A 57,671-nucleotide genomic window follows, 5' to 3' on the forward strand; every position below is an offset into this window, starting at 1 on the left:
CCAAAGGTATCCTGTTGTTCGGCTCGCAACCTTTCGGCCTGCGCGCGGATGAACAAGTCGGCTGGATGATGCATGGCGGCGGGCAAGAGCTTTATGACGAGATGTATGGCCGCTTCGGCATCAAACCCTTCCTGTGCGGCAACTCTGGCCCGCAATGGGGCGGTTGGTTCCGTAACGAAGTGAACTCGGCAGAAGATCTGAAGGGCATGAAGTTCCGCACCACCGGGCTTGCGTCCGAAATGGCGGCAAAGATGGGCATGGCCGCCGAAGCGATGAGCGGCCCGGACATGTTCCAGGCCCTGCAAACCGGGGCTCTGGACGCGGGCGAGTTCATCGGCCCGTGGACCGACAGCGCGCTTGGTTATTACCAGGTGGCCAAGAATTACTATTGGCCCGGCGTGGGCGAGCCGTCCTCGGCCGAGGAATGCGGCGTCAACGCGGATGTCTATAACGAGCTGCCCGACGATCTCAAACTGGTGGTGAAAACGGCCTGTGACAGCCTGTATAATCAGGTCTGGGGCGAGTATTTCACCAAGCACGCCTTGGCGCTTCAGGCCATGGTTGCCGAACATGGTGTGCAGGTGAAAATGTTCCCCGAGGATGTCATCGTGGCCATGGGCAAAGCCGCTGGCGAGGTGATCGACGATCTGCGCAATGACGACGACGAATTGGTGAAACGGATCACCGAAAGCTTCGTGGCTTATCGCGACTCGGTTGGCAAATACATGGTTTATGCTGACAACGGGCAGATGAACGCGCGTAACCTCGTGATGGGTTACTAACAACTTGCAGACAGGGGCGCTGTGAAAACAGCGGCCCTGTCGCACCTTGTAACCGGAGCAGATGATGAAGCAACTGGCAGACGCCTTGGACAAGGTGAACCGGGGCGTGGCCTATGTGGTGCGCTGGCTGGCATTGGCGATGATGCTGGTGCAGTTCGGGATCGTCGTCGGGCGCTACGCTTTCGGTGTGAACTCAATCGCGGTGCAGGAAAGCGTTCTGTATATGCACGCCGCCCTGTTCATGCTGGCGGCGGGTTATACGCTTCTGGTCGACAAGCATGTGCGCGTCGATGTGTTCTATGCCAAGGCATCCGCTGAAACGCAGCGCCGGATCGACATTTTCGGTCATCTGTTCCTGCTGATGCCGTCGATGATCGCACTGATTTACTGGTCGTGGCCATCGGTGCGTAATTCCTGGGCAATCCTTGAAGGCCCGATCTCCGTGGGCGGGATCGAGGCGGTGTTCTTGCTGAAATCCCTGATTCCGGCCTTCTGCATCCTCGTGATGCTGCAATCCCTTGCCTTGTTGATCCGCCTTCTGGCTGTGAAAGAGACCTGATGATCGAATATCTCGACCTTATCATGTTCGCCGCCCTGATGGGTGCGATCCTTCTGGGGTTTCCCGTGTCGTTCAGCATTGCGGGCGTCGCCGTGATCTTTGCCTATCTGGGCTGGATGCTGGGGCAGATGGATATCACGCTGCTGGGCGCGTTGGGACAGCGGGTGTTTGGTGTTCTGACCAACCCGGTGCTGATCGCCATTCCGCTGTTCGTGCTGATGGGCGCGCTTTTGGAAAAAAGCCGCATCGCCGAGGGGCTTCTGGACACGATGGGCCGTCTGTTCGGACAGCTGCGCGGGGGTCTGGGTATATCGGTCGTGCTGGTTGGCACGTTGCTGGCGGCCTCGACCGGGATTGTCGGGGCGACCGTGGTGGCGATGGGGATGATTGCCCTGCCCACCATGCTGCGCGCAGGCTATGACGCGCGGGTGGCCTCGGGCATTGTTTGCACGGCGGGGACGTTGGGGCAGATTATTCCGCCTTCGACGCTTTTGATCATTCTGGCGGACGTGATGTCGACCTCGTTCCAACAGGCGCAGTATGAACAGGGCAAGTTCTCGGTCGAGGCGCTGTCCGTTGGACAATTCTTCGCCGCCGCCGTGATCCCAGGTCTGGTTCTGGTTTGCCTTTACCTGATCTATATCGTCGTGCGCGGGTGGGTGCGCCCACAAGACATGCCGCCCGCCCCGCTGGACATGGCCAAGCCGGACTGGCGCGAGGTTGTGGGGGCGGTGATCCCGCCCGTCCTGCTGATCGTGGCCGTGCTGGGCGCCATTCTGGGCGGAGTCGCCACCCCGACCGAGGCTGCATCGGTCGGCGCCGTCGGCGCGCTTCTCATGACCGGCTACCGCACCGGCACCGCCCCACGTGTGATCCTGTTGGGCACGGTTGCGCTGATTGCGTTGGGAGTATTGGCCGGGGCCTTCCCCGTCCGCTTCCAACGCAGCGACCTGACCTCTGGCGCTTATGCGCTTGGCCTTTTCTATGCCGGGTTGGCGGTGGTCGGTGGGCTGTCGGTGCTGCTGGCCCTGCGCGCCGCCTTGAAGAAACGTGTGGTGCAAGAGGCGGTCGGTTCGACCATGACGATGACGGCGATGATCTTTGCCACCATCATCGCGGCGGGCTTTTTCAGTCTTGTCTTCATCGGGTTGGGCGGGGAAGAGCGCGTGGCGGGCATTCTGGCCGAGATGCCGGGCGGCGCAAACGGCGCGCTGGTCTTCTGCATGGTGGTCATCTTCGTGCTGGGCTTCTTTCTGGATTTCGTCGAAATCTCGGTCATTGTTCTGCCCCTGATCACGCCGTCGCTGATCCTGCTGGGCCATGACCCGATCTGGCTGGGCGTGTTGATCGCGGTGAACCTACAAACCTCGTTCCTGACACCGCCTTTTGGTTTTTCGCTGTTCTATCTGCGCGGCGCTGCCCCGAAAGAGGTTTCGACCGAGCATATTTACGCGGGCGTATTGCCGTTCATCGGCCTTCAGATAGTGGGGATGGCATTGATCTGGCTGCTGCCAATGCTGGCAACGTGGTTGCCATCGGTCCTATTCTGATACTCATCGCTGCACGATGGCGCCGAATGCTGTGATCGCGTGCGGCACCGGATATGTCAGGCGATTTCTTGTCGTGCCCCTGCCACGTAAACGTCTTCCACCGCCCGGTCATCGCCCATCATCATCAATATGAACAGCTCTTCCGACAGGGTGGTGGCGCGGGCCATCCGCAGGGCCATAGCGTCGGTGGCCGCGGCATTCAGAACCACGATGTCGGCATCTGAGCCAGGGGCAAGGGTGCCGATCCTGTCCTGAAGCCCCAGTGCAAGGGCGTTGCCACGGGTGATCCAGTGGAAAGCGCGGAGCGGATGCAGGGATTGACCTTGCAACTGCAGAATCTTGTAGCCTTCGTTCAGGGTTTGCAGCATCGAATAACTGGTGCCCGCACCCACATCGGTGGCGATCGCATTGGTGATCCCGCGCCCGCGCAAGCCTGCATCGTCAAACAGCCCACTGCCCAAAAACAGGTTCGAGGTCGGGCAGAACACTGGGTGTGCCCCGGTTTCGACCAGCGCGTCGATCTCGCGCGGTTTCAGGTGGATCGAATGACCCAGCAGCATCTTCGGGCCAAGCAGGCCGTAGGACTGATACACATCCAGATAGTCGCGCGCCTTTGGGTAAAGCTCGGCGGTATAGGCAATCTCGTCATGGTTTTCGGACAGGTGGGTCTGGACGTAACACTCGGGATGTTCCTGCACCAATGCTTGCGCCATTTCCATCTGCGCGGGAGTCGAGGTGATGGCAAAACGCGGGGTGATCGCATACTGCCCGCGCCCCTTGCTGTGCCATGTGTCGATCAATGCCTTGGTGTCGTCATATGAGGATTGCGGCGTGTCGCGCAGCCCATCGGGGGCGTTGCGGTCCATCATCACCTTACCCCCGATCATGCACATGTTGCGGCGGGCCGCTTCGGTAAAGAACGCATGGGCCGAAGTCTTGTGGACCGAGCAATAGGCCACCGCCGTGGTGGTGCCATGGGCAGTGATCTGATCAAAGAACTTGCCCGCCATCGCCGCGCTGTGGTCGGGATCGGCAAACTCGGTTTCGGCAGGGAAAGTATAGGTGTTCAGCCAATCCAGAAGCTGTGCGCCCCATGACGCAATCACTTGCACCTGCGGGAAATGGATGTGGGTGTCGATGAACCCGGCCATGAGCAGGTGGGGGCGGTGGTCGATGACCTGCGCATCCGTGGCCTGTGCGCTGACCGTGGCATGGTCGCCCGACGTGATGATCCTGCCATCCTCGATCAGGATCGCGCCATCCTCGTGATACTCATAGGCGTGCGTATCGTCAGGGCCAATCGGCTCGGCGGTGAAGCTGAGCGTGCGGCCACGCAGAAGGGTTTGCGGCGAAGTCATAGCGTATTCCGTTCAAGAAAAGGCACAGGACGCACGACGCGCCCTGTGCTGAGTTTGGGCGAAAGGGAGGGCTATTCGCCCGGCGTAATTTGCGGCTCGTCCGTCGGCAGGTTCTTGTTCACGATCTCGTCTTCCTTGTGGAATTGCGGATAGATGAACAGGAAAGCCGCCGCGATCAGGTAACCCATGCTGACGCCGCTGAAGCTGGGCCAGTGCAGGCTGGCGGAGTGGATGATACCAACCAGCGACATGCCACAGGCGGCAAGCGCAAAGCCACCGGCGTTGCGGAACCGTCCGTCAATCACACTGGCCACGATGGCGCCCCAGATCAGGCCGGTCAGAATGGCCCCCTGGCTGAGGGCCAGATGGCCTTCGAAATGCGCGCCTTGCTGCAACAGCGCGGCGGTGAGCGCCTCGTCCCCCAGTTGCGGCAGGCCTTCGACCCCGGTTGCGCCAAGCGCGCCCATCAAAGACCCCCACTTGGTGACAAGGAAGGACGAGACATGCGGCATCATCGCGATGGTCACAGCCGCCATATGCTCGGTTTTCACGGAATGCGCCGTGTTTGTAATCAGGCTCAGCGCCACGAAGACCAGAACCGGTGCTGCGGCGGCCACGGGGATCAGGTTGTTCAGGAAGGCCAGAAGCCCAAAGAACGCCGCGAAGGGAATGACCAGACCGACCGCGATGATATAGCCTGAATGCGCGCCCATCCGCTTGTAAGCCGGGTGGCCGATATAGGCGGTGGTGGGGAAGGGCGAGCCAAAGACCGCGCCGATCATCGTGCCGACGCCATCCGTCACCTGACAGGTCGCGACCGGGTAGTGGTCGCCAGCGGCCTCGGCGCTTTCGACGTTGTTCATGGTTTCGATGAAGTTGTAGATTTGCACCGGCACCAGAACCAGAAACAGCTCGGGATTGGCAAACAGGTGCTGAATACCGGCAATCAGGTCGCCGATATAAGGAACGGGGGGATAGAAGCCCACGCCGTCGAAACTGACCGAAGCCTTGCCCATGGCCAGAGCCACGACGGTGCCGACGATCAGCGCCAGAAGACCGGCGGGAATGTTGAAGGGCAGGCGGAAGCGCCCGACCAGACCCCACAGGATGATGATCATCGAGGCAAAGCCGATGAACGGGTCTTCGAACACGGTGGCCAGCGGCACGGTGCCGATGAACACCAGCGCGATGCCGCAAAGCGTGCCCAGCATGCCCGCACGGGGCGTCACGCGTTTCAGCCACGGGCCGACAATGGCGCCAAGGCCCGCGACGATCCCGCCCATGAAGCCCGCGCCGATGCCTACCTGCCACGCAAGGGTTGCGTCGTTGGTGGACCAATAGATCGGCCCGATCACCCCGAACAGATAGACAAACATCACGGGAGTCGAGATGCCATAGGGCAGGGCGGTCACGTCACGCCCGTGCCGGGCGGCGGCGCGTTTGGCTAGCCATGTATAGACCGCCACACCGGCCATAATCGCCACGGCGGCGCCGGGCAGGATGCGGCCGAACACGATCTCGGCGGGCATGTTGAATACGAACTGGCAGACCCCTGCCAGCACGATCAGGTTGATCAGGTTGTCGGTAAACAGCGCCCAGAACGCGCTGAAGTCATTGCGCGCAAAAAGCTTGTAGTTATACGTTGTCCCGTCCATGACGGTCTCCTCCTCTGTGACCTGTGGTCAGTCACGCGCCTGAAGGGCGGTGCTATCCTTTCGGTCTGATTGATTGCCCGTGATGGGCGCTCCCATGTCCCATTGCTGGGGGTTCGCGGCAGTTTCAGAGGTCAAATCAGCGATCACTTCCGCCGCCACGAAAGCCGCGATGACGCTGGGCCGCTTGTCGCGGCTGCCGCTTGCCCCGATGGGGCAAATCAAGTGTTCGGTGCTGTGATCGTCGCCATGCTGGCGGACCCAGTTGCGAAACTTGGCGCGCTTGGTGGCCGACCCGATCATGCCGACATAGGCCGTATCGCCCTTTTCCAACGCGGCAAGTGTCAGCAAGAAATCAAGCGCATGGTCATGGGTCAGCACGACAAAGGCGCTGCCGGCAGGCGCGTTGGCGATGTCAACCTCGGGGATCACGCTGAGCCTTGTTTCGACATCGGCGCGGCACTGGGTCAGTTCCTCCTCGCGGCTGTCGATCAGGATGCAGCGGACCGGCATGTGCTGGAACACATCGGCCAGCGCGCGGCCCACGTGACCTGCCCCCATGACATAGACATGGGGCAGATGCGCGGCCTGATCCTGCGCGCGCATCAGAGCGTCATGCTTGTCGGCCCGGCGCATCCGCGCCAGCGACAGCTCGACCCGCCCCCCGCAACACTGGCCGATTTCGGGGCCAAGCGGCACGTCCAGATCAAGGTTCAGAACGCCACCCGTCAGCATGTCACGGGCGCGGTCTATGGCGATGAACTCCAACTGCCCGCCGCCGATGGTGCCCCACAGACGGTCCCGCGTCACGAACATCTCGGTCCCTTCGTTGCGCGGGGACGAGCCGCGCACCCGGGTCAGGGTCACGCGAATGACCGGCCCGTTCCGGGACAGAAAGTCGGACAGGGTGCGCACGGGCTGGGCCATGGGTCAGCCCGCCGCCTTCAGGCGTTCGACGGCCATCAGCACACGTTCGGGCGTGGCGGGGGCGTCCAGACGCGGGCAGATGCGATAATCGGCGACCGAGGCAACAGCCATCGACAAGGCCTCGAACACCGAAATGCCCAGCATGAAAGGCGGCTCACCCACCGCTTTTGACCGCTTGATTGTCAATTCGCGGTTTTCCGACCAGTCGGCCAGCTTCACGTTGAACACGCGCGGCCGGTCAGAGGCCAGCGGGATCTTGTAGGTCGACGGCGCATGGGTGCGCAAACGGCCTGCATCGTCCCACCACAGCTCTTCCGTGGTCAGCCAGCCCATGCCCTGAATGAACGCGCCTTCGACCTGTCCCTTGTCCAGAACGGGGTTCAGCGACCGGCCCACATCATGCAGGATGTCGGTGCGGTCCACCCGGTATTCGCCGGTCAGCGTGTCGATCGTGACCTCGGAGCAGGCCGCGCCATAGGCGTAGTAATAGAAGGGCCGCCCCTTGCCCGACGCGCGGTCCCAGTGGATTTTCGGCGTTTTGTAGAAACCCGCGGCGGAAAGCTGAACCCGCGCCATATAGGCCTGTTTGATGAAGGCATCGAAGGAAAGAACCTCGTCCCCGATACGCACCTGATTGGGTTCGAATTGCACGGCGTCGGGGGCGACGTTCCATTTCTCGGCGGCGAAATTGACCAAACGCGCCTTGATCTGTTCAACCGCGTTCAGCGCGGCCATACCGTTCAGGTCGGTGCCCGACGACGCGGCGGTGGCGGATGTGTTCGGCACTTTCTCGGTCGTGGTCTTGGTGATCTTGATGCGGTCGAAGTCAACCTGGAACGCTTCGGCCACCACCTGGGCGACCTTGGTGTTCAGGCCCTGACCCATTTCGGTGCCGCCGTGGTTCAGGTGGATCGAGCCGTCGTTATAGACATGCACCAGCGCACCCGCCTGATTATACCATGTCGCAGTGAACGAGATGCCGAACTTGACCGGCGTCAGCGCGATGCCCCTTTTCAGAACGCGCGAGGTGGCGTTGAAGTCGAGGATCGCCGCGCGCCGCGCGCGGTAGTCCGCGCTGTCCTCCAACTCACCCACCAGACGGTCAAGAATGCTATCCTCGACCTCTTGGTGATAAGGGGTCAGGTCGCGACCCTTGCCGCCATAGAAATTGGCCTTGCGCACATCCAGCGGGTCTTGCCCGGTGGCGAAGGCGATTTCTTCGATGATGCGTTCGGCGGCGATTACCCCTTGCGGGCCGCCAAAGCCGCGAAACGCGGTGTTCGAGACCGTGTTGGTCTTCATCGGGTGACTGACCAGCCGCACATTCGGATAGAAATAGGCGTTGTCCGCGTGAAACAGCGCACGGTCCGTGACCGGGCCGGACAGGTCCGATGTATAGCCACAGCGCGCGGCAAAGGTGCCGTCCACAGCCTCGATCCGGCCCGCGTCATCGAAGGCCACGTCATAGTCGATCACGAAGTCATGCCGCTTGCCGGTGGCGGTCATGTCCTGATCGCGGTCGGGGCGGATTTTCACCGCACGGCCCCATTTCTTGGCGGCCATTGCGGCGACCACACAGAACAGGTTCATCTGGCTTTCCTTGCCGCCAAACCCGCCGCCCATCCGGCGCACGTTCACCGTGACCGCGTTCGAGGGCACGCCAAGCACATGGGCGACCATATGCTGTGCCTCGCTCGGGTGCTGGGTTGAACAGTGGACGACCACGTCGTCATCCTCGCCGGGGATGGCGAAGGCGATATGGCCTTCCAGATACATGTGGTCCTGCCCGCCCACTTCCATCCGGCCCTTGATGCGGTTGGTGGCCGTCTCAAAGGCCGGCTCCACCGCGCCGCGTTCCAGCTTCAGGGGCGCGGTGACATGGGGATAACCTGCATCCTGCGCGGCAATCGGGTCCAGCGCGTGGGGCAAAACCTCGCAGTCAACCTTGGCCAGTTCGGCGGCCCGGCGCGCGACGTCACGGGTTTCGGCGATGACGGCAAACAGGGGCTGGCCGTGAAACTGGATCTTGTCGGTGGGAAACACCGGCTCGTCATTCTGCCCGGTGGGGCTGATGTCGTTGTGGCCCGGAATGTCGGCGGCGGTCAGCACACCCACCACACCGGGGGCAGCGCGCACGGCGTCAAGGTCAAGGCTGCGGATAGCGGCATGGGCCACGTCCGACACGCCCAGATAAGCGTGCAGGGTGCCCACGGGTTCGACGATATCGTCGGTATAGTCAGCCGCGCCTGTGACATGTTTGGTGGCACTGTCATGGATGCGGTCTGTATGGGCGGCACCACGGATGGATACATTGTCTTTCATATCGTCAGCTCCTTACGCGGTGGCCAGTTGAACGGGGGCGGGGGTGGCGTCGTCATGGTACAGAAAGAACCGGCGCAGAAGGTTCTGGGCCGACAGCATCCGATACTCGGATGACGCGCGCCAATCACTCAGGGGTTGGAAATCCTGCGGCAGGGCATTTGCGGCGGCGTCAAACGCCGCTTCGCCCCACGCCTGACCCAACAGCGCGGCTTCGGCAGCGGCGGCGCGTTTGGGCGTGGCCGCCATTCCACCGAAGGCAATGCGTGCACCGGTGATCACGTTGTCGGTCAGCGTGACGCTGATCCCGACCGCGACCGACGAGATATCCTCGTCCCGCCGCTTGGAAATCTTATAGGCCGCATCGCGTTGTCCGGGCGCGGGGCAGGGGACGCGGATGCTTTCGACAAACTCACCCGGTTTGCGGTCCTGCTTGCCATAGTCGATGAAGAAATCCTGCAAGGCCATGGTGCGGCGGTCGGAGCCATGGCGCAGCGTGACCTCGGCCCCCAGCGCGATCAGCACGGGTGGGGTGTCGCCAATGGGCGAGCCGTTGGCGATGTTGCCGCCCACGGTGCCCATGTTGCGCACCTGCCAGCCAGCGATCCGGTCCCAATAGGGGGTCAGATGCGGGAAAATCTCGGCGATGGCGTCCTGACATTCGGTATAGGTGGCGGTTGCCCCGATGATCAGCGCATCCCCGTCCCTGTGCACGGTTTTCATTTCGCGAAGATGGCCGATGAACACGGCGGGGCCGATAGGGCGCAGGAACTTCGTGACCCACAGCCCGACATCGGTGGCACCGGCGACAATGGTTGCTTTTGGGTGGTCCAGCAGAACCCCGGCCAGATCATCCACATCAGCGGGCAAAATGGCCTGATTATCGGCAGGGCCGGTGACGACGCGCTGGCCATCCTGCAAATCACGCAGTTGGGCGATGACCGCCTCGCGCTCGGTGTTCAGATGGTCGGCGGACGGGGTGCCATAGCGGCTGACCGCAACCGCTGCGCGGATGATCGGCTCGTACCCTGTGCAACGGCAAAGGTTGCCTTGCAGCGCGGTTTCAACCTGAGCTTCCGTCGGCTCCGGCGTTTCCATCCACAGCGCGTACAGAGACATAACGAAGCCGGGTGTGCAGAAGCCGCACTGGCTACCATGGTGATCCACCATCGCCTGTTGCACGGGGTGCAGGCGCCCATCGGGGCCGGACACATGTTCGATCGTCACCACGTGACACCCATCCAGCGAGGCCAGAAAACGGATACAGGCATTCACCGGTTCATAGGTCAGACCGTCATCGGTCAGCCGCCCCACCAACACGGTGCAGGCCCCGCAATCGCCTTCCGCACAACCTTCCTTGGTGCCGGTCAGACGCCGGTTCAGACGCAAGTAATCCAGCAATGTCTGATCCGCGCCGACTTCGGCGACGCTGACGCGTTGCCCATTCAGAAGAAAGTGTATGTGGCTACGATGTGTCATGGTGGCTCCTGAAAACGGGTCATGTTGGACCATTCCCAAAAACCATAGCGCGGGTTAATGCGTCCAATAAGGGGCGCAATCGGCAAAGACTTTCAACATATCATTGAAAATCGGCATTGCGCATGGCACGCTGGGCGCCAACCACACCGACTGTTGAAAGGCCACCATGTCCTATATCGAAAGCCTCCGCGTCTTCGTGCGCGTTGTCGATTTGGGAAGCATCACGTCCGGCGGGCGCGATCTGCGCCTGACCCCGGCGGTGGCCAGTAAGCGCATCAAGGAATTGGAAAAACACCTTGGTGTGCGGCTGTTCAATCGCACCACGCGGTCGCTGTCACCGACCGAGGTGGGCAAGCTGTTTTACCACGAAGCCAAGGCGGTTCTGGAAACGGTGGACATCGCGGAGTCGAAGGTCGCCAACTTCTCGCACGCCCCGCGCGGCACCATTCGTGTGACCGCGCCCTTGGGCGCCGGACGCCGGATTATTGCGCCTTTGGTGCCCCGTTTTATCGACGCGTTTCCCGACACACGGGTGCAAATGCGCCTGTCCGACCGCAAGGTGGACATCATGGCCGACGGTCTGGACGTCGCCTTTTTCATCGGAACGCCCAGCGATTCGAACCTGAAGCTGCGCAAGATCCACGATTGTGGCCGGGTGTTATGCGCGTCCCCGACATATCTGGCCCGAAACGGAACACCGCAGACACCAGACGACCTGCTGAACGACCGGTTCAACTGTCTGCTGCTTAGATATCCCCGCTCGCCCGAGTATTTCTGGGTGCTGCAGACCCAAACCGGCCCGCGCAAGTTTGAGGTTGCGGGCAAATACGATGTCGATGACGGGGACGTTCTGACCGCCTGGGCGCTGGATGGGCGCGGCATCGTGAACAAACCCCGTTTCGACGTGGCCGAGCATTTGCGCGACGGCAGCCTGATCGAGGTGCTGCCTGACACGCCACCGGTGCCGACGATTTTCGGCTGCCTGTATCCTCACAAGAAGTTGCAGGATCCCAAGATCCGCCTGTTTGTCGACTTTGTGATCGAGCACAGCAAGCCGCTGTTGGGTGAAGGGCGTTAGACGTTCAACCCCGTGCCCGTTTTTACGGCATCCATGGACACGAAAGTGCGAAACTTGCGAATATTGCTGTCCTGAAAGAAGACCCGGCGGGTGAAACCTTCATACGCCGCCATGCTTTCGACGACGACAACCAACATGAAATCTGCCTCGCCGGTGACATAGAAACACTGCTGCACCTCGGGGGCATCGCGAAACCGGCGCTTCATCAGGTCAATCTCAGCCGGGGTTTCGCTGACCAGTTCGACCTGCACGAATATCGTCAGGGGCAGCCCGACCTTGTCCGGGTCGATAACCGCCACGTTGGCGGTGATGACTCCGTCAGCCTCCATTCGGCGAATGCGACGTTGCACGGATGGCGCGGACAAGTTCACCGCCTCACCAATCTTCCGTTGGGATGTAGAGGTATCGCGCTGGAGGATACGCAGTATGGCAAGGTCGAAAGCGTCAAGTTGGGTCATGTGAAACAAAATTGCACAACACCCCCGAAAAATCAGCGCAAATTTCGGATACCTTGCAATATTGTTTCTGCAAACACGGAGTTCTTCATGTATCTGCACAACAGCCTTCCGACCTATGGCACCCCTCTGGATCCGCGCGATGCCGAAACCCTTGGACGTGCCGGGGCCGATGACGTTGCCCGTATCCTGACTTTAAGGGACAACAGCGACCCCACGCCCCTTGTGGCGCTTCCCGGTCTTGCAAAGGCGCTGAACCTTGGCGCGGTGCATCTGAAGGACGAAGGGTATCGGCTGGGCTTGGGCAGTTTCAAAGCCCTTGGCGGAGCCTACGCATTGATGCGACTGGTGCATAGCGAGGCCGCGCACCAACTGGGCCGCACGATCCCCGTCGATGACCTGCTGTCCGACGAGGTGCGCATGATCGCACGCGGCATGACCTTTGCCTGCGCCACCGATGGCAATCACGGGCGGTCCGTCGCACAGGGGGCGCAGTTGATGGGGGCTAAGGCCGTGATATTCGTCCACGCGGGCGTCAGCCAGTCCCGCATTGACGCCATCGCAGGTTTCGGGGCCGAAATCATGCGCGTGGCGGGGAATTACGATGACTCGGTCGCGGAGGCGTCAGCCGTTGCGGCCCAAAGGGGCTGGACCGTGCTATCGGATACGTCATGGCCGGGATACGAGAAGATCCCCGGTTTGGTGATGCAGGGATATACTGCCATCGTCCGCGAAGCGCTGGCAGACCTGCCGCAACCGCCAACCCATGTGTTCCTTCAGGCCGGCGTCGGCGGCTTTGCCGCGGCCATCGCCGGACATCTGGCCGTGCTGTTAGACAAGGATCGCCCCCATGTCACCGTTGTCGAACCAACCCGGGCGGCATGTGTGCTGGCCAGTGTCCAGCAACAGCACCCGGTGAAGGTCGAAGAGACCGAGCCAACCGTCATGGCGATGCTGGAATGCTATGAACCATCGAAAGTTGCCTTCCGGGTTCTGGAACGTGTCGCGGATGGGTTCATGACCGTCGACGAAGACGATGCACCATCGGTCATGCGCCGTCTTGCACACCCTGTTGCCGGCGATCCCGCGATCGTCGCGGGCGAAAGCGGTGGGGTCGGGCTGGCCGGTGCCATCGCCGTTTTGAAAGACCCGGACCTCGCCGCGAAAATTGGCCTTGGTTCCGATGCACGGCTTCTGGTGATCAACACCGAAGGCGCAACCGACCCTGCGCTGTATACCGAGATCATCGGCCGCACGCCCGACGCCGTACGGAATGGGCACAAATGATGGACACGACCGCCCTTGAAGCCGAAATGACCGCATGGCGCCACGATCTGCACCGACACCCGGAGTTCGGCTTTGAAGAAGTCCGCACAGCCGCGTTCGTGGCAGAAAAACTTCGCAGCTTCGGACTAGATGTGACCGAGGGCGTCGGTGGCACCGGGGTGGTCGGAACCGTGCAGCGTGGCACCTCAAACCGCGCCATTGCATTGCGCGCGGATATGGACGCCCTGCGCATCACCGAGACCAGCGAAACCGGCTGGGCTTCAACCAACAAAGGAGTCATGCACGCCTGTGGGCATGACGGGCACACCGCGATGCTTCTGGGCGCTGCACAGGTGTTGGCGCAAGAAGGCGGGTTTGACGGCACCATCCGCTTTCTGTTTCAGCCTGCCGAAGAATGGGGCAAAGGCGCGCTGGCGATGATCACGGATGGGTTGTTGTCGCGCTTCCCGTTTGACGAGGTTTTTGGACTGCACAACCTTCCGGGGCTGCCTGTCGGACACTTGGAATCCCGCCCCGGTCCGATCATGTCGGCCGAGGATAATTTCGAGATCACACTGCACGGTCAGGGGGGACATGCTGCACGGCCCCAGACCACCCGCGAAACCATGGTCCCCGCATGTGCGCTGGTCTTGGATCTGCAAACCATCGTGGCGCGCCGACTGGATCCGACCGATGTTGCGGTTCTGTCCGTCACCGAAATCCTAACCGATGGCACACGCAATGCCTTGCCGGGTCACGCCCGGATCCTGGGGGACGCAAGAAGTTTTCGGCCCGAGGTTTCGACCCGGATCGAAGCCGAAATGCGCCGGATTGCCAGCGGGATCGCGGCGGCATATGGCGTTGAAGCGAAAGTCTCCTATACGCGGGAATTTGTGCCGCTGATCAATGATGCCGACCTGACCGCCGAGGTGCTGACCGCCGCTGAAACGGTTTCGACCCAAGTGACGGAAGCATCCCAACCGATGACCGCGTCAGAGGATTTCGCGCGGTTCCTTGACCACGTGCCAGGTTGCTTTGCGTTTATCGGAAATGGAGAGACATCCGCACCGCTCCACAGCCCGACCTACGACTTCAACGACACAGCCTTGGGACATGGCTGCCGCGTTTTCATAGCAATTGCCCGTCAACGCCTGTCGAACGCCTGATGCAAAACAGATTGCAGTCATTGGCAGCAACAGAGCCAATCAAATGGGTCCATTGGACTTAACATAATTCAAATTATGCGAAATATACTTAGACGCAGGGCACATTCTAAACTGGGTTGCGACAAATCCCCTATCTTGCTGAAAAGCAAGGAGAACGAAAAGAACTCAGTTCGACGCAATATTGAAAGGCAAGTCCTTGGCCGCATTGCGATACCATTTGACGATCTTCTTGCGCTCTTCTTCTTCCATGAACGACACGTTTGCGGGCGGCATGGCGACCGTCACGCCAGCCTGAATATATATCTGCCGCGCAGCGCGGGCGATATCGCCGGTGGTTTCCAGATGGATGTTCTTGGGTGCCCGGCGGATGCCGTCGTAATAGACCTCGCGCGCATGACACATGGAACAGCGGCCCAGGACAATGTCCTGGACCTCTTCAAACCCTTCGGCATTGGCAAAGACCTGCTCGGTCGCGGTCAGCGGGCGGGCTTCAGCCTCTTCCAGCGTATCGTTTTCCAACGGCGCGGTAGACAGCCACATGATCAGGATGAACAGTACCGCCGTCACCAGCCACGTCCATTTCGGATCGCTCGTCCCTGCGTGATTCGAGTTGAAGTAATGCCGGATCGACACGCCCATCAGGAACACCAGCGCCGCAATGATCCAGTTGTAGTCCGAAGCAAACGCCAGCGGATAGTGATTGGACAGCATCAGGAAGATCACCGGCAGGGTCAGATAGTTATTGTGGGTCGACCGCAGCTTGGCGATCTTACCGTATTTGGCATCCGGCGTGCGGCCTTCCTGAAGGTCTTTCACCACGATGCGCTGGTTCGGCATAATGATGAAGAACACATTCGCGGTCATGATGGTCGCGGTGAAAGCCCCCAGATGCAGCATCGTCGCCCGGCCCGTGAAGATCTGGTTATAGCCATAGCCCATCGCCACCAGCAGAATGAACAGCAACACCATCAAAACGGTCGGATTTTCCGCCAAAGGCGATTTGCACAGCCGGTCATAGACCAGCCACCCAATCGACAGCGACACGGCCGAAATCACGATCCCCTGCCACAGCGCCAGATCAGCTTTCTGCGCGTCGATCAGGTACAGCTCGCCACCCACCCAATAAACGATCATCAAAAGGGCCGCGCCCGATAGCCACGTCGTATAGCTTTCCCATTTGAACCAGATCAGATGCTCGGGCATGTTTTCAGGGGCCACAAGAAACTTGCGGATGTGATAGAACCCGCCCCCATGCACCTGCCATTCTTCACCATGTGCACCCTTGGGAAGATCGGGGGCCTTGCGCAGCCCCAGGTCAAGCGCGACAAAGTAAAAGGACGATCCAATCCAGGCCATCGCGGTGATGACGTGCAACCAACGGACCGCAAAGGCCAGCCAGTCCCACATGATAGCAAGATCTTGCATAAGGTATTCCTCCGAGCTTTTGCAAAAGGTAGCTCACTGGCTGATTATCGTATATTAGGAAAAAATACCTAGCTGCTTCAAAAAAAAGAAGAACAATCGAAAAATGGCGTATCTGGACAATATCAGAACCTTCGTGCGGGTCTATGAATTGGGCAGCATGTCTGCCGCCGCCCGCGATCTGCGGATCTCTGCGGCAGTGGCGTCATCGCGGATTTCGCAACTGGAAGGGCACCTGGGCATCCGTCTGTTTCAACGAACCACGCGGCTGCTGAACCCCACCGAACAGGGAAACACCTTCTATAAAGGGGCCAGCAAAATTCTTGAGGCGGTCGAGGCCGCCGAGGCCGACATCAGCGACATCACCCGGTCGCCACGTGGCACGCTGCATGTCGCGGCACCCATCGGCATTGCACAACGCTTCATTGCCCCGGCGGTCCCGAAGTTCAAAGAAGCCTATCCGCTGATCAACATCCGCCTTCGGTCATCAGACCGCAAGCTCGATCTGGCCGCCGAAGGTCTGGACGCCGCATTTTTTCTGGGCGTCCCGGAAGACAGCAACCTGCGCATTCGCAAGATCACCGATTGCCCGCGCGTGCTATGCGCCTCGCCCGACTATATCAAGAAGCACGGTATGCCAGGTTCCAGCGACGAGCTGCGCACCGATATGCATGATTGTCTGAACCTGCGCTATCCCGGCGCACCCGAGTTTCAATGGCCGCTTCAGACCCCGGACGGCGTCAAACGTGTGACCGTGTCAGGGCCATTTGAATCAGATCACGGCGAGATTCTGACCAACTGGGCACTGGATGGACAGGGGATCGTTCTGAAAACCGTGTTCGAGATTTCGGATCATCTGGCCAAGGGGCGTCTGGTGCCGGTCCTGGTGGACGAGCCGCCCCTGCCCATTCAACTCGCCTGTTTGTATATGCACCGTCGCAGGCAAGACCCGAAGGCCCGCCTGTTCATTGACTTCATGGTGGATCACATTCTGGCGACGATGCCAAAATAGACGGGCGCCTTAGCTGCCCCGATAGGTCGAATAGCCAAAGGGCGACAGCAGAAGCGGCACGTGGTAATGCGCCTCTTCCGACATGCCGAAGCGCAACGGCACCTCATCCAGAAAGCGCGGCTCTTCAGGTGGCGTGCCTATGGCATCAAGATACGCACCCGTATGGAACACCAGTTCATATGTGCCTTTGACAAACTCGCTGGCCGGCAGGATCTGTTCATCCGTGCGCCCATCATCATTGGTCTTGAGGCTGCGCAAATGGGTGCGCTTGTCCCCTTCGATGCGATACAGGTCGATCTCAAGCCCTTCCGCCGGGCAACCCCGGGCCGTGTCCAGAACATGCGTGGTCAGATATCCGGTCATGTGGCGTCTCCTTATGCGTTATCCTATTAATGTCCCGCGCCTTGTCATCAATACATAGAGAAGTGGCAAAAAGCTCTTTCAAAAAAAATGTGAAAGTGGCTGAGATTATTCTGAGGTATAAGAAAGAAAATGAGGAGACCCGAGTTGAACCGCTACACTCGTGATATGCGCGGCTATGGCCAGACACCACCCGATCCGAAATGGCCGGGCAACGCCAAAGTCGCAGTGCAATTTGTGCTGAACTACGAAGAGGGCGCCGAAAACTGCGTGCTGCACGGCGATGATGCGTCCGAGGCGTTCCTGTCCGACATTCCCGGTGCTGCGCCGTGGCCCGGCAAGCGTCATTGGAACATGGAAAGCATGTATGAATACGGCGCGCGTGCCGGGTTCTGGCGGCTGCACCGGCTGTTCACCGGCGCTGGCATTCCGCTGACCATCTATGGCGTCGCCCGGGCGCTGTCGCGCAGCCCGGAGCAGGTTCAGGCCATGAAAGATGCGGGGTGGGAGATTGCCAGCCACGGTCTGAAATGGATCGAACACAAGGACATGCCAGAAGACGCAGAACGAGCCGCCATTGCCGAAGCCGTGCGCCTGCACACCGAGGTTGTGGGCGAACGTCCGCGCGGCTGGTACACGGGCCGCTGTTCGGAAAACACCGTGCGACTGACCGCCGAAGAAGGTGGCTTTGCCTATGTCTCCGACACCTATGACGACGACCTGCCCTATTGGATGGAGGTCGGCAATCGCGATCAACTGATCATCCCCTATACGCTGGAAGCCAATGACATGCGCTTCGCCACTGCGCCGGGCTGGGTCACGGGACAGGATTTCGGCGACTATCTGACCGACGCGTTCGACACGCTTTATGCCGAAGGCGCAGCCGGACGCCCCGCCATGATGACCGTGGGTCTGCATTGCCGTCTTGTGGGCCGCCCCGGCAAGATCGCCGGTCTGCAACGGTTTATCGAGCATATTCAGGCCCATGACGGCGTCTGGACCCCGCGCCGCATCGACATTGCCGATCACTGGGCCAAAACCCACCCGCCCAAGCGGTTTGAGCGTCCAAGTCAAATGGACAAGGCGCGGTTCGTGTCGCTCTATGGCTCGATCTTCGAACATTCCCCATGGATCGCCGAACGCGCCTTCGATCTGGAGCTTGGCCCCGCCCATGACAGCGCCGCCGGGGTGCACAACGCCCTGTGCCGCGCCTTCCGCATCGCGACCGAGGACGAGCGCCTTGGCGTTCTGACCGCCCACCCCGATCTGGCGGGCAAACTGGCTGCCGCGGGCAAACTAACCGCCGAAAGCACATCGGAACAGGCGGGTGCCGGGCTGGACTACCTGACCGATGAGGAACGTGAGACCTTCACCAAACTGAACACCGCTTATGTGGAAAAACACGGCTTTCCCTTCATCATCGCGGTGCGCGATCACGACAAGGCGTCAATCCTCGCCAATTTTCATACCCGTATCGACAATGACCGCGACACCGAATTTGCCGAAGCCTGTCGACAGGTCGAACGCATCGCGCAATTCCGGCTGAAGGACTTGTTGCCGTGAGCCGCCCGCTGATCCCTCACCCCCTGACCGCGACCGCCTTCGCCCCATTTGGTGAGGTGATCGAGGTGTCAGGCGACCCCGACAAGATCATCAACCAAGGCATGTGCGGGCGTCACCACGATCTGGCGCAGCTCGACTTCGCAGACGGTCGCGCAGGGATCAGCCTGTTCGACGCAAAGGCACGGACCTTTCCTCACACGGTCGACATGGTTGAACGCCACCCCGACGGCAGTCAGGCCTTTGTGCCTGTCTCCGGCACGCCAATGCTGGTCGTTGTGGCCGAAGATCAGAACGGCACGCCGGTGAACCTTCGGGCCTTCGTGTCCAAGCCGGGACAATCCATCAACCTGCACCGGGGCATCTGGCACGGCGTGCTCGCCCCCATCGAAAAGCCGGGACAGTTCATCGTCATCGACCGCATTGGCGATGGGCCAAACCTGCAAGAACACTGGTTCGACGATCCCTATATCGTCCAATCAGTCTAACAGGGCACCCCGCCGCAGAAGCGGGGGCCTAGCGCGAACAGTCAAATTGGGAGGAAACCACATGGCTGACAATTCCATCGGGACAGCGGAGCAGCTTCGCGACCCAAATTATACACCCCCATTGCACAAGGCGATCCCGCTGGGCATCCAACACGTGCTGGCGATGTTCGTTTCGAACGTCACACCAGCGATCATCGTCGCCGGTGCGGCAGGTTTCGGCTTCGGGTCGAACTCGCCCGATTTTCCCGAGCTTCTATATCTGATCCAAATGTCGATGCTGTTTGCCGGTGTGGCAACGCTTCTGCAAACCATCACGCTTGGCCCGGTCGGGGCGGCACTGCCTATCGTTCAGGGCACCTCGTTCGCGTTCCTGCCGATCATGATCCCACTCGTCGCGGGCAAGGGTGTTGACGGGCTGGCCGCCCTGTTCACCGGTGTGATCATCGGTGGTATCTTCCACGCCTTCCTCGGCACGTTCATCGGCAAGCTGCGTTTTGCCCTGCCCCCGCTCGTCACCGGGCTGGTCGTCACCATGATCGGCCTGGCGCTGGTGCAGGTGGGCATCCAGTATGCCGCCGGTGGTGTGCCCGCGATCGGCACACCGGAATACGGCTCGCTTCTGAACTGGTCCGCTGCGCTGGTGGTGATCATCGTCACGCTTGGCCTGAAATTCTTCACCAAGGGGATGCTGTCCATCTCGGCGGTGCTGATCGGCCTGATCGTCGGCTATATCTATGCGATCATGGTCGGCATGTTGTCGCTGGACGCCATCGCCGGATCATGGAGCAATGCAAGCGCCTTCGCCCTGCCGATGCCCTTCAAATACGGGTTCGAAATGTCCGCCGCCGCGATCATCGGCTTCTGCCTGATGGCCTTTATCTCGGCCATTGAAACCGTGGGCGACGTGTCCGGGATCACCAAGGGTGGCGCGGGCCGCGAAGCCACCGACACCGAGATCCAGGGCGCAACCTATGCCGACGGTTTCGGCACGGCAATCGCAGGCATGTTCGGCGCCTTCCCCAACACCTCGTTCAGCCAGAATGTCGGCCTGATCGCCATGACGGGGGTGATGAGCCGCCACGTCGTGACCTGCGGTGCGATCTTCCTGATCATCTGCGGGCTGGTGCCGAAGGTCGGCGGCGTCATCCGCACCGTCCCGATCGAAGTGCTGGGCGGCGGTGTGATCGTGATGTTCGGCATGGTCGTGGCCGCCGGTATCTCGATGCTGTCGGATGTGGACTGGAACCGCCGCAACATGGTGATCTTCGCAATCGCCCTGTCCATCGGTCTTGGCCTGCAACTGGAGCCGGGCGCCCTGCAGCACATGCCGGATACGGCGCGTATTCTGCTGACCTCGGGCCTGCTGCCCGCAGCGCTGATCGCCATCGTGCTTAATCTGGTCTTGCCCGACGAACTGGCCGACGAATCCACCGAGGAAGTCTCGGGCGGGATGGCCGGACATGGGCACGGTTCGCTTCCGCATGATGATCACGCTTAAAGAACATACAGACGCCCCCAACCGGGGGCGTCTGCCTTGACAAATGAACACATCCCACCACGCCTGCCCCCTATCGCGCGCATCCCGGCTTGCCGCGCTGTCCAGCCTTCGCACAAGTTAATAACATAAAACCTGTGGGCAAATGCCGCGCAATGGACCAGTATTGCCTGATGAACCGAACAAAACGGAGACCTCGCCATGGTTGATTTTCCCAATGACATTGATCCAGTTGAAAGTCGCGAATGGCAGGAAGCGATAGAAGACGTCATCGCGCGGGATGGTCCGGACCGCGCGCATTTCCTTTTGGACAAGTCGGTCCAGCAAGCCCGCGCATCGGGGGCGAACCTGCCGTTTTCGGCGACCACGCCCTATCAGAACACGATCCCGGCAGATGACGAGCTGGAAATCCCCGGCAACATGGAGATGGAATGGCGCATCCGCACCATCAACCGTTGGAACGCCATGGCGACGGTGGTGCGCCGCAACAAGGTGTCGTCGGAATATGGCGGACATATTGCGTCCTTTGCCTCGTCTGCGGTGATGTATGACATCGGGCTGAACCACTTCTGGCGCTCGAAATCCGCGATCCATGGCGGTGATCTGGTTTTCTTTCAGGGCCACGTGATCCCCGGCATCTACGCACGGTCGTTCATGGAAGGCCGCATTTCAGAAGAGCAGTTGGAAAATTTCCGTTCAGAAGTCTCTGGCGAAGGCCTGTCCTCTTATCCGCATCCATGGCTGATGCCGGATTACTGGCAGTTCCCGACCGTGTCGATGGGGCTTGGCCCGCTGATGGCGATCTATCAGGCGCGTTTCATGAAATATATGCACAATCGCGGCCTGATCGACATGGCCGACCGCAAGGTCTGGGTCTTCCTTGGCGACGGCGAGATGGACGAACCCGAAAGCCGGGGGGCCATCGACCTGGCGGCGCGTGAAGGGTTGGACAACCTGATCTTCGTGGTGAACTGCAACCTGCAACGGCTGGACGGCCCGGTGCGCGGCAACTCCAAGATCGTGCAGGAGCTGGAAGGTGATTTCCGTGGCGCGGGCTGGAACGTCATCAAGCTGCTCTGGGGCAAGGGCTGGGACGAACTGCTTGAGAAAGACACAACGGGCCGTCTGCGCCAGTTGATGGACGAAACCGTTGACGGCGATTACCAGACGTTCAAATCCAAGGACGGTGCCTATATCCGCAAGCATTTCTTCGGCAAATACCCCGAAACCGCCGCGCTTGTCGAAGACTGGTCGGATGATCAGATCTGGGCCTTGCGCCGGGGCGGGCATGACCCGCAGAAGGTCTATACCGCCTTCAAACGCGCGTCCGAGACCAAGGGCGAACCCACCTGCCTTCTGGTCAAGACAGTCAAGGGCTATGGCATGGGTAAGGCCGGTGAAGGCCAGAACATCACCCACCAGCAAAAGAAAATGGCCGAGGATCAGCTGCGTGCCTTCCGTGACCGGTTCGACATCCCGGTCAGTGACGAAGATCTGCCAAACGCGCCTTTCGTCAAACTGAACAACGCGCAGAAATCCTATCTTCTGGACCAGCGCAAGAAACTGGGTGGCGCGTTCCCCAAGCGCGACTGGCGCGATACGCCGAAGCTGGACATCCCCGGTCTGGACAAATTCGAGGCTCAACTCAAGGGGACGGGCGAGCGCGAAATCTCGACCACCATGGCATTTGTGCGCATTCTGACCACGCTTCTGCGTGACAAGAACATCGGCAAGAACATTGTGCCCATCGTGCCGGATGAAAGCCGCACTTTCGGGATGGAGGGTCTGTTCCGCTCGGTGGGGATTTATAATCCGATGGGGCAGAACTATACGCCCGAAGATGCCGACCAGATGATGTACTACAAGGAAAGCACCAACGGTCAGGTGCTTCAGGAAGGCATCAACGAAGCCGGGGCCATGGCCGACTGGATCGCGGCGGCCACGTCCTATTCCAACCACGGCGTGCCGATGATCCCGTTCTTCATCTATTATTCGATGTTTGGGTTCCAGCGGATCGGTGATCTGGCATGGGCCGCAGGCGACAGCCGTGCGCGCGGCTTCATGCTGGGCGGCACCGCCGGACGCACCACGCTGAACGGCGAAGGCTTGCAGCATGAAGACGGTCACAGCCACATTCTTGCAGGCACCATCCCCAACTGCATCAGCTATGACCCAACCTTCCAGTACGAGGTTGCGGTAATCGTGCAGAACGGGATGCAACGCATGTATGGCGATCAGGAGGATGTCTATTTCTACCTGACCCTGATGAACGAAAACTATTCCCACCCCGACATGCCCATGGGCGTCGAAGACGAAATCATCAAAGGCCTGTATCGACTTCAAGAGGTCAAGAAGCCGGGCAAGAAACACGTCACCCTGATGGGATCGGGCACCATTCTGGTGCAGGCGATGAAAGCCGCCGAAATGCTGAAAGAAGATTTTGGCGTCACGGCGGAGATCTGGTCAGCCACCTCGTTCAACGAACTGGCCCGCGACTGTCAGGACGCGGCGCGGTGGAACCGGCTGAACCCGCTGGAAGACCCGCGCGAAGCCTTCGTAACGCAGCAGCTGTCCAAGGCCAAAGGCCCGGTCATTGCCGCGACCGATTACATGAAAAACTATGCCGAACAGATCCGGTCCTGTGTGCCGGGGCGCTACACGGTTTTGGGCACCGATGGCTATGGCCGCTCGGACAGCCGGGTGAACCTGAGGCGCTTCTTCGAAGTGGACGCAAACCACATCGCCGCTGCCGCCATGGTCGATCTTTATCGCGACGGCAACATTACCAAGAAGGTGCTGCAGGACGCGCTTTCCAAATACGACATCGACGGCAACAAGCCCAACCCACGCTTGGTGTGAACGGACAGACAGGAGAATATGACATGACGATTGAAGTGAAAGTTCCCGATATCGGCGATTTTTCTGACGTGCCCGTTGTGACCGTTCTGGTCAGTGTGGGGGATGTGATCGCCGAAGAAGACCCGATCATCGAACTGGAAAGCGACAAGGCAACGCTTGAGGTACCAGCCCCCGCCGCCGGTAAGGTGGTCGAAATCAAGCTGTCCGAAGGCGACACCGTGTCCGAAGGGTCGTTGATCCTGCTGCTGGAAGGTGACGGCGCGGGGGCCGACGCCCCGGCGCCGGCGCCTGCCGCCGACGCGGCCCCAGCCCCAACGGCTGCACCCGCTCCCGCCCCGACAGCTGCCCCGGCCGCGGTGACGGATGCCGGGTTCGGCAAGGCCCATGCCAGCCCCTCGGTCCGGGCCTTCGCCCGCCAGCTGGACATCGATCTGGCCCAGGTCAACGGATCGGGCCGCAAGGGCCGTATCCTGCGCGAGGACGTGACCGCCTTCCTGAAATCGAAATCCGCACCTGCGGGCGGCGCTGCGGCGGTCAGCGGTGGCATGGGCATCCCACCGATCCCTGCCGTCGATTTCTCGAAATTCGGTCCCACCGAAGATGTCGAGATGCCGCGCATCAAGAAGATCTCAGGCCCTGCGCTGCACCGGTCTTGGCTGAACATCCCGCATGTCACCCATAATGAAGAGGCTGACATTACCGAACTGGACGGCTACCGCCGTGAACTGGACACGGCAGCCAAGGCGGATGGTTATCGCGTGACGCTTTTGTCCTTCATGATCAAGGCCAGCGTGTCTGCCCTGAAAACCCATTGGGAGGTCAATTCCTCGATCCACCCGGATGGCGACAAGTTGATCCGCAAGGACTTCTATAACATCGGCTTTGCCGCCGACACGCCGAACGGGCTGATGGTGCCGGTGATCAAGGACGCCGATCGCAAGGGGATCATCGAGATTTCCAAGGAACTGGGCGAGCTGTCCGCCAAGGCGCGTGATGGTAAGCTGAAGGGCGATGACATGTCGGGCGCGACCTTCACCATCTCGTCGCTGGGCGGGATCGGCGGCACGTCATTCACCCCCATCGTCAACGCGCCCGAGGTCGCCATTCTGGGCCTGACCCGATCAAAGATGGCCCCGGCCTGGAACGGGGAAGAGTTCGTGCCGCGCAACATGCAACCCCTCAGCCTGTCCTATGACCACCGCGCCATTGACGGCGCGCTGGCCGCCCGCTTCTGCGCCACGTTGAAACACCTGCTCGGCGATGTGCGCCGGCTGATGCTGTAAGGGAGACGATCTGATGGATGTGAAAGTTCCCGATATCGGCGATTTCTCGGACGTTCCGGTCATCGGCATCCTCGTCTCGGTTGGCGATACGGTTGCCGCCGAAGACCCATTGATCGAGCTGGAAAGCGACAAGGCCACGATGGAAGTCCCCTCGCCCGCCGCAGGTGTGGTAAAAGAAATCAAGGTTGCCGAAGGTGACACCGTGTCTGAGGGCAGCGTGATCATGGTGCTGGAAGGGGCCGACGCAGGTGATGCGCCCGCCGCAGCGCCGAAAGAAGAGACCGCACCTGCCCCGTCCGCCGTCGCAGCCACCGGTACCGCAACCGGTCCCGGTGATATTCATGGCGAGGTTGTCGTGCTTGGCTCCGGCCCCGGTGGTTACACCGCCGCTTTCCGAGCCGCCGATCTGGGCAAGAAGGTCGTGCTGATCGAGAAAGACAGCAATCTTGGCGGGGTTTGCCTGAACGTGGGCTGTATCCCCTCCAAGGCGCTTCTGCACGCCGCCAAGGTGATTTCCGAAGCAGATGAAATGGGCGATCACGGCATCAAGTTCACCAAGCCCAAGGTCGACCTGAAAAAGCTGCGCGGCTGGAAGGAAAGCGTCGTGAACCAGTTGACCGGCGGTCTGTCCGGTCTGGCCAAGGGCCGCAAGGTGCAGGTGGTGAACGGCTATGGCCGTTTCTCCGGCCCCAACATGATCGAGGTGCAGACCGATGACGGCCTGACCAAGGTCAGCTTTGATCAGTGCATCATCGCGGCAGGCTCCGAACCCGTCACCCTGCCCTTCATCCCCCATGATGACCCGCGCGTGATCGACTCGACCGGCGCGTTGGAGCTGGAGGACGTGCCCAATCGCCTTCTGGTGCTGGGCGGCGGCATCATCGGGCTGGAAATGGCCACCGTCTATGACGCGCTGGGTTCGAAAGTCACGATTGTCGAGTTCATGGACCAGATCATTCCGGGCGCCGACAAGGACATCGTGAAACCTTTGCACAAGCGGATCGAGGGTCGGTATGAAGCGATCCTGACCAAGACGAAAGTCACCGCGGTCGAGGCGCAGAAGAAAGGCCTGAAAGTCACGATGGAAGGCCCGGACGGCGAGACGACCGACACGTTCGACAAGGTGCTGGTCGCGGTCGGACGCAAGCCCAACGGCCACATGGTGGATGCCGAAAAGGCTGGCGTTGCCGTGGACGACCGCGGCTTCATCAATGTCGACAATCAGCAACGCACGGGTGTGCCGCATATCTTCGCCATCGGCGACGTGGTCGGCCAACCCATGCTGGCGCACAAGGCCGTGCACGAAGGCAAGGTGGCCGCCGAGGTCTGCGCCGGTGAAAAGCGTTTCTTCGACGCGCGCGTCATCCCGTCTGTCGCCTATACCGACCCCGAGGTCGCATGGGTCGGCGTGACGGAAACCGAGGCAAAGGCCAAGGGCCTCAAGGTCGGCAAAGGAAGTTTCCCGTGGGCGGCGTCTGGCCGATCCCTGTCGCTGGGACGGTCGGAAGGCATCACCAAGCTGATCTTCGACGAAGAGGATGACCGCGTGATCGGCGCGGGCATCGTCGGCCCCAATGCGGGCGACCTGATTGCCGAGGTGGCGCTGGCGATCGAGATGGGCGCGGATGCGGTCGATCTGGGCCACACCATCCACCCGCACCCGACCCTGTCGGAAACCGTGAACTTCGCCGCCGAGCTGTTCGAAGGCACGATCACCGACCTGATCCCGCCGAAGAAAAAGAAGTAACCGGCGGTCTGTAGCGGACCAAAGAAACGGACAAGGCGCGCCCATCGTGGCGCGCCTTTTCGCGTATTGCCCCCCGCCAGCCCCAAAAGAACCGGGGCGGCCAGAGCCGATCCGGTTCTACCCGTGGGACACCGCTTCTATGCGGTTCCCTTCGGGGTCGATGACAAACGCCGCATAATAGGTCGCGTTGTATTCGGGCCGCAATCCGGGGGCACCATCATCGCGCCCGCCCGCTTTCAGGGCTTCGGCATGGAACCGATGCACGCTGTCCCGATCCGGGGCGCGGAACGCCACATGCGTGCCCCTGCGGGCGCGACCCTCATCCGCCATCAATCCGAAATCGTCGTTTCGCCCGATGCCATAGGCGACCATGGATGGCTTTTCCCAAACGATGTGGAAGCCAAGCGCCGCCATGACGCGATCATAGAATTTTCGGGTTTCGTCAAACTCAGACACGCCAAGGGTTACGTGGTCGATAACAGTGGACATGGAATTGACCTTTCTCATCACTCTGCGGCGCCGCAATGGCACCCACCTGCATCACAAACATGCACAGTGGGTCCAATGTATCGCCTTGACCGGGCCGGGTCACATATTCATTGTCACCCTGCCCTTTGCTCAGGCGCTTAGCCGTAGCTGGACACCGCAGACCCTGCCAATGCGGCGGTATTCAAAAGACCGCGCACCGTGATCGACGGCGTCACGATATGCACGCGGTTCCCCATCCCCATCAGGATCGGCCCGACCTCAAGCCCACCGGCCACAGATTTCAGGATGTTGCGCGTGGCCCCTGCCGCATCGGTGTTGGCATAGACCAGCACATTGGCCTTGCCGGTCAGTCGCCCGCCGGGGAACAACCGTTCACGCAGATCGGGGTCAAGGGCGGCATCGGTGTGCATCTCGCCCTCGTATTCGAAATCCAGCGGTTGCTGATCCAGAATGTCCAGCGCCCCACGCATAGCCCGGCCCGACGCGCTGTCCAGATTGCCGAATTGCGAGCCAGAGCACAGCGCGATCCGTGGTTCGACCCCGAAACGACGCACGTGACGGGCAGCGGCCACGACGATTTCCGACAATTGCTGGCTGTCCGGCGTGATGTTCACATGGGTGTCGGCGATGAACAGCGGACCTTGATCCAGGATCATCAGCGACAAGGCCCCCACCGGGTGAAGCTCGCCCTCGGCCAGCAGGCTGGTGGCATAGTTCAGGTGCCAGCGAAATTCGCCGAACGTGCCGCAGACCATACTGTCGGCCTCGCCGCGCCGGACCATCACGCCTGCAATGGCCGTTGTATTGGTGCGCAGAATGGCGCGGGCCAGATCGGGCGTAACGCCCTTGCGGGCAAGCACATTGTGATAGGTTTCCCAGTAATCGCGATAGCGTGGGTCGTTTTCCGGGTTCACAAGTTCGAAATCCTTGCCCGGCCTGATCTTCAACCCCTCGCGTTCAAGCCGTGCCTCGACAACTTCGGGCCGCCCGATCAGGATCGGGGTGTCCACGCCTTCTTCAACCATCGTCTGGGCGGCACGCAGCACGCGTTCATCCTCGCCCTCGGCAAAGACAATGCGGCGCTTGGCGGCGCGAGCCGCGTCAAACACCCGGCGCATGATGGAATAGGACCGGAACACCTCGCCCTGAAGGGTGGTCTTGTATTCGTCAAGGTCAAGCGCGCGTGTGGCCACGCCAGACTCGATCGCCGCACGTGCCACCGCGGTGGCAATCGTCGGCAACAGGCGCGGATCGAACGGTTTCGGGATCAGGTATTCCGGCCCGAAGGTCAGCCGCTCACCACGATAGGCCACGCCCACCTCGGCCGAGGTCGTTTCCCGCGCCAGACCCGCAATCGCCTCGACACAGGCCAGTTTCATCGCGTCATTGATCTCGGTCGCGCCGCTGTCCAGCGCGCCGCGGAAAATGAACGGAAAACACAGCACGTTGTTGACCTGGTTGGGATAATCCGACCGGCCCGTGGCGATCAGCGCGCCGGGTGCAACCTCGCGCGCATCTTCCGGCATGATCTCGGGCGTGGGGTTGGCCAGCGCAAAGATGATCGGATCATCCGCCATCTTCTTGACCATGTCCTTGGTCAACAAACCCGGACCGGACACGCCAAGAAACAGGTCCGCCCCGACCATCGCGTCATCCGTGGTGCGCATGTCGGTGTCGCGGGCGAATTCCTGTTTCTGCGGGTTCAGATCAGTGCGCCCGGTGTGCACCACACCCTTGCTGTCCAGCATGGTGATATGCTCTTTCTTCACCCCCATCACCATCAGCATTTTCAGGCAGGCAATGCCCGCAGCGCCCGCGCCAAGCGCAACGACCTTGATATCTTCGACCTTCTTTTCCGCCACAATCAATGCGTTAAACGCCGCCGCCGAGGCCACGATGGCCGTGCCGTGCTGGTCATCGTGAAACACCGGAATGTTCATCTTCTGCTTACACAGCTCTTCAACCAGAAAACAATCCGGCGCCTTGATATCCTCAAGGTTCACCGCGCCGAAGGTGGGTTCCAGCTTGGCAACAATCTCGGCCAGCTTCTCGGGATCGGTTTCGTTGACCTCGATATCGAAGCAATCGATCCCTGCGAACTTCTTGAACAGAACCGCCTTGCCTTCCATCACCGGCTTCGACGCCTGCGCGCCGATGTTGCCCAGCCCCAGAACCGCCGTCCCGTTCGAGATCACCGCCACAAGGTTGCCCTTGGACGTGTAGCGCGCCGCATCAGACGGGTTCTTCTCGATCTCAAGACAGGCTTCGGCCACACCGGGACTATAGGCGTTCGACAGATCGCGCCCGGTGGCCATCGGCTTGGTCGCGCGGATTTCCAGTTTTCCGGGCTTCGGAAACTCGTGATAATCCAGTGCTTCTTGTCGTTTATCGGCGCTTTTATTGTCCAGAGCCATGTTCTGTTCCTCCTCCAGGGCGCGGGTCCGATGGGGCACGCTATCTCTCGCATGCTAGGGGGTATCCCCATGCTTTGTCATGACAATTACCAAGTGGGCGATCAGGGCCGCGACCAACCGCCCGTCAGATCAGTTGAAAACCAAAGAACCGGTTTCCCTAGAAATCGACTTCGATCGCGATGCCCTTTTCGATCGCCAGATCGACGACTTTCGATGCGACGGCGAGGTCTTGCAACCCAACACCCGTGCCGTCGAACAACGTGACCTCATCGTCCGACCGACGCCCCGGATGGTCGCCATTGATGACCGCCCCGATCTCGGCAATGTCGGCCTGTTTCAGTGACCCGTCGGCAATCGCGTGCTGGGCTTCGCCGATGCTGATCGACTGGGCGATTTCATCGGTAAACACCGTGGCGCGGGCGACCAATGCGGCCTCGACCTCTTGTTTGCCCTTGGTGTCTGTCCCCATGCAGGCGATGTGTGTGCCCGGCTTGACCTGCCCATCCTTCAGGATCGCCGCCTGGCTGGACACGATGGTCACGATCACGTCCGCCTGCGCGCCCAGCTCGTCCAGGCTCACGCTTTCAAACGGCAGGCCCAATTCCTTTGCGACCTTCTCAAGCGAAGCCAGTTTCTCGGGCGTCCGGTTCCACGCCACAACCTTCTCGAAATCGCGCTGTTCGGCCACCGCCTGCAATTGGAACGTCGCCTGATGGCCCGCCCCGATCATGCCCAGAACCTTGCTGTCCTTGCGCGCCAGATGCGCGACGGACACAGCCGCAGCGGCGGCGGTGCGCAAAGCGGTCAACAGGTTGCCGCCGACCACGGCACGGCATTTGCCGGTGTCAGCGTCGAACAGGAACACGGTCGACTGGTGATTGGTCAGCCCCTTGTCGGCATTGCCGGGCCAGTATCCGCCCGACTTCAGCCCAAGGTTCAGCGCCGCGCGGTCAAAGCCGGATTTGAACCCGTAAAGCGCATCGGCATGGCCGATCGCCTCACGGATCACCGGAAAATTATAGGCTGATCCGCGCGACATGGACGCAAACACCTGTTCGACCGCGTCGAAATTGTCTTTGCGCGTCACAAGGGCTGCGATCTCTTTTTCGGGGATGATATACATAGGGTCCAATCCAAACAAAAAGCGGCGGGGCCGAAGCCCCACCAGTTCAGGGAAGTTAGCTTAGTAAGCCTTGCCGCGTGCCGACACCGGCCAGACGGTCTCGACCTTCCCGTTCCGCACACCGACATACCAGTCATGCACGTTGCAGGTCGGGTCGCAGTGTCCGGGCACAAGGCGCAGCTTGTCGTTGACCTTCAGCGCGCTGTTCGGGTCGGCCACCACGCCATGTTCATCCGAGCATTTCAGGTATTCGACATCGTCGCGGCCATAGACAAAGGGCAGACCGCTATCGACCGACTGGGCTTTCAGGCCCGCATCAACGATGGCCTTGTCGGCCTTGGCGTGGCTCATCACCGTGGTCAGGATGAACAGGGCGTTTTCCCATTCGCCGTCGTCAATGCGCTTGCCGTCCTTGTCCAGAATGCGACCGTAATCGGCATCCATGAAGGCGTAGGATCCGCATTGCAGCTCGTTATACACGCCCGATCCGCTTTCGAAGTAGTACGACCCGGTGCCGCCGCCACCGACAATATCACAGTCCAGCCCGTTGCTTTTCAGCCCCTGAACCGCATCGGCGACCTGCGCGATGGCGATGTCGAGCTTTTCTTTGCGGTCCTCATAAAGGTCCATGTGCTGCATCGCACCCTGATAGGCCTGAATGCCCGCAAACTTCAGGTTCGGTGCGGCGTCGATCAGCTTGGCGATGTTCACAACATCTTGCGTGGTGCTGACACCGCAACGGCCCGCACCGCAGTCAATCTCGACCAGCGCCTCCAGCTCGGTGCCCGCCGCCACGGCGGCATCCGACAGCGCCTTGACGTTCTCGGGGTCATCGACACAGACCAGAACCCGCGCGCCCAGCTTCGGCATCTCGGCCAGACGTTTGATCTTGGCAGGCTCGGTCACCTGGTTCGAAACCATTACATCCTTGATGCCACCACGGGCGAACACCTCAGCCTCGGACACCTTCTGGCAGCACACGCCACAGGCCGCGCCAAGCTCTTGTTGCAGCTTCAGAACATCGACGGATTTGTGCATCTTGCCATGGGCGCGGTGGCGCATCCCATGGTCCTTCGCATAGTCGCCCATCTTCTTGATGTTGCGCTCCAACGCGTCCAGATCAAGGATCAGGCAGGGCGTCTGGATGTCGGCCTCGTCCATGCCGGGTTTGGCGGGAATGTCGAACCCCACCTCGTGCTGCGAGAAATCGGTTTGTGCGTTCATTGTTCTGTCTCCCATTCAGGTGTTCAGCCACGGCAGTTTGTCCAGATCGACATTGCCGCCAGTGATGATGATGCCGACACGCTTGCCTTTGAACGTGTCGGGGTTCTTCAGGATCGTCGCCAAGGGCACGGCGCTGGATGGTTCCATCACCACGCGCAGATGCTTCCAGATGATCTTCATCGCCTCAATGATCTCGGGGTCGGACGCGGTGAAGATATCGGACACGTGGTTCGACACGAAATGCCAGGTCAGATCCTTCAAGGGCACCAGCAGACCGTCGGCAATGGTCTTGGGCGCATCATCAGCGATGATATACCCCGCCTTGAAGCTGCGATAGGCATCGTCGGCCTGTTCAGGCTCCGCCGCGATGATCTTGGTTTCGGGCGCCGCGTTGGACAGGGTCAGACAAGTGCCGGAAATCATGCCGCCGCCACCGACGGGCGCCACCACATACTCCAGACCGTCTACCTGTTCGATCAGCTCCTTCGAGCACGTCCCCTGCCCCGCAATCACACGTGGGTCGTTATAGGGGTGTACGAAATCGCCGCCGGTTTCCGCCTGCACCTTGGCAAAGGTTTCTTCGCGCGAGGATGTGGACGGCTCGCATTCGGTGATCTTGCCGCCATAGCGGCGCACCGTGTCCTTCTTGGCCTGCGGCGCGGTGCGCGGCATGACCACGTTGCAGGGGATGCCGCGCAACATGGCCGCATAGCTCAAACAGGACGCGTGGTTGCCTGACGAATGCGTTGCCACACCCTTCTTCGCCTGCTCGTCATCCAGCCCGAACACCGCGTTGGTGGCGCCGCGCACCTTGAAGGCGCCCGGCTCCTGAAAGTTTTCGCATTTGAAGAACAGCTCGGCGCCGGTCAGCTCGTTCAGGTAATCCGATGTGCGGATCGGGGTGCGGCGGATATGCGGCTTGATGCGCTCATGCGCGTCCAACATGTCCTGATAGGTCGGGATATACATCTTTGCCCCCTTACGCCGCTTTGCTCATAGAAAGCTGGTTGGCACGATAATATTCCTGTGCGGCGGCCACGCCCGAACCCAGCTTGATATCAAGCCCCAGATCGACCATGCACATCTCGGCGGTGGCCAGACCCGACAGGGTCATCACATCGGTCAGGCTGCCCAGATGGCCGATGCGGAACACCTTGCCCGCAACCTCTCCCAGTCCCACGCCGAAGGCGACGCCGTATTTGTCGGCGGCATGGGTCACGATGTCGGTGGCATTGAAGCCGTCCGGCGTGCGAATGGCGCTGACCGTGTCCGACTGCACATCGGGCGTCAGGGCACACAGCTCCAGCCCCCAGGCGTTCACCGCCTGGCGCACACCCTCGGCAATCCGGTGGTGGCGGGCAAAGACGTTTTCAAGCCCTTCGTCCAGCAGCATCTTGCACGCTTCGTTCAACCCGTTCAGCAGACCAACGGCGGGCGTATAGGGATAGGCGTTGTTGGCATAGCCATTGCCCATGTCGCGCACGTCAAAGAAGGTGCGCGGCAGGGTCGCGGTCTCCAGCGCCGCCATCGCCTTGGGCGAAAAGCCGACAATGGCCAAACCAGCGGGCAGCATAAAGCCCTTCTGCGAACCCGTGACAGCGATATCCACGCCCCATTCGTCCATGCGGAAATCCATCGACGCGATCGAGCTGACGCCGTCCACGAACAACATGGCCGGGTGGCCTGCCGCATCCAGCGCCTTGCGCACGGCGGCAATGTCCGAACGCACACCAGTGGCGGTTTCGTTATGGGTGGCCAACACGACCTTGATCTCGTGACCCGTGTCCGCCTTCAGAATGTCGGCATACTTGTCCGCAGGCAGACCGGCGCCCCACGGGGTTTCGACGATCTGCACATCCAACCCATGGCGCTGGCACATGTCGATCCAGCGGTGGCTGAACATGCCGTTGCGGGCGGCCAGAACCTTGTCGCCAGCCGACAGCGTGTTGGTCAGCGCGGTTTCCCAGCCACCGGTTCCGGTCGACGGGAAGATGAAGATCTTCGCGGTTTCGCTTTTCAGAACCTTCTTCACGCCCTCCAGCGCCGGATGCAGGATCTGCCCGAACAGGGGCGACCGGTGGTCCAGCGTCGGCATATCGACGGCCTTGCGCAGGCTTTCGGGCATGTTGGTCGGTCCGGGGATGAAAACGGGGTTCTGGAAGCTCATCTGTTTGCCCTCCTTTTGGCGATTGAAGAAAAGAATAGCGGCCGGACGTGCGACGGGATATATTTTTGAAAAAGTGTTTCAATATGGCCCAAAAGCTCGTATTTCTGTGTTTTAACAATAGGTTGTCTTTTTTCACTTTGACGCGCTGATTATCAGGTATTTCCAAAAGGTCTTGCTTGTTTCACTTGGAAGGAACGAAAATGAAGCCAACTCAGCGCCGGATGGGGCGCCCCAAGAACTTCTCGACCAACGAGAAACAGACAACGATTCTGGCGCTGGATCGGGCCTTGGACGTGCTGGATGCGCTGGCCCATGCCAACGGTATGACCCTGTCCGAGCTGTCGACCCATCTGGATCAGTCCCCCGCCACCATGCACCGGGTGCTGGCGACGCTTCATGCCCGTGACGTGGTGGAAATGGACCCGAAAACCCAAGCCTGGCATATCGGATCGGCGGCCTTTCGCATGGGGTCGGCCTTCCTCAGGCGCAGCAGCATCGTCGAACGCAGCCGCCCGATCATGCGCGAATTGATGGAAACCACCGGCGAGACCTCGAACCTTGGGATCGAGCGTCATGGCGAGGTGATGTTCATCAGCCAGGTGGAAACCAACGAAAGCATCCGCGCGTTCTTCCCACCCGGCACCCTGTCCCCCATGCACGCGTCAGGCATCGGAAAGGCCCTGCTCAGTTGCTATTCTGATCGCCGTGCGGATCAGTATTTTCGGACCGCCCGCCTGACCGGCTTCACCGAAAAGACGATCACGCGGCCCGATGATTTGCGGGACGAAATGAACCGCATTCGCGAAAAAGGCTGGGCCTTTGATGATGAAGAGAAAGCAGGCGGTATGCGCTGCATCGCCGCCCCCATTCGCGACATTTACGGCGAGGCTGTGGCGGGCATCTCGATCTCTGGCCCCACGCACAGGATCCCGGAAGACGCGGTCGAACAGATCGGATCACTGGTTGCGGACGCCGCCGCGAAGGTGTCCCGCGGGCTTGGGTCGTCCTAAACCCAGCCCTAAACCCCGGCCGCGCCCAACGTCATGTGACGGTTTACATCCTTGTACAGCAGATAACGGAACGGCCCCGGCCCGCCAGCATAGCAAGCCTGCGGACAAAACGCACGCAGCCACATGTAATCACCGGCCTCAACCTCGACCCAATCCTGGTTCAGGCGATAGACCGCCTTGCCTTCCAGCACATAAAGCCCGTGCTCCATCACATGGGTTTCGGCAAACGGAATGACGCCACCCGGCTGGAAGGTGACGATGGTCACATGCATGTCATGGCGCAGGTCGCTTGGGTCAACAAACCGGCTGGTGGCCCAGGCCCCGTCCGTGTCGGGCATCGGCGTCGGCGTCACGTCGTTCTCGTTGGTGACAAAGGCCTCGGGGGCATCCAGCCCGTCCACCGCCTGATATTGCTTGCGAATCCAATGGAACCGCACCGGCGCGGGCCCGTTGTTGCGCAAGCTCCACTTGGCCTGCGGCGGCAGAAACGCATACCCACCCTCGCCCATCTCATGCGTCGTGCCGTCAATGGTCAGGGTCATCGCGCCTTCAACCACGAACAGCACCGCTTCGACCCCGGCTTCGGTTTCGGGGCGGTCGCTGCCCCCGCCCGGCAGGACCTCGGCAATATACTGCGAGAATGTCTCGGCAAACCCCGACAACGGGCGTGACAGAACCCAGAACCTCGCATCGTCCCAGAACGGCAACAGGCTGGTCACGATATCGCTATACGTCCCCTTCGGAATAACCGCATAGGCGTCGGTGAACATCGCCCGGTCTGTCAAAAGCTGCGTCTGCGGGGGCAATCCCCCATGCGGGGCGTAGTAGCTCGATTTCGTCATGCCGGGGCTTTCTGCAAAGGGTTTCGGGTTCAAGTTTCCCCCATAATGCCGCCAACCAACAGATTAATCTTTCCCATTGTCCATGAAAGATTATCAGGGAATTTTTGAAAATCGCTGCGCCAAATCAAAAAATCGACGACAGATTCTGGTCCGGCTAGGGGGCGCTCATGCGATGGCGCGCCACAAAACGCTCGATATCGGCATCGGCTGGTTTCCGACCCGTGAACACCTCGACATAACCCGGCATCCGGGCAAACCGCTCTTCACGGCTTTCCGTCACTTGCATCGAGATATAGCCGATCTGCGTATAGATCATGGTCAAGGCGCGGATTTCAGCCTCTGCCGCGTCGAACCCGAACCGCTGAAACATGCCCATCATCGCGTCTTTCCGGCGCGCATCGGCCTGATCCAACCGCGTTTGCAATCCGGGATCATTGCGCGCCCAGTTGCGGATCGCCAGATCCAGACGCGAGTCAAACAGCCCATCATCCAGCCAACAGTCGAACAGGTTGAAGATCGCCTCGAATATGTTTTCGGCATAGGCGTTACAGCGTGTCACCAGATTTCCGGTATTGGTGTCTTCCCAATGCCGGATCATTGCCTCCAGTAATGCGTCGCGATCCTTGAAATGCCAATAAAAGCTGGTGCGGGTCAGGCCTAACCGCTTGGCCAACGGCATGATTTTCACCGCTTCGACGCCACTTTCGGTCAGGACATCATAAGCCGCTTTTAACCAGACATCTTCGGTGGCGCTTGGCCGGGAGGGGTCGATGATATTCATAACAGCGTTTTAGATTTCCTTGACAGGTATGTCAATTCTGCGGACAGATATGTCAACAGAGCGACTCGAAAGGCAGCCAAGATGGGTCATGTAACAGAGACAGCGCAAAGATCACGGCGCCGCGCGCGCGGCGGTTCCGGCAAGATGCGAAGCGGGGCGCCGGGTCAGAACCCGCAGCTTGAGGTGCCCTTCATCACCCGCGGCATCCCGACCTATGACCTTCTGGGCGACGACAGTCTGGATCAGATCGAAGCCACCGCCGACCGTATCCTTGCCGAGATCGGGATCGAGTTTCGCGAAGACCCCGAATCGGTCGATCTGTTTCGCGCCGCTGGCGGTGACGTGACCGACCTGACCGCCGAAAGCTGGAACATCAAATTTGAACCGGGCATGATCCGCGAGATCCTGAAAACCGCCCCTGCCCGGTTCACCCAACATGCCCGCAACCCCGCACGGTCTGTTGAAATTGGTGGCGACGCTGTGGTGTTCGCGCCGTCTTACGGATCGCCCTTCGTGATGGACCTCGACAAAGGGCGCCGCTATGGCACGATCGAGGATTTTCGCAACTTCATCAAACTGGGTCAGTCCAGCCCGTGGCTGCATCATTCCGGCGGCACGATCTGCGAACCGACCGACATCGCGGTGAATAAGCGGCACCTTGATATGGTCTATTCCCACATCCGCTATTCCGACCGGGCATTCCTTGGGTCGATCACCGCACCCGAACGTGCCGAGGACAGCATCGAAATGTGCCGCATCCTGTTTGGTGCGGATTTCGTCGATCAGAACTGCGTCATCATGGGCAATTTCAATACGACCTCGCCCTTGGTGCTGGATGGCATCACGACCCAAGGCATCCGCGCCTATGCCGGGGCGGGTCAGGGGTCGATCCACCTGCCCTTCCTTCTGGGCGGCGCGGTATCGCCCCTGACCATGGCTGGGTCCGTCGCGCAATGCCTTGCCGAAAGCATGGTGTCTTGTGCGCTCACCCAGCTTGTCCGCCCCGGCGCGCCTGCGGTGCTCGCATCGTTCCTCAGCTCCATGTCGCTTCGGTCCGGTTCGCCCACCTTCGGCACGCCGGAACCGGCGCTTGGGTCGCTGGTGATGGGACAGCTGGCCCGCCGCCTGAACATGCCCCTGCGCTGTGCCGGCAACTTCTCGACCTCGAAACTGCCCGACGCGCAGGCGATGCAGCAATCCATGATGTCGATGATGTCGGCGGTGCAATGCGGGGCCAACTATGTCCTGCACTCCGCCGGGTTCCTCGATGGTCTGCTGTCCATGTCCTATGAGAAATTCATCATGGACACGGACCTGTGCGGCGCGCTCCACGCCTATCTGAAGGGGATAGAGGTCTCGGAAGACACGCTTGCCTTCGAAGCCCTGGCCGAACAAGGCCCCGGTGAGCACCTGTTCTCGACGGCGCATACCATGCGGCACTACAAGACCGCCTATTGGGACAGTGCGATGGACGACAACCAACCGTGGGAGACATGGGACGAACAGGGCGGGATTGACGCCGCCACCCGCGCCAACACACGTTGGAAAGAACAACTGGACGCCTATCAAGCGCCCCCGATTGATCCCGGGACGGACGAAGCGCTTCAGGAATTCATGGCGAAGAAAAAAGCGTCGATGGCCGACGCATGGTATTGAGGTCAAGCTGATGTCCAACGATCCACTGCTCCAGCCTTATCAACTCAAGCATCTGACGCTTCGGAACCGGATCATGACCACCAGTCATGAACCCGCCTATCCCGAGGACGGAATGCCCAAGGAACGCTATGCCGCCTATCACGCCGAACGGGCGAAGGCAGGCGTCGCCCTGACCATGACCGCCGGGTCGGCAGCCGTGTCGAAAGACAGCCCCCCGGTGTTCAACAACATCCTCGCCTACCGCGACGAGGTGGTGCCGTGGATCAAGAACCTGACAGATGCCTGCCACGACCATGGCTGCGCGGTGATGATCCAGCTGACCCATCTGGGCCGCCGCACCGCGTGGAACAAGGGCAACTGGCTGCCCTCGGTGTCGCCGTCCAAGCATCGCGAACCCGCGCACCGCGCCTTTCCCAAACTGATCGAGGATTGGGACATCGACCGCATCATCACCGATTTCGCCGATGCCGCCGAGCGGATGCAGGCCGGTGGCATGGACGGGATCGAGCTGCAAGTCTATGGGCATTTGCTGGATCAGTTCTGGTCGCCGCTGACCAATGATCTTGTCGGCCCCTATGGCGCCGATACGCTTGAAAACCGGCTGCGCTTTCCGCTGGATGTGCTCGACGCCATTCGCAAACGTGTGGGCGACGACTTCATCGTGGGCTTCCGCTATACGGCGGACGAGGCGCAGAAAGGCGGCATCACCGCCGAAGACGGGATCGAGATTTCCACGCGGCTGGCCGCCACCGGGCAGGTCGATTTCCTGAACGTGATCCGTGGGCGCATTCATACCGACCCCGCCATGACCGATGTGATCCCGGTGCAGGGGATGAAGAACGCCCCGCATCTGGATTTTGCGGGCGAAGTGCGCAAGGCCACCGGTATGCCCACCTTCCACGCCGCCAAGATCCCCGACGTGGCCACCGCGCGTCACGCAGTGCAATCGGGACTTCTGGACATGGTGGGCATGACCCGCGCGCATATGGCTGACCCCCATATCGTCAGGAAGATCATCGAAGGGCGCGAAGATGACATCCGCCCCTGTGTTGGCGCGACCTATTGCCTTGATCGCATCTATCAGGCGGGGGACGCCCTGTGCATGCACAATGCAGCCACCGGGCGCGAACTGACCATGCCGCACGACATTCCGCCCGCAGAGACACGTAAGAAAGTGGTGGTAATCGGCGCAGGCCCCGGCGGGCTGGAAGCCGCCCGCGTCGCCGCCGAACGCGGCCACGAAGTCATCGTGTTCGAAGCCGCCGCCGATCCCGGTGGGCAGGTGCGGCTGACCGCGCAAAGCCCGCGGCGGCGCGAGATGATTTCGATCATCGACTGGCGCATGGCCCAATGCGCCGCGCGCGATGTCGAATTCCGGTTCAACACATGGGCCGAGGCCGAAGACGTCACCGCCCTTGAACCGGATGTGGTGATCGTGGCCACCGGCGGCATGCCCAACACAGAACTGTTCGAAACCGGGACCGAACAAGCCAACGTCGTCACCGCATGGGATATCATATCGGGTGACGTGAAACCGGCTGAAAACATCCTGATCTACGATGAAAGCGGCGATCACCCGGGGCTTCAGGCCGCCGAGATCGCGGCACTGGCCGGATCGAAGGTCGAGGTGATGACGCCGGATCGCGTCTTTGCCCCCGACATCATGGCGATGAACCTCGTGCCCTATATGCGGGCGCTTCAGGATAAGGATGTGACCTTCACCGTGACCCGCCGGTTGCTGGACGTAAAGCGCGACGGCAACAAGCTGACCACCACCATCGGCACGGATTACAGCGATCACACGCACGAGGCGCAGTATGATCAGGTCGTGGTGAACTATGGTACCTTGCCGCTGGATGACCTTTATTTCGACCTGAAACCCCTGTCGTCGAACGGCGGCGCGGTGGATTACGACGCAATGATTGATGGCAGGCCACAGACCACCGCCCGCAACCCCGATGGCATATTCCAGCTGTTCCGCATCGGCGATGCGGTCAGCGCGCGCAACACCCATGCGGCGATCTATGATGCCTTGCGACTGGTCAAGGACATCTGAAACGGGAAGCAAACCAGTGACCGAGTTCCCCCATATCTTCCAACCCGTTCAACTGCGCCACAAGACCCTGAAAAACCGGGTGGTGTTCGGGGCGCACACCACCAACATGGCGCGGGATGGCCTGCCCGGCGACCAGCATCTGGCCTATTACGTCGAACGCGCGATGGGTGGGGCCGCGATGATCGTCGTTGAACCCATGCCGGTCCACCCCGCCGCCGTCCTGACCCGTGGCAATTTCCGAACCGGTTCGGACGATGTCATCCCGCATTTCCGACGTTTGGCCGAAGCCTGCAAAGCCCACGGTGCTGTGATGATCCAGCAGCTCTATCACATCGGCGCACATGGCGACGGCGACAATTCATGGCACGCCCACTGGTCGCCTTCAGGCGGTCCCAGCTATCACGACAGTGACGGCAGCCACGAAATGACCGAGGCCGAGATCGAGGAAACCATCGACGGCTTCGTGCAGGCCGCGATCCGCTGCCAGAAGGCTGGGTTTGACGGGGTCGAGGTATGGGCCGCCTATCACGGTCTGCTGGATCAGTTCTGGACACCCTTTTCCAACCAGCGCACCGACCAATGGGGCGGCAGTCTTGAAAACCGCACCCGCGCCTCGCGCGAGGTGCTGCGCCGCATCCGCGTGGCCTGTGGCGACGACTTCATCATCGGTCTGGCCGTCAATGACGAGCCGGATGTCGAGGCGGCTCTGACAAAGGAAGAAACCGCCAAAATCGTCGCCCTGCACGATGCCGAAGAGCTGATGGATTACGTCACCTGTGGCACGGGTGGTTACTTCGATTTCTACAAGCTGATGCCGACCTTCCTTTATGGGGAAAAGCTGGGGGTCGATCTGTCCGCCTTGCTGAAAACCGTGGTCAAGAATGCCCTCGTCACCGCCGAAAGCCACATCCGCACGCCGGAAAATGCCAACACCGTTCTGGGCGCGGGCGAGGCGGATCTGGTCTCGATCGTGCGCGGCCAGATTGCCGACCCGCATCTGGTCGCCAAGGCAAAGGCCGGACGGGCCGATGACATTCGCGGCTGTATCTCCTGCAATCAGCAATGCTGGGGGCGGCGCAGTCGCGACTATTACATCTCGTGCCTGATCAATCCCTCTGCCGGACATGAATATCTTTGGGGCGGCGACCGGTTTGACCCGTCCCCCAACACCCAATCCGTCCTTGTCGTCGGTGGTGGCCCTGCCGGATTGGAAGCCGCCCGCGTCGCCGCCGAACGCGGACACCACGTCACCTTGGCCGAGGCCGGGCCAAAGCTGGGCGGGCAGTTTCGATTGGCCGGGCTGCAACCGCGACGCGGCCAGATCGGCGAGCTGATTGATTGGTATGAACGCCAACTGGACCGGCTCGGCGTCGATCTGCGCCTGAACACCTATGTGGATGAAGACGACATCGCCGCGCTTGACGCCGATCACGTGATTCTGGCGACAGGGTCATTGCCCGCCGAGACCGGGTTCCAGAAAGCCCTGCCCCATCTGGCACGCCTGCCGACCCTTGAACGGGACAATGTCTGGTCCGTCGAAGACGTGATGATGCAGGCTGCCCGCCCCGGCCCGCGCGTCGTGCTGCTGGATGAAGGCGGCAACTGGCGCGGCTGTGGCACCGCGTGGCGACTGGCTGAAGACGGCCACGCGGTCACGATCGTCACCCCCGCCGCGATGATTGGGAAAGAGCTGGAACGCTCGGCCACCGACTGGCCACTCCGGCGCACGCTGGCCCGGTTGGGCGTGCGGTTCGTGACCGATGCCGCGATCAGTGAATGGACCACCGATGGCGCGACCGTACAGTCCCTGTTGACCGGTCAAACCGAGCTTCTGGCCGCAGACTCACTGGTGCTGGCCACGACGAATATCGCCGACACCAGCCTTCGCACCGCGTTGGCCGCGACGGGCATTCCCACCCAGATCATCGGCGACGCCAACGCACCCCGAAATGCCGCCCTGGCAATATATGAGGGGCGACAAACCGGTCTGGCAATCTGAGCTACTGGATGGCTTTCAGCCCCGGAAAGGCCGCCCGAAATGCCTGATGGCCCACGGCAAACGCCTCGGTCTTTCCTGCATCCGGCTCTATCTCGGTCTGAATCTCCGGCAACGTAACAACGGTTTCAGGTGCCGCACCGGTGGCTGCAATCTGGCCCAGACGCGCGGCCCCCAATGCAGCGCCAAACTCGCCTGATGCGGGCAGCTGCACGGGAATACCCAGAACGGTTGCCAACACCTTCAACCAATACCGCGACGCCGTGCCGCCACCGATGGCGATGATCTTGTCCAGCTTGACGCCGGTGCCGACCAACGCATCCAGACTGTCACGCAATCCGAACGCCACCCCTTCCAGCACGGCTCGGGTCAAATCTTGCCGGGTGGTGCCCGCAGACAAGCCGGTAAATCCGCCGCGAATATCCGCATCATTATGCGGTGTCCGCTCGCCGGACAGATAAGGCAGGAACCGAACTGCGCCAGGTGTCTGCAAATCGTCACCCAATGGGGCCGTCAGGTCGGCCGGTTTTTCCCCGGTGATCCGCGCCAGCCAGTTAAGGCTGTCGGTCGCGGATAACATGACACCCATCTGATACCACTGCCCCGGCACCGCGTGACAGAAAGTATGCACGGCGGTTTCGGGTGCAGGCGCATACCCATCGCGCGCGGCCAGAAGCACACCAGATGTGCCGACTGACACAAAGCCCTGCCCTTCATTCAACGCGCCAATGCCACAGGCGGCGGCAGCGTTGTCGCCTGCCCCGCCCGCCACGGTCACGGGACCGCTCAGCCCCCATTTCTCGGCAAGCTCTTTGCGCAGCCCGCCCGCCGCGTCTGACCCTTCGACCAACCGGGGCATCTGATCTGGCCGCATATGGCTGACCTCAAGCAACCGCTCGGACCACTGACGTTTGCCAACATCCAGCCACGATGTGCCCGCACTGTCCGACATGTCGGCCACATATTCTCCGGTCAGATAATAGTTCAAATAGGCAGCGGGCAGCAGAACCTTGGCTGTCTTTGCGAAAATTTCAGGCTCATGCCGGCGCACCCATTCCAGTTTGGGGGCGGTGAACCCGGGGAACACGATGTTGCCGGACAACGCGCGCATCTCGGGCAGCGCATCCAGCTTCGCCGCCTCAGCCGCAGATCGCGTGTCATTCCACAGGATACACGGGCGCAAAACCTTGCCCGTTGCATCAAGCAAAGTGGCGCCATGCATATGCCCGGCCACCCCGATCCCGCGCAGCTCGGCAAAGCGGGGGCATTTTTCGCGCATCTCATCCATTGCACTGTCAAACGCGGAAATCCACTGCGCGGGATCCTGCTCGGACCAGCCGGGATGGGGATGGCACGCAGCATAGCTTCGCTCGGCCACGCCAAGCGGCGTGCCGTCCGCATCGACCAGCAACGCCCTGAGGCCCGAAGTGCCAAGATCAATCCCCAGAAATATCATCCGCCGTCCTTTCATTCCTCGCCGCAAAACACTGCATGCCTGGTCGCTCCATCACTGTATAGATTGAAGGTCGCGCATATGTGAACAGCATGCGCCGGACGAGAATCATGTCGCATATGCTACACTCGATAAAGGCATCACAACACTGCCGGCGCCAGCATCAATTCCGAACCACACCAAATAACTTCAACCAATCAGCAGAGGAGGAAAAAATGACCAACCAACCCCAACGCAAGCGTGCGTCTGATTTCCACCCACGTATTCTGGAAGTGTTCGATGGTTATGTGCATGGCAAACTCAGCAAACGCGAGTTCATTGCAAAGGCGGGCCGCTATGCCGCCGCCGGTGTCACCGGCGCGATGATCCTTGAACAGCTTCAACCGAATTATGCGCTGGCCCAACAGGTTGCGCCCGATGACCCCGAGATTGAAACAGAGGTCATCGAATATGAAAGCCCCAACGGGCATGGTATGATCCGCGGGTTGATGGCCCGCCCGGCTGGCGCCGAACGCCCCCTGCCCGCGGTGCTGGTCGTGCATGAAAATCGCGGTCTCAATCCATATATCGAAGACGTGGTGCGCCGCGCGGCCAAGGCCGGGTATCTGGCCCTTGGACCGGATGGCCTGACGCCGCTTGGCGGATATCCCGGCACCGATGACGAAGGTCGCGAAATGCAGCGACAGCTGGACGGCGCAAAGCTGATGGAGGATTTCTTTGCCGCCTTCGAACATCTGCGCGACCATCAAGACAGCACGGGCCGGGTCGGATGTGTTGGATTCTGCTACGGTGGCGGCGTGTGCAACGCGCTGGCCGTGGCCTATCCCGACCTTGCCGCGTCGGTGCCGTTCTATGGCCGTCAACCTGCCGCCGAAGACGTGCCGCAGATCGAAGCCCCGCTGCTGATCCACTATGCCGAACTGGATGAACGGATCAACGCAGGTTGGGACACCTACAAAGCGGCGCTCGACGAAAACGGAAAGGACTATACCGTCCACTTCTATCCGGGGGTCAACCACGGGTTCCACAACGACACGACCCCGCGTTATGACGAAGACGCAGCAACGCTGGCTTGGGATCGAACACTGGCCTTTTTCGGCACCCATCTGACCGCCAGCTGACCACCGCCGGATCATCCAGACAGGCTTGGCCCCGGCGCAAGGGCGACCGGGCCCTTTCTTGACCCTCAATTGCACCAATCCCACAGCGGCCGGTTATCTCTTTGGCTTGCTTGTCTAAGTTCGGCTTTAATGCCAGAACATGAAAACCCGGCAAACCCGAGAAGGCGGCAACAACCGCCCAACACCAAGACAAGAAAGCCGCCTGATGAGCAAGCTGATCTATATCCTCAACGGCCCGAACCTGAATCTGTTGGGCAAACGGCAGCCGGACATCTATGGCCACGAGACGCTGGAAGATGTCGGCGTGCACTGTCAGAAGGTTGCGACGTCCGCAGGCCTGTCGCAGAAGATGCTGCAGTCAAACCATGAAGGCCAGATCATCGACTGGATACATGACGCGCGCGAGGACGCCGCCGGGATCATCATCAACCCCGGTGCGCTGACCCATACCTCCATCGCAATTCTGGACGCGCTCAACGCTTTCGACGGCCCGGTGATCGAGGTGCATATCAGCCAGGTTCACAAGCGCGAAGCGTTCCGGCACAAATCCTTCGTCAGCCTACGCGCCGACGCCGTCATGGCCGGGTTTGGAACGCACGGGTATGCCCTTGCCATGCAGCACATGGCCCATCTTCTTGGCGGCAAGTAACTAGGCCGGGCCCGCATCGACGCGCCTGTGTTGCCTGTCCCCCACCTGCCGGACAATCGCCCCGACCTCCATCAGCTTTTCGGCCAACGGGTTGGTTTTGCGCCACACCATGCCGATGCTGCGCGCGGGGCTGGGCGGCGGGAACCGGGCGATCGAAACCTGCGCCTGCCGGGTTTCAAGCGGCAACGCCATTTCGGGGATCAGCGTCACACCCATCCCCGCACCGACCATCTGCACAAGCGTGGACAGCGAACTGCCCTCCATCAGATAACGTGGCTTGGCGGTTGACACCTCGCAAAAACTCAACGCCTGATCGCGAAAGCAATGCCCCTCCTCCAGCAGCAGAAGTCGCATGTCCTGCAGTTTTTCGGGGCTGGGCACGGGTTTGTCAGCTTCGCTTCTGGGACGCACCAGCACGAAATCCTCTTTGAACAAGGCAAACTCCTGCAACGCAGGCTCCGATATTGGCAGCGCGACGATGGCTGCATCCAACCGCGAATCCAGCAGATCGGTGATCAGCGATTTGGTAACCGACTCGCGCGGATACAGCTCAAGCGAGGGCATCTGGACCGACAGCGCGGCCATCACCTGCGGCAGAAGATAAGGCGCGACCGTCGGTATGATCCCCAATCGCAACTGCCCCGCAAGCGGCCCCATGGCCGACCGCACAAGGTCGTCCAGCTCGCCCACCTGCACCAATATCCTGCGTGCGCGGTCCAGAAACGCGGTGCCAAGGCTGGTCAGGCGGATGTTGCGCGACCCCCGCTCCACCAGCGGCGACCCCAGCATCGCCTCCAGCTCTTTGATCTGAACAGACAACGCCGGTTGCGAAATACCGCAGGCATCCGCAGCCCGTCCAAAATGGGCGTGCCGCGCCAGCGCGTCGAAATAACGAAGATGTTTCAGTGTCAAACCTATCATAACCACAGGTTATCACTTCGGTAAGTATATTCAATTGGGATTTATGGCTCAACCGCGTTAGAGTCGTTCTAAGCTGTGGAATCGCCGCAGCGATCATCCGACAGGGAGAATATTATGGACGGAGACAACGTGATGAAGGGCGGTGGCTGCCCCGTCATGCATGGCGGCAACACCGGTATGAACAACCACCCGGCAAAATGGTGGCCGAAAACGCTGAACACAAGCATCCTGCACCAGCACGATGCGCGCTCAAACCCCATGGATCCCGACTATAATCACCGTGATGCGGTGAAATCCCTCGATTTCCAGGGGGTCTGGGACGATGTGGACAAACTGCTGACCGACAGCCAAAGCTGGTGGCCTGCCGACTGGGGGCATTATGGCGGGCTGTTCATTCGCCTGTCCTGGCATGCCGCCGGATCGTATCGTCTGGGCGACGGGCGCGGTGGCGCGGGCACCGGGAACATCCGGTTTGAACCTCTGAATTCGTGGCCCGACAATGCCAGCCTTGATAAGGCACGGCGCCTTCTGTGGCCGGTGAAAAAGAAATACGGCAACGCGCTGTCCTGGGCTGACCTTCTGGTGCTGGCCGGAACCGTCGCCTATGCGAATATGGGGCTGAAAGTCTATGGCTTCGCCTTTGGGCGCAAAGACATCTGGGCGCCCGAGCTTGACATCAACTGGGGTGAAGACAGCGAAATGCTGGCCCCCACCGACGAACGGATCGCCGATCTGGACGACGCGGAATCGCTCTATAATCCGCTGGGTGCGGCACATATGGGCCTGATCTACGTGAACCCCGAAGGGGTGAACGGCGTGCCCGATCCCGCAAAGACCGGCAAGTTCGTGCGCATGACCTTTGCCCGCATGGCAATGAATGACGAAGAAACCGCCGCGCTGACGGTGGGCGGTCATACCGTGGGCAAGGCCCATGGGGGTCTGGCCGCAGCTCAGGTTGGGCCCGCCCCCGCTGGCAGCGACCTTGAGGCCGGCGGCTTCGGCTGGGCCGATCCGGGGTTCGATGGCAACGCCAACACCGCGCACACCTCTGGCCTTGAAGGCGCATGGACGACCGACCCAACCAAGTGGGACAACGGCTATCTTGATCTGCTGTTCGGCTATGAATGGGAGGTCAAGAAATCCCGCGCAGGCGCCAAACAGTGGGAGCCGATCGACATCGCTGAAGAGCACAAGGTGCCCGACGCCACCGACCCGTCGATCAAGCACAACCCGATCATGACCGATGCCGATATGGCGATGAAAGTCGACCCGATCTATCGCGAGATTTGCGAACGCTTCCACAAAGACCCCGCCTATCTGGCCGACACCTTTGCAAAGGCGTGGTTCAAGCTGACCCACCGCGATATGGGCCCGAAAGCCAACTATGTCGGCCCCTTCGTCCCCGACGGGGATCTGATCTGGCAAGACCCGGTGCCCGCCGGATCGACCAGCTACGATGTCGACGCCGTCAAAGCAAAGATCGCCGAAAGCGGCCTGAGTGCTGCCGAGATGATCGCCACCGCGTGGGACAGCGCCCGCACCTATCGCGGGTCGGACATGCGCGGCGGCGCCAACGGCGCGCGTATCCGGCTTGCCCCGCAAAAGGACTGGCCGGGCAACGAACCCGCGCGGCTGGCCAAGGTGCTGGGCATCCTTGAACCCATCGCCGCCGAAGCCGGTGCCTCGATCGCCGATGTGATCGTTCTGGCGGGCAATGTCGGGGTCGAACAGGCCATCAAGGCCGCCGGATCGGATGTCTCTGTTCCCTTCGCCCCCGGCCGGGGTGACGCCACGGACGCGCAGACCGATGTCGACAGTTTCTCGGTGCTTGAACCCGTCGCCGATGGGTTCCGCAACTGGAAGCAAGACGGCCTGCCCGTCCCTGCCGAGGAACTGTTGCTCGACCGTGCACAGCTTCTGGGCCTGACCGGTCCCGAGATGACGGCACTGGTCGGCGGGCTTCGGGTGCTGGGCACCAATCACGGTGGCTCGAAACACGGGGTCTTCACCCAGCGCGAAGGGCAGCTGACCACCGATTTCTTCCAGGTGCTCACCGATATGGGCTACAAATGGGTTCCGACCGACGATGACGGCATCTACGAGTTGCAGGACCGCACGACAGGCGCTGTGAAATACACCGCGACCCGTGCCGACCTCGTGTTCGGTTCAAACTCGATCCTGCGCGCCTATGCCGAGGTCTATGCCCAGGATGACAGCGAAGCAAAATTCATCCGCGACTTCGTCGCCGCATGGACAAAGGTCATGAACGCCGACCGCTTCGATCTGCTGGCGTAACAAACACCGGGACGGGCGGGGGCAACCCTGCCCGCCCGAACAAAGCGAACACTCAACGGTTTACACGCCCGCGACCTGCCCAAACCCGCAGATCCGCCACCGCTTTCGCAGTCCCTGCCAGTGCCAGCAAGCAAAGTGCGGCCTTCGAAATCGTCTCCATCGTTCCTTCGATCAACATCGCATGAACGACGCTGCCGATCACGACCACAACCACCAGCACCGTATGGCCAAGACGCCAGACGCGCAGCCTCAGACGCCGGCGCACCAACGCCAGGCCAGCAGCACCGAACAAGGCCCACATCGCGATGACACCCCAGACGGAAAACGGCGTCGGTGACCTGAAAAGAAGCACATCAATGACGTCGGGCGGGCTTGTGATCCATAAACCGATGACATGGATCAGGACGGCCAGCACCAACACCACACCCGTCACGCGATGAACACGCCGACCGGTAAACAGACGCAATCCTGGGAAATGCCCCGCCGCCAGCAAAGGCTGCGTCAGCAAAAGCGCCAGCGCGACGATCCCGGCAAACCCGGCCACGATATAGATCGGTTCGCGCCACGCCAGTAACGGGCTGCGCGCGGCCAGTGCCAGCGGTATCGCAATCGCACATACAACACCCAATACGGCAAGGGTGGTTCTGAAACCGCGCATCACCCGCCAAGCATCCCGTCAGACCGGTTGCAAGACAAAATGCGCGCTCAGGCTGGTGTCCTTTGAACTGGACATGATCGGGCGCAGAAAGACGGTTTCGAACGCTTCGCCATCATAGGCCAGATGCCCGTGCGGCTGACCAAAGGCAGGCACAATCTGCGGCATCTCAAGGCGGAACGCCCCATTCGCGTCCGTCAGGGTGGCGCCGTGGCTATGTGGGTCGCGTTCGTGGCCCTCGGTTGTATGGGCCCATATCTGAATGCGCTGGCCCGCCAAAGGGGCGCCATCGCCCGCGCGGCGCACCGTTCCCGTCATCCAGAAGCCGCCATTGCCAATACGATCCACGATCGGGGCACCGGGAAGATAGTTATTGGATCCGCCCCGCATCGACCGGGTTGGCGCAACGCCCTGCGCACGCGCGGGGCTGTGCAAGCCCGCCCCCGCTGTCACAGCGGTGGCAATCCCGGTGGCAAGAAGGGCGCGTCGTTGGATCAGGAAATTGGACATTCAAAGTCCTCCTACCAGACAAAAGTGGTGAACTTCCCCGCGCCAAGGCTACTATAAAAATCCGCAGCGAAAAAGCGGGTCACACAGCATCGTGAAGCCCCGCGCGCGCCCGCGCCTATTCGGTATCCTGCGGCACCAATTCGGCCCAGAACTGAAAGATCGCCTCGGCGTTCAGGGCCGACATCCAGCCGTGGTTCTCAAAATCCAGCCGTTCGCTGTTGGTGGTCAACTGGCTCATGAAGAGCCGCTTGTCGGCATCACGCTGGGTGGGGCTTCTTGCTTGCACAAGCTCCTGAACCCGCTTCAACTTGGCCGCACGGGCTTTGATGGCCGGATCCCCTGCCCTATCGGATTTGGGCGTGTCCGGCGGCACATAATCCTCACTGATCGCCCGGCTCAGATATTTTGCCGGGCTGCGCACCTCGGGCTGGCCCGCGACATAGTCGATCTTGCCCGCCACATAATCCTCGCCATGTTCGGAAATCCACTGCCGCGCCAACCGGTCACTGACGCCCAGCTCCATCAGCCGCGCATAGGTGCGCGTGGTCCGCGTGCCTTCTCCGTCATCAATATTCATGATCGCCAGCTGCGGATTGCGCCGGATCAGAAACCGGATATCCGACACCGCGCGCCCCATCTTCCGGGTTTCGGGCGTGACGATGATATCCGATACCTTGTTCACCTCGGCCACCGCCGGTTTAATCACCTTGGCATTCAGATGCTTGTAGCTTTGGTAATACTCCGACCCGTCCACCCCCATCAGGCGGCGGAAAATATCCAGGGACCACCATCCCGTCGATCCGGTTTTCACGAACCGAAAGCAGTTTTCATACAAGGCCAGCGCGTGCCCGCCGGTAAACTGCCGCTGGATGTTCAGGTTGATCAGGGCAAAAACCTTCGGGTCATGCAGCTTTTCCGCCAGCGCGGGGGAATAGGCGTATTCACACACACCCCCCCTCAGCTTGGCATAGGACAGAAGCGCCGACACCCCCCATTCCTGCCGCCCCGCCTCGTCCAGCATGTCCCATTCGGCAACCGTCTCGGCCAGCCCGCGCAACGCGGATTTCAGCGTGTCGATATCGTTCGAGTTATAACCGATCATCAGGCACAGTGCCTGCGCATCAATCCGATGGCTGCTTTGGCTGGTCAGCGTGTCATAGGCGTTCAGCAAAAGCACATTGGACAGTTTCCGCTGTAACAGAGACAATTTTCCCGAAACATGGATCGCCGCCACGTTCTTTTTCACGCTCTCGCGTTTCAACGCCCCTGTCAGACGCGCCTTATCCGAACTGTCCATCTGCTCGTCCCTTATTGGGTTTTTCCTGTTATGCCACAAACGGCACCTTCCCTCAATGCGAACTTGGGTGCCTATATGCAGGATCGCCGATCCCGTATACGGGTCCCTTTGTGATGAAAGGAACCAGTTTGCGGGATGGAGATCGGCACCCTAAGGCTGTTTAGAAGGCGAAATTGCGTGGATTGGCCCCAAACCGAGTCCGGGGCCCGCTCTTCCTGTTGATCGGAGTCCTTGCACCTGCGAATCGGCACTCGCCGTCCCGTAACTGGGTGCCCAAACCCCTGTATTCAGGCACCTAAACCTTGCTATCGCACTGTTACTAAAGAAATTTTTAACCCTAAAGATTCTAAAACCCATAAAGATTCTACAAATATGTTGGCGTCTTTTCACGGAAGTTTCGCAGCGAAACCTCAAAAACGTTCCCATCCCAATCGCAATGTGCGATATTTGCGGCAACAACGTATAAAACCGCGTATATAGCAGAGAGCAGATGGCACAGCCCCCAAAGACCCCTCCCCCGCCCTATTTCAACATCGACCCTGAAACAGCTTCGAAGAAGTTGACCGATCCTATCAGCACCGCGCGATTCGCCAAAGCTGCGGCCTTCGCCACGAAGGGTCGCGACGATCTGGCCAAGCGCGGATATGCACCCGATGGCCGCAAACGCCTGCGCCGGTTTTCAACGTGGGAGATCTGCCGCTACCTGATCCCCGTCGCGCCCGCCCATTTCCGCCGCGTTCTGAAACAGAACCCCGATCTGCCCCAGGGCGAAGGCGATGGCGGGGCCAAATGGTTCAGCCTTGAAGACGTGCTGAAGCTGCGCGATTTCTTTGCCGCCGAAGGGGTCTCGACCCGCGAATACCGCCCGTGGCGACCTGAAGGGATCGACGCTAAGGTGATCGCTGTCGCCAACTTCAAAGGTGGGGTCGGCAAGACCTCGACCGCCGCGCATCTGGCGATGTCGGCCGCGCTTGACGGCTATCGCGTGCTGGTGGTGGATCTGGACAGCCAGGGTTCCATGACCTCGATCATGGGCGGGCAGGTTGACGACGAATGGCAAACCGCCTTCCCGCTGATGGCCAAGCATTATGCCCAGCATGTCGAAGCGGAAAACAAGGTCCGCGTGGCCGCAGGCCAGCCCCCCCTGCCCCTTGATGAAACGCTGACCGAGGCCTTGGGTTTCGCTGCGAAACAGGTGATCCAGAAAACCCACTGGCCGAATATCGACCTGATCGGCGCGCAACTGAACCTCTATTGGGCCGAGTTCCAGGTGCCGGTCTGGCGGATGCAGCAGCGGTCCTGGCCGCTCTGGGATGCGCTGTCGGGCTTCATGGAAAGCGAAGGATTGCTGAAGGAATATGATCTGGTCATCCTCGACACCCCCCCTGCCCTTGGCTATCTGACCATCAACGCGCTTTCGGCGGCGGATATCCTTCTGATCCCGTTGGGCGCGTCCTTCCTTGAATTTGATTCCACGGGCCGGTTCTTCGATATGCTCTATTCGACCTTTGCGTCGATCGAAGACGGCGAAAACTCGATGCGGCGCACCCATGGTCTTCCTGAAATCCGCTTCGAATGGGACGCGGTCCGCGCACTGATCACCCGTTTTGATGCGGGTCAGCAAACCGATCTGGCCAACGTGATCCAAGCCTATTTCGGGGACTTCATGACCACCTACAGGCAGGAAATGACGGCCATGGTCGGACAGGCTGGCGAACAGGTAAACGGCATCTACGAAGCCGATTATCGCGAGTTCAACCGCGATACCTATGTCCGTGGGCGCGAGACGTTCGATCGCACATGGGCCGAGGTGAAAGAGATTATCTTGGGCTGCTGGTGGCGCGACCTTCAGATGGCCGACAAAGGAGATGAGTGATGGCGAAACGACGCAAACTTGAAGCCCCCAGTGCCGAAGACCTGAGCCGTATTGAAGAGGAGTTTCGCAGCGAAACCTCCCGCCGATCACCCATGGCGCCCATCGCACAGGTTGCCGCCGACGCAGCCCAGCAAGCGCAGGTTCTGGATGCAGAGACGCGCAGCCAGACCGCACGCGACCGCGCAGATGCCGAAGCCCACCGCGCCGCGCAGGACAAAGGTCTGGTCATGGTCGAGGTGCCGTTAAGCCAGATTGACAGCACCGACATGGTGCGCGACCGGATCACCGTTGACGAGGCCGAGATGGACGAGCTGCGGGCTTCGATCCGTCAGAACGGACTGCGTCTGCCGGTCGAGCTTTATCATCTGATCGAACCGAACGGGGATCAGAAATACGGCATCATTTCCGGGTATCGCCGCGTCCTTGCCATGCGCAGTTTGCTGTCCGCAACGGGTGAGCCGCGGTTTGAGACCATCAAAGCGCTGATCAAGCTGCCTGAAACTCTACCAGCCGCCTTCGTTGCCATGGTCGAAGAAAACGAGGTGCGGGCGGATCTCAGCCATTTTGAACGGGGCCGCATCGCCGCCATATCCGCCCAAAGCGGTGTGTTCGACAGTGTGGAAGACGCCGTGGATCAGCTGTTTGCCTCGGCCTCCAAGGCCAAGCGGTCAAAGGTGCGGTCCTTCGCCATGGTGTTCGAGGCGTTGGGTGACATGTTGTCGTTTCCCGAAGCGCTGACCGAACGGCAAGGTTTGCGCCTTGCCAGCGCCTTGCGTGCCGGTGCGGAATCCGAGATCCGAAATCTTTTGGCCGAAGGGCAGGGCGTTGATGCCGATGTTGAATGGGCACTGCTGGAAAGCGTGATCGAACAGCACGAGGGCAAGCCCCGTGACGCCAGCCGAGGCGGTCGTCCCAAAGCGCCGCCTATGCGCCGGGAAAGCGGTCCGGATGTCACGACATCAACCGGCTTTGTGTTGCGGCGCGAGCATGATGACCGTGGCTATATGATCCGGTTTGAGGGCCGCAAGATCGACGCCGAGATGGTGGATGCGATCATTCTTGAAGTGGAGCGGTGGTTGGAAAAGCCATAGGTTTCAGGCAGTGGTTTCGCTGCGAAACCTATGGCGGGGCAGGGGGGCTATAACCCGGCAGCCTTGGTCAGGTTCACCCGGAACCTGTCCCTGCGGCGCTGGTAGCGGCGCGTCATTTCGGCTGACGCATGCCCAAGTTGTTTCTGCACATAGCGTTCGTCGACCTCTGCGCTGCTGGCCAGACCCGCGCGCAGGGAATGCCCCGAAAACAGGGCAAGCCGCTCTTTCTCGGGCAAGTCAGCCCGAAGGCCGGCATCAAGTACGCAGCGCTTGATCAGGCGGGCAACATGTTTGTCGTTCAGCCGTGCCTCTAACGCGCGCTTTCCATCCCGCGATGTGCGCGTGAAGATCGGGCCAAAGTCGATTTTGGCGAAGTGCAACCATTGTTCCAGCGCATGCACCGGGCAGGTCTGGTCGGACGACCCGCGCCCGATTTCAACCTCACGCCACCCGGTTTTGGCGTTCAGCGTCAGCAGCACACCGTCATCGAGAATGTCGATCCATCCACCGCTGTCCGGCGTGTCATCCTTGTGGGCATCAAGGCTTACGATTTCGGAACGCCGCAGACCGCCCGCGTAACCCAACAGTAAGATGGACCTGTCACGAAGGCCCCGCAGATCGAAGCCCAACGTGGCGACCATCGCCAGAATATCCTCGGCCAGGATCGCTTCTTTCTGGGCCGGAGGCCGCGCATGCTTGCGCTTGATCCCGGCCAACACGGTGGCGATGTGCCGCTCCTTGCGGTCGAGCGCGAACCCGCGCTGTGCGTAGTTCCAGGCCAGCCCGGAGAGGCGGCGCTCAATGGTCGAGACGGATAGGGCAGGGGAGGGGCCGGTCGGTGCGGCCAGGTCGGCGATATACAGCCCGATCATCTCGGGCGAGGGGGGTAGGGGATCCGTGCCTTTCAGCCGGCACCAGCGGGCAAAGTGCTTCCAGTCCGTTGCATAGGCCTTGTTGGTGTTCTCGGCGGTCGAGGCCTTGGCATAGTCGCGGGCCGTGTCGACAAGCCGATCAAGCGTACCTGACCCAGCAACCGAGGAGGGAAGCGTCAGAGCCTTATCTGAAGCTGGTTCAGTGCTGGAACTCTTGTGGTTTTTCGACATATTCCGATGATAGCCAGATGTGACCGATAAGGCAAGATTATTGGACCTAGCCACGTTCTGCAGCATGCGGCGCTTACTGCCATTGAATTGGATAAAAAGCGCCGTGGGAGATGTGAGTTGAGGCGCGACATAGCAACCAGCCAGCATCTCGGACGACCTGACAACCCTATCGCAATTGCCATCATGGGTCACCTGTCCTACGCACAGAAACCCTTGAAACTGTGGCCTTTAGGTCAGGCGCGGCGTCAGCCATCTGTATCTTGTGTTTCGCCAGAACGACTTGAAACACGTTCAGCGTGCCCACCAGGCCAGATCCGACGGTGAACGTGCCGATCGAGACGCAGCCGCCGAGTCAGGCGAACAGATAGGACCACGGGTCCATGATCCGGGTTTCCTACGGCGCCAGCGATTCCTCTCCGATGGCCTTCTCTTCCAGGATTGGGGGCATATGCTTTCCTGCGGTCTCGTCGACCTCATAATGTTTTGTTTCAGACATTATTCTCTCCGAAATCGAATTCTATTTGATGTTTGGAGCGGCATAGGCGCCGATCTTGCTGGTTTTCAGTCCGGCGCCGACGAGTGCCTCAACGATGCCAAGTACCGGGCCAGACGCGACCTCTCTGCAGGCGCCAATACCAGGATCGTCAAAGCAAGCGACGACAAAACCGTCCGAACCCGACGCTTCGCTCGCGCGAACATGCCTTACCAAGGACGGAACGGACATCGCCTCATCGAAATGACCCTCGTTGCTGGCTGGCGACCCCTCGCCGGTAAGCGCTTCTATTGTTACCCCATCCGATCCGCCCGATCCCTGGTCCGCGGCCCTGACTTGATGGAAGCGGCCCGCAAGCTGCAGTGCTCCGTCCAGATTGGCGGGCGCGATTGCTGCCCGCAAGGCCGTCTCGACTTCCATCACAGTACGGTTTGGCGGCGTTGGCGCGTTTAACATTCTCTCTACACCGACAGAGAGAGGTTACCTCTATGAACCGCGGGCGCGTTCTGGTTACTATCCGACGCCGCGCTGGTCTCTGATGGCCATGGCCTTCGCGGATGGCGAACCGATTCCCGAGTGTCTGATTCAGGTCATGGCTGACCTGGCCGAAGAAACGGGCGAGACGGTTTGCATCTCGGCGCCAAGTGGGCTTTCCGCCGTTTTCTGGACGGGCGTTGTTGTCATTGTATTCTGAACACGACCTTGAAATCGTCCTTCGCAAGATCAGTTTCAAACGGTTTGGAGAAGGAACCCCGGTCAGCACCGAAGAGGTGCTGTCGCAACTTGAGGCAGGGCGCCGGCGCGGTCCCCGTGATTGATGGTCAGCGTGTCTTTGCAATAACAATAGCTGGCCCGCTTCTCCGAGTTTCGGACAAGTCCGATCGGCACGCGATGTTGTTGCACAAGGCGATTGCGCGCTTTTTTGGCGAAGGGTACAGCGCAAAAACACTCAAAAACTTCGACGTCCCGGCGCTGAGCTAACAACAGAAATTCTTAAATTTTTGGACCTGATGTCAGCACGTACCGGACAGATCTAGGGGGTTGAGCAACAGAGGATGCGGCTGACAAGTTGCGATACACGCTTACTCGCTGCTTTGCAAAGTAGCTTGCAGAATTTTACGAATCATGCAAGATAACGTGCATCACAGCGCGGAGTTTGCATGTCTCTCATCGAAAAAATCTCTGATCAGGCACCGTCATTGACTCCGAGCGAGCGGCGGCTTGTCGAGACTGTCATAGAACGCCCGACGGCTGCGGCGCTTGGGACCGCAGGCGAACTTGCAAAATCCGTCGGTGTGCATGAAGCGACGGCGTCACGTCTGGCCAAGAAGCTGGGCTATGACAGCTATGCCGCTTTTCGTGATGCGCTGCGCGAGGAATTCATTGCCACGCGGGAAACCGCAACCCGGTTCGAGAAAACCATCGAGGAAAACACGCCGGACACGATTCTGGGCAAGCTGGCGCAGGATGAGGCGCAGGCGCTTGGGCGTATCGAGGAATTCATCAGCGCTGAACAGATCTCGGAGATTGCCGAACTGCTTATGGGGGCAGGGCGCATCTTTATCTACGGCTATGGCAATGCCGAGGTTCTGGCGCTGATGATGGTCAAGCGCTTTCGGCGTTTCGGCAAGG

The 57,671-nt window shown here is 60.6% G+C and carries 46 protein-coding genes (2 of these 46 running past the window's edge); 23 read left to right on the forward strand and 23 right to left on the reverse strand.

What is annotated here, in order from left to right:
• The 3 genes from J3R80_RS16125 to J3R80_RS16135 form a co-directional block, all read left to right on the forward strand.
• A protein-coding gene (locus tag J3R80_RS16125; protein WP_275394827.1) for a TRAP transporter substrate-binding protein crosses the window boundary here: on the forward strand, positions 1 to 782 show its 3' portion. 304 nt of this gene lie to the left of the window's left edge; the window shows 782 of its 1,086 coding nt (coding positions 305-1,086); the start codon falls outside the window, past its left edge; its stop codon occupies positions 780 to 782.
• Between the two features lie 64 nt (positions 783 to 846).
• Complete coding sequence (locus J3R80_RS16130) at positions 847 to 1,341, forward strand: TRAP transporter small permease subunit (protein ID WP_275394828.1); 495 nt, start codon at positions 847 to 849, stop codon at positions 1,339 to 1,341.
• Positions 1,341 to 2,891 carry a TRAP transporter large permease subunit gene (locus J3R80_RS16135; RefSeq protein ID WP_275394829.1) on the forward strand — a complete coding sequence of 517 codons (1,551 nt, stop codon included), beginning with the start codon at positions 1,341 to 1,343 and terminating at the stop codon, positions 2,889 to 2,891. The genes J3R80_RS16130 and J3R80_RS16135 overlap by 1 nt, the downstream gene beginning before the upstream one ends.
• Positions 2,892 to 2,947: 56 nt before the next feature.
• Here the strand turns inward: J3R80_RS16135 and guaD are convergent, their stop codons facing one another.
• From guaD to xdhA, 5 genes are all read right to left on the reverse strand, one after another.
• Positions 2,948 to 4,249 carry a guanine deaminase gene (gene guaD, locus J3R80_RS16140; RefSeq protein ID WP_275394830.1) on the reverse strand — a complete coding sequence of 434 codons (1,302 nt, stop codon included), beginning with the start codon at positions 4,247 to 4,249 and terminating at the stop codon, positions 2,948 to 2,950.
• A 71-nt stretch (positions 4,250 to 4,320) separates the two neighbouring features.
• The gene (locus tag J3R80_RS16145) at positions 4,321 to 5,904 is read right to left on the reverse strand and encodes a xanthine/uracil/vitamin C permease (protein ID WP_275394831.1); all 1,584 of its coding nucleotides are present in this window, start codon (positions 5,902 to 5,904) and stop codon (positions 4,321 to 4,323) included.
• Positions 5,905 to 5,931: 27 nt separating this feature from the next.
• Positions 5,932 to 6,828 (reverse strand): xanthine dehydrogenase accessory protein XdhC, encoded by an 897-nt coding sequence (xdhC, locus tag J3R80_RS16150; RefSeq protein WP_275394832.1) that lies wholly within the window; start codon positions 6,826 to 6,828, stop codon positions 5,932 to 5,934.
• A gap of 3 nt (positions 6,829 to 6,831) precedes the next feature.
• Complete coding sequence (xdhB, locus tag J3R80_RS16155) at positions 6,832 to 9,150, reverse strand: xanthine dehydrogenase molybdopterin binding subunit (RefSeq protein ID WP_275394833.1); 2,319 nt, start codon at positions 9,148 to 9,150, stop codon at positions 6,832 to 6,834.
• Between the two features lie 12 nt (positions 9,151 to 9,162).
• Positions 9,163 to 10,626: a xanthine dehydrogenase small subunit gene (xdhA, locus tag J3R80_RS16160; protein WP_275394834.1), complete on the reverse strand. Its 1,464-nt coding sequence runs from the start codon at positions 10,624 to 10,626 to the stop codon at positions 9,163 to 9,165.
• 166 nt (positions 10,627 to 10,792) lie between these two features.
• Between xdhA and J3R80_RS16165 the strand changes: the two genes are divergently transcribed.
• Complete coding sequence (locus J3R80_RS16165) at positions 10,793 to 11,704, forward strand: LysR family transcriptional regulator (RefSeq protein ID WP_275394835.1); 912 nt, start codon at positions 10,793 to 10,795, stop codon at positions 11,702 to 11,704.
• Here J3R80_RS16165 and J3R80_RS16170 read toward each other — a convergent pair.
• A complete protein-coding gene (locus tag J3R80_RS16170) occupies positions 11,701 to 12,162 on the reverse strand; it encodes an Lrp/AsnC family transcriptional regulator (RefSeq protein ID WP_275394836.1) in 462 nt (153 codons plus the stop codon). The genes J3R80_RS16165 and J3R80_RS16170 overlap by 4 nt on opposite strands.
• Positions 12,163 to 12,249: 87 nt before the next feature.
• On the opposite strand from J3R80_RS16170, the gene J3R80_RS16175 reads away from it, so the two are divergent.
• Positions 12,250 to 13,446: a diaminopropionate ammonia-lyase gene (locus tag J3R80_RS16175; protein ID WP_275394837.1), complete on the forward strand. Its 1,197-nt coding sequence runs from the start codon at positions 12,250 to 12,252 to the stop codon at positions 13,444 to 13,446.
• Positions 13,443 to 14,591, forward strand: coding sequence for a M20 aminoacylase family protein (locus tag J3R80_RS16180; RefSeq protein ID WP_275394838.1), 1,149 nt, complete (start codon positions 13,443 to 13,445; stop codon positions 14,589 to 14,591). Before J3R80_RS16175 ends, J3R80_RS16180 begins: the two co-directional genes overlap by 4 nt.
• Before the next feature lie 165 nt (positions 14,592 to 14,756).
• On the opposite strand, the gene J3R80_RS16185 is transcribed toward J3R80_RS16180, so the two are convergent.
• Positions 14,757 to 16,016: a urate hydroxylase PuuD gene (locus tag J3R80_RS16185; protein WP_275394839.1), complete on the reverse strand. Its 1,260-nt coding sequence runs from the start codon at positions 16,014 to 16,016 to the stop codon at positions 14,757 to 14,759.
• A gap of 103 nt (positions 16,017 to 16,119) precedes the next feature.
• Here J3R80_RS16185 and J3R80_RS16190 point away from each other — a divergent pair, with 103 nt between their 5' ends.
• Positions 16,120 to 17,025, forward strand: a complete 906-nt coding sequence (locus J3R80_RS16190; RefSeq protein ID WP_275394840.1) for a LysR family transcriptional regulator — start codon at positions 16,120 to 16,122, stop codon at positions 17,023 to 17,025.
• Between the two features lie 9 nt (positions 17,026 to 17,034).
• Here the strand turns inward: J3R80_RS16190 and uraH are convergent, their stop codons facing one another.
• Positions 17,035 to 17,388: a hydroxyisourate hydrolase gene (uraH, locus tag J3R80_RS16195; RefSeq protein ID WP_275394841.1), complete on the reverse strand. Its 354-nt coding sequence runs from the start codon at positions 17,386 to 17,388 to the stop codon at positions 17,035 to 17,037.
• Positions 17,389 to 17,532: 144 nt separating this feature from the next.
• Between uraH and puuE the strand changes: the two genes are divergently transcribed.
• The 6 genes from puuE to lpdA all read left to right on the forward strand — a co-directional run bounded on the left by puuE (position 17,533) and on the right by lpdA (position 26,817).
• On the forward strand, positions 17,533 to 18,948 hold the full coding sequence (gene puuE, locus J3R80_RS16200) for an allantoinase PuuE (RefSeq protein ID WP_275394842.1): 1,416 nt from the start codon (positions 17,533 to 17,535) through the stop codon (positions 18,946 to 18,948).
• Entirely contained in the window at positions 18,945 to 19,433 is a 489-nt protein-coding gene (locus J3R80_RS16205; RefSeq protein WP_275394843.1) for an ureidoglycolate lyase, read from the forward strand. Before puuE ends, J3R80_RS16205 begins: the two co-directional genes overlap by 4 nt.
• Positions 19,434 to 19,494: 61 nt before the next feature.
• The gene (locus tag J3R80_RS16210) at positions 19,495 to 20,931 is read left to right on the forward strand and encodes a nucleobase:cation symporter-2 family protein (protein WP_275394844.1); all 1,437 of its coding nucleotides are present in this window, start codon (positions 19,495 to 19,497) and stop codon (positions 20,929 to 20,931) included.
• 198 nt (positions 20,932 to 21,129) lie between these two features.
• Positions 21,130 to 23,787 carry a pyruvate dehydrogenase (acetyl-transferring), homodimeric type gene (gene aceE, locus J3R80_RS16215; protein WP_275394845.1) on the forward strand — a complete coding sequence of 886 codons (2,658 nt, stop codon included), beginning with the start codon at positions 21,130 to 21,132 and terminating at the stop codon, positions 23,785 to 23,787.
• 23 nt (positions 23,788 to 23,810) lie between these two features.
• Positions 23,811 to 25,070 (forward strand): 2-oxo acid dehydrogenase subunit E2, encoded by a 1,260-nt coding sequence (locus J3R80_RS16220; protein WP_275394846.1) that lies wholly within the window; start codon positions 23,811 to 23,813, stop codon positions 25,068 to 25,070.
• A 13-nt stretch (positions 25,071 to 25,083) separates the two neighbouring features.
• Complete coding sequence (lpdA, locus tag J3R80_RS16225; RefSeq protein ID WP_275394847.1) at positions 25,084 to 26,817, forward strand: dihydrolipoyl dehydrogenase; 1,734 nt, start codon at positions 25,084 to 25,086, stop codon at positions 26,815 to 26,817.
• A gap of 117 nt (positions 26,818 to 26,934) precedes the next feature.
• Here lpdA and J3R80_RS16230 read toward each other — a convergent pair whose 3' ends face one another.
• From J3R80_RS16230 to bhcA, 6 genes are all read right to left on the reverse strand, one after another.
• Positions 26,935 to 27,306, reverse strand: coding sequence for a VOC family protein (locus J3R80_RS16230; RefSeq protein WP_275394848.1), 372 nt, complete (start codon positions 27,304 to 27,306; stop codon positions 26,935 to 26,937).
• Positions 27,307 to 27,443: 137 nt separating this feature from the next.
• Positions 27,444 to 29,720, reverse strand: a complete 2,277-nt coding sequence (locus J3R80_RS16235) for an NADP-dependent malic enzyme (protein WP_275394849.1) — start codon at positions 29,718 to 29,720, stop codon at positions 27,444 to 27,446.
• 157 nt (positions 29,721 to 29,877) lie between these two features.
• Entirely contained in the window at positions 29,878 to 30,843 is a 966-nt protein-coding gene (bhcD, locus tag J3R80_RS16240; protein ID WP_275394850.1) for an iminosuccinate reductase BhcD, read from the reverse strand.
• A 60-nt stretch (positions 30,844 to 30,903) separates the two neighbouring features.
• Positions 30,904 to 32,067, reverse strand: coding sequence for a 3-hydroxy-D-aspartate aldolase BhcC (bhcC, locus tag J3R80_RS16245; RefSeq protein ID WP_275394851.1), 1,164 nt, complete (start codon positions 32,065 to 32,067; stop codon positions 30,904 to 30,906).
• 15 nt (positions 32,068 to 32,082) lie between these two features.
• Positions 32,083 to 33,036, reverse strand: coding sequence for a beta-hydroxyaspartate dehydratase BhcB (gene bhcB / locus J3R80_RS16250; RefSeq protein ID WP_275394852.1), 954 nt, complete (start codon positions 33,034 to 33,036; stop codon positions 32,083 to 32,085).
• A gap of 10 nt (positions 33,037 to 33,046) precedes the next feature.
• Complete coding sequence (bhcA, locus tag J3R80_RS16255) at positions 33,047 to 34,234, reverse strand: L-aspartate--glyoxylate aminotransferase BhcA (RefSeq protein WP_275394853.1); 1,188 nt, start codon at positions 34,232 to 34,234, stop codon at positions 33,047 to 33,049.
• A 200-nt stretch (positions 34,235 to 34,434) separates the two neighbouring features.
• Between bhcA and bhcR the strand changes: the two genes are divergently transcribed.
• Positions 34,435 to 35,244 (forward strand): HTH-type transcriptional regulator BhcR, encoded by an 810-nt coding sequence (bhcR, locus tag J3R80_RS16260; RefSeq protein WP_275394854.1) that lies wholly within the window; start codon positions 34,435 to 34,437, stop codon positions 35,242 to 35,244.
• Positions 35,245 to 35,252: 8 nt separating this feature from the next.
• Here bhcR and J3R80_RS16265 read toward each other — a convergent pair whose 3' ends face one another.
• Positions 35,253 to 36,086 (reverse strand): bifunctional allantoicase/(S)-ureidoglycine aminohydrolase, encoded by an 834-nt coding sequence (locus tag J3R80_RS16265; protein WP_275394855.1) that lies wholly within the window; start codon positions 36,084 to 36,086, stop codon positions 35,253 to 35,255.
• Positions 36,087 to 36,240: 154 nt separating this feature from the next.
• Complete coding sequence (locus tag J3R80_RS16270; RefSeq protein ID WP_275394856.1) at positions 36,241 to 36,867, reverse strand: TetR/AcrR family transcriptional regulator; 627 nt, start codon at positions 36,865 to 36,867, stop codon at positions 36,241 to 36,243.
• Positions 36,868 to 36,948: 81 nt separating this feature from the next.
• Here J3R80_RS16270 and J3R80_RS16275 point away from each other — a divergent pair, with 81 nt between their 5' ends.
• From J3R80_RS16275 to J3R80_RS16285, 3 genes are read left to right on the forward strand one after another with little or no spacing between them, the layout of a single operon-like run.
• Positions 36,949 to 38,523, forward strand: a complete 1,575-nt coding sequence (locus tag J3R80_RS16275; protein ID WP_275394857.1) for a trimethylamine methyltransferase family protein — start codon at positions 36,949 to 36,951, stop codon at positions 38,521 to 38,523.
• A 10-nt stretch (positions 38,524 to 38,533) separates the two neighbouring features.
• Positions 38,534 to 40,579 carry an NADH:flavin oxidoreductase gene (locus J3R80_RS16280; RefSeq protein WP_275394858.1) on the forward strand — a complete coding sequence of 682 codons (2,046 nt, stop codon included), beginning with the start codon at positions 38,534 to 38,536 and terminating at the stop codon, positions 40,577 to 40,579.
• Positions 40,580 to 40,595: 16 nt separating this feature from the next.
• The gene (locus J3R80_RS16285; RefSeq protein WP_275394859.1) at positions 40,596 to 42,578 is read left to right on the forward strand and encodes an FAD-dependent oxidoreductase; all 1,983 of its coding nucleotides are present in this window, start codon (positions 40,596 to 40,598) and stop codon (positions 42,576 to 42,578) included.
• Position 42,579: 1 nt separating this feature from the next.
• Here the strand turns inward: J3R80_RS16285 and xylB are convergent, their stop codons facing one another.
• On the reverse strand, positions 42,580 to 44,031 hold the full coding sequence (gene xylB / locus J3R80_RS16290; RefSeq protein WP_275394860.1) for a xylulokinase: 1,452 nt from the start codon (positions 44,029 to 44,031) through the stop codon (positions 42,580 to 42,582).
• 212 nt (positions 44,032 to 44,243) lie between these two features.
• Between xylB and yghX the strand changes: the two genes are divergently transcribed.
• Both yghX and aroQ read left to right on the forward strand, forming a co-directional pair.
• A complete protein-coding gene (yghX, locus tag J3R80_RS16295) occupies positions 44,244 to 45,149 on the forward strand; it encodes a YghX family hydrolase (RefSeq protein ID WP_275394861.1) in 906 nt (301 codons plus the stop codon).
• A 205-nt stretch (positions 45,150 to 45,354) separates the two neighbouring features.
• Positions 45,355 to 45,798, forward strand: a complete 444-nt coding sequence (gene aroQ, locus J3R80_RS16300) for a type II 3-dehydroquinate dehydratase (RefSeq protein ID WP_275394862.1) — start codon at positions 45,355 to 45,357, stop codon at positions 45,796 to 45,798.
• Here the strand turns inward: aroQ and J3R80_RS16305 are convergent, their stop codons facing one another.
• Positions 45,799 to 46,719, reverse strand: coding sequence for a hydrogen peroxide-inducible genes activator (locus J3R80_RS16305; RefSeq protein WP_275394863.1), 921 nt, complete (start codon positions 46,717 to 46,719; stop codon positions 45,799 to 45,801).
• A 114-nt stretch (positions 46,720 to 46,833) separates the two neighbouring features.
• Between J3R80_RS16305 and katG the strand changes: the two genes are divergently transcribed.
• Positions 46,834 to 49,014: a catalase/peroxidase HPI gene (gene katG, locus J3R80_RS16310; protein WP_275394864.1), complete on the forward strand. Its 2,181-nt coding sequence runs from the start codon at positions 46,834 to 46,836 to the stop codon at positions 49,012 to 49,014.
• A 52-nt stretch (positions 49,015 to 49,066) separates the two neighbouring features.
• On the opposite strand, the gene J3R80_RS16315 is transcribed toward katG, so the two are convergent.
• From J3R80_RS16315 to J3R80_RS16325, 3 genes are all read right to left on the reverse strand, one after another.
• A complete protein-coding gene (locus J3R80_RS16315; protein WP_275394865.1) occupies positions 49,067 to 49,672 on the reverse strand; it encodes a ferric reductase-like transmembrane domain-containing protein in 606 nt (201 codons plus the stop codon).
• A gap of 18 nt (positions 49,673 to 49,690) precedes the next feature.
• Positions 49,691 to 50,179, reverse strand: coding sequence for a twin-arginine translocation pathway signal (locus J3R80_RS16320; RefSeq protein WP_275394866.1), 489 nt, complete (start codon positions 50,177 to 50,179; stop codon positions 49,691 to 49,693).
• A gap of 115 nt (positions 50,180 to 50,294) precedes the next feature.
• On the reverse strand, positions 50,295 to 51,476 hold the full coding sequence (locus J3R80_RS16325) for a replication initiation protein (RefSeq protein ID WP_275394867.1): 1,182 nt from the start codon (positions 51,474 to 51,476) through the stop codon (positions 50,295 to 50,297).
• Between the two features lie 490 nt (positions 51,477 to 51,966).
• On the opposite strand from J3R80_RS16325, the gene J3R80_RS16330 reads away from it, so the two are divergent.
• Both J3R80_RS16330 and J3R80_RS16335 read left to right on the forward strand, forming a co-directional pair.
• Positions 51,967 to 53,352, forward strand: a complete 1,386-nt coding sequence (locus J3R80_RS16330) for an AAA family ATPase (RefSeq protein ID WP_275394868.1) — start codon at positions 51,967 to 51,969, stop codon at positions 53,350 to 53,352.
• Positions 53,352 to 54,443, forward strand: a complete 1,092-nt coding sequence (locus tag J3R80_RS16335; RefSeq protein ID WP_275394869.1) for a ParB N-terminal domain-containing protein — start codon at positions 53,352 to 53,354, stop codon at positions 54,441 to 54,443. The genes J3R80_RS16330 and J3R80_RS16335 overlap by 1 nt, the downstream gene beginning before the upstream one ends.
• Positions 54,444 to 54,490: 47 nt before the next feature.
• On the opposite strand, the gene J3R80_RS16340 is transcribed toward J3R80_RS16335, so the two are convergent.
• Together J3R80_RS16340 and J3R80_RS16345 are read right to left on the reverse strand one after the other, a co-directional pair.
• Positions 54,491 to 55,546 (reverse strand): tyrosine-type recombinase/integrase, encoded by a 1,056-nt coding sequence (locus tag J3R80_RS16340; protein ID WP_275394870.1) that lies wholly within the window; start codon positions 55,544 to 55,546, stop codon positions 54,491 to 54,493.
• Positions 55,547 to 56,063: 517 nt separating this feature from the next.
• Positions 56,064 to 56,459: an aspartate/glutamate racemase family protein gene (locus tag J3R80_RS16345; RefSeq protein ID WP_275394720.1), complete on the reverse strand. Its 396-nt coding sequence runs from the start codon at positions 56,457 to 56,459 to the stop codon at positions 56,064 to 56,066.
• A 740-nt stretch (positions 56,460 to 57,199) separates the two neighbouring features.
• Between J3R80_RS16345 and J3R80_RS16350 the strand changes: the two genes are divergently transcribed.
• Positions 57,200 to 57,671, forward strand: partial view of a MurR/RpiR family transcriptional regulator gene (locus tag J3R80_RS16350; protein ID WP_275394721.1) — the 5' portion only. 365 nt of this gene lie beyond the right edge of the window; the window shows 472 of its 837 coding nt (coding positions 1-472); the start codon lies at positions 57,200 to 57,202; its stop codon lies beyond the right edge, outside the window.

This window comes from Aliiroseovarius sp. Z3 (assembly GCF_029105185.1).
Lineage (GTDB): Bacteria > Pseudomonadota > Alphaproteobacteria > Rhodobacterales > Rhodobacteraceae > Aliiroseovarius.

What these genes read in the sequence shown, in the direction of transcription:
- J3R80_RS16130 (WP_275394828.1), top strand. Translation starts at nt 847, where the DNA reads ATGAAGCAACTGGCAGACGCCTTGGACAAGGTGAACCGGGGCGTGGCC.
- J3R80_RS16135 (WP_275394829.1), top strand. Translation starts at nt 1,341, where the DNA reads ATGATCGAATATCTCGACCTTATCATGTTCGCCGCCCTGATGGGTGCG.
- guaD (WP_275394830.1), bottom strand. Translation starts at nt 4,249, where the DNA reads ATGACTTCGCCGCAAACCCTTCTGCGTGGCCGCACGCTCAGCTTCACC.
- J3R80_RS16145 (WP_275394831.1), bottom strand. Translation starts at nt 5,904, where the DNA reads ATGGACGGGACAACGTATAACTACAAGCTTTTTGCGCGCAATGACTTC.
- xdhC (WP_275394832.1), bottom strand. Translation starts at nt 6,828, where the DNA reads ATGGCCCAGCCCGTGCGCACCCTGTCCGACTTTCTGTCCCGGAACGGG.
- xdhB (WP_275394833.1), bottom strand. Translation starts at nt 9,150, where the DNA reads ATGAAAGACAATGTATCCATCCGTGGTGCCGCCCATACAGACCGCATC.
- xdhA (WP_275394834.1), bottom strand. Translation starts at nt 10,626, where the DNA reads ATGACACATCGTAGCCACATACACTTTCTTCTGAATGGGCAACGCGTC.
- J3R80_RS16165 (WP_275394835.1), top strand. Translation starts at nt 10,793, where the DNA reads ATGTCCTATATCGAAAGCCTCCGCGTCTTCGTGCGCGTTGTCGATTTG.
- J3R80_RS16170 (WP_275394836.1), bottom strand. Translation starts at nt 12,162, where the DNA reads ATGACCCAACTTGACGCTTTCGACCTTGCCATACTGCGTATCCTCCAG.
- J3R80_RS16175 (WP_275394837.1), top strand. Translation starts at nt 12,250, where the DNA reads ATGTATCTGCACAACAGCCTTCCGACCTATGGCACCCCTCTGGATCCG.
- J3R80_RS16180 (WP_275394838.1), top strand. Translation starts at nt 13,443, where the DNA reads ATGATGGACACGACCGCCCTTGAAGCCGAAATGACCGCATGGCGCCAC.
- J3R80_RS16185 (WP_275394839.1), bottom strand. Translation starts at nt 16,016, where the DNA reads ATGCAAGATCTTGCTATCATGTGGGACTGGCTGGCCTTTGCGGTCCGT.
- J3R80_RS16190 (WP_275394840.1), top strand. Translation starts at nt 16,120, where the DNA reads ATGGCGTATCTGGACAATATCAGAACCTTCGTGCGGGTCTATGAATTG.
- uraH (WP_275394841.1), bottom strand. Translation starts at nt 17,388, where the DNA reads ATGACCGGATATCTGACCACGCATGTTCTGGACACGGCCCGGGGTTGC.
- J3R80_RS16210 (WP_275394844.1), top strand. Translation starts at nt 19,495, where the DNA reads ATGGCTGACAATTCCATCGGGACAGCGGAGCAGCTTCGCGACCCAAAT.
- aceE (WP_275394845.1), top strand. Translation starts at nt 21,130, where the DNA reads ATGGTTGATTTTCCCAATGACATTGATCCAGTTGAAAGTCGCGAATGG.
- J3R80_RS16220 (WP_275394846.1), top strand. Translation starts at nt 23,811, where the DNA reads ATGACGATTGAAGTGAAAGTTCCCGATATCGGCGATTTTTCTGACGTG.
- lpdA (WP_275394847.1), top strand. Translation starts at nt 25,084, where the DNA reads ATGGATGTGAAAGTTCCCGATATCGGCGATTTCTCGGACGTTCCGGTC.
- J3R80_RS16230 (WP_275394848.1), bottom strand. Translation starts at nt 27,306, where the DNA reads ATGTCCACTGTTATCGACCACGTAACCCTTGGCGTGTCTGAGTTTGAC.
- J3R80_RS16235 (WP_275394849.1), bottom strand. Translation starts at nt 29,720, where the DNA reads ATGGCTCTGGACAATAAAAGCGCCGATAAACGACAAGAAGCACTGGAT.
- bhcD (WP_275394850.1), bottom strand. Translation starts at nt 30,843, where the DNA reads ATGTATATCATCCCCGAAAAAGAGATCGCAGCCCTTGTGACGCGCAAA.
- bhcC (WP_275394851.1), bottom strand. Translation starts at nt 32,067, where the DNA reads ATGAACGCACAAACCGATTTCTCGCAGCACGAGGTGGGGTTCGACATT.
- bhcB (WP_275394852.1), bottom strand. Translation starts at nt 33,036, where the DNA reads ATGTATATCCCGACCTATCAGGACATGTTGGACGCGCATGAGCGCATC.
- bhcA (WP_275394853.1), bottom strand. Translation starts at nt 34,234, where the DNA reads ATGAGCTTCCAGAACCCCGTTTTCATCCCCGGACCGACCAACATGCCC.
- bhcR (WP_275394854.1), top strand. Translation starts at nt 34,435, where the DNA reads ATGAAGCCAACTCAGCGCCGGATGGGGCGCCCCAAGAACTTCTCGACC.
- J3R80_RS16265 (WP_275394855.1), bottom strand. Translation starts at nt 36,086, where the DNA reads ATGACGAAATCGAGCTACTACGCCCCGCATGGGGGATTGCCCCCGCAG.
- J3R80_RS16270 (WP_275394856.1), bottom strand. Translation starts at nt 36,867, where the DNA reads ATGAATATCATCGACCCCTCCCGGCCAAGCGCCACCGAAGATGTCTGG.
- J3R80_RS16275 (WP_275394857.1), top strand. Translation starts at nt 36,949, where the DNA reads ATGGGTCATGTAACAGAGACAGCGCAAAGATCACGGCGCCGCGCGCGC.
- J3R80_RS16280 (WP_275394858.1), top strand. Translation starts at nt 38,534, where the DNA reads ATGTCCAACGATCCACTGCTCCAGCCTTATCAACTCAAGCATCTGACG.
- xylB (WP_275394860.1), bottom strand. Translation starts at nt 44,031, where the DNA reads ATGATATTTCTGGGGATTGATCTTGGCACTTCGGGCCTCAGGGCGTTG.
- yghX (WP_275394861.1), top strand. Translation starts at nt 44,244, where the DNA reads ATGACCAACCAACCCCAACGCAAGCGTGCGTCTGATTTCCACCCACGT.
- aroQ (WP_275394862.1), top strand. Translation starts at nt 45,355, where the DNA reads ATGAGCAAGCTGATCTATATCCTCAACGGCCCGAACCTGAATCTGTTG.
- J3R80_RS16305 (WP_275394863.1), bottom strand. Translation starts at nt 46,719, where the DNA reads ATGATAGGTTTGACACTGAAACATCTTCGTTATTTCGACGCGCTGGCG.
- katG (WP_275394864.1), top strand. Translation starts at nt 46,834, where the DNA reads ATGGACGGAGACAACGTGATGAAGGGCGGTGGCTGCCCCGTCATGCAT.
- J3R80_RS16315 (WP_275394865.1), bottom strand. Translation starts at nt 49,672, where the DNA reads ATGCGCGGTTTCAGAACCACCCTTGCCGTATTGGGTGTTGTATGTGCG.
- J3R80_RS16320 (WP_275394866.1), bottom strand. Translation starts at nt 50,179, where the DNA reads ATGTCCAATTTCCTGATCCAACGACGCGCCCTTCTTGCCACCGGGATT.
- J3R80_RS16325 (WP_275394867.1), bottom strand. Translation starts at nt 51,476, where the DNA reads ATGGACAGTTCGGATAAGGCGCGTCTGACAGGGGCGTTGAAACGCGAG.
- J3R80_RS16330 (WP_275394868.1), top strand. Translation starts at nt 51,967, where the DNA reads ATGGCACAGCCCCCAAAGACCCCTCCCCCGCCCTATTTCAACATCGAC.
- J3R80_RS16335 (WP_275394869.1), top strand. Translation starts at nt 53,352, where the DNA reads ATGGCGAAACGACGCAAACTTGAAGCCCCCAGTGCCGAAGACCTGAGC.
- J3R80_RS16340 (WP_275394870.1), bottom strand. Translation starts at nt 55,546, where the DNA reads ATGTCGAAAAACCACAAGAGTTCCAGCACTGAACCAGCTTCAGATAAG.
- J3R80_RS16345 (WP_275394720.1), bottom strand. Translation starts at nt 56,459, where the DNA reads ATGGAAGTCGAGACGGCCTTGCGGGCAGCAATCGCGCCCGCCAATCTG.